We start from the raw sequence: 57,671 nt of genomic DNA on the forward strand, positions 1-57,671 counted from the left end.
CGAGGTGGCGGCCGGCGAGATCAGAAGCACGCCGCCAGGTATCGCGGCGGTGTTGGCGGCCGCGATGGTCGCGCCCGAGCAGAGCGGACCGACGAGCGCGGTCACATTCTCAGAATTGACCATGCGGTCGGCGGCGCCGGAGGCGGCCGTCGTGTCGGCGCAGGTCGAGTCGCCCTGCACGAGGTTGAGCTTGCCGTCGAGTATGCCGCCCTGGGCATTGACCTGGTCGACGGCGAGCTTGACGCCGTTGAAGATCGGCGGCGTCAGGCTTTCGATCGGCCCGGTAAAGCCGCCGAGAAAGCCGATCTTGACGTCCTCGGCGCTGGCGGGCGCGGCCATCGCCAGCGCCAGGCCGGCGACAGACGCAGCCATGACATTACGGAATGCGGATCTCATGAAAAATCTCCCTGTTTGTCCGTCTCTTGGCGTCCGCTTGGCGGACCAGACGCTCCGCGCGTCGGACATGCACGGTAGCCGTGCGCCGATATTGGAATTGCATTAGCACTTTGTAAAGCCGGGCTCGACCGTTGGACGACACGAATCCGAACGCAGCGGCGCTTGGCGATACCATCGATCTAGCTGTAATAACATTACGTCTCGTCTTGACGAATGTAATAACATCACGTACCCCTCACGGCGATCGGCGCCGGTCCTGGCGACGAAGAAAAATTTGTTTCGCGAAGGAGTAAACGATGCGCCCCTTGACCCAGGCCGCCCTTGCCGGACTTGCTTTTGCCGTTCTCGCGCCGACCGCGCAGGCCGGCGCCGAACCGCTCGAGGTGGTCGCGAGCTTTTCGATCATCGGCGATTTCGCCGGCGCAGTCGGCGGCGATCGCATCCGCCTGACCACATTGGTCGGCCCGAATGGCGACGCTCATGTCTATGAGCCGCGCCCGGCCGATGCCGCGGCGACGGCCAGGGCGCGCGTCGTGCTGGTCAACGGCCTGCGTTTCGAGGGGTTTCTCGACCGACTGATCGAGGCCAGCGGCACCACCGCCACCGTGGTCGAGGTGTCGAAGGGAGCGCATATCCTGCCCGCGAACGGCAAGGCAGACGATCATCACGCGGATGAGGACAAGGCCGAGGAGCACCATCATGACGGGTCCGGTGATGATGACGGCCACGCTCACGCCGGACACGATCACGGCGCCTACGACCCACACGCCTGGCAGTCCGTCGACAATGCCGAGCGCTATATCAGAAACATCGCCGAGGCGTTCTGCCTGACCGACCGCGACGGCTGCGCGGCCTATCAGGAAAACGCCGCCGCCTACATCGAGCAACTCGAGGAGCTCGACGCCGAGATCAAGAGCGCGATCGCCGGGCTTGCCAAGGACAGGCGCACCATCATCACCTCGCATGACGCGTTCGGTTATTTCGAGCACGAATACGGCCTGCACTTCCTGGCGCCGAAAGGCCTGTCGACGGAAGCCGATGCGTCGGCCGCCGATATCGCCGCGCTGATCCGGCAGGTGCGTGAGGAACGCGCGGCTGCGATTTTTGTCGAAAACATCACCAATCCGCGACTGGTCGAGCAGATCTCGGCCGAAACCGGGCTGAAGCCGGGCGGCGCGCTCTATTCGGACGCGCTGTCGGACCAGGATGGCCCGGCCGCGACCTATCTCGACATGATGCGTCACAACCTGACCACCATCACCAGCGCCATCGCCGGCAGCTAACGCGCCCTCCTGACGTGAAAAGCCGGTTTGCGCCGGCTTTTTCACGCGGTTTATTCGTAATGTTATAACATATAAGACTGCTCCGACATGACTGTCCGTTTCCACCGTCCCATGATCCTGGCATGCGCCATCGCCTTGTCGGGCTACCCGGCCTGCGCCGAACAGATCGAAGCCTGGCGGGTTTTCGTCGCCGACCATTCCGAGCCGGTCGTGCGCGCATTCGACCTGCGCGAAGGTAAGGAAGTCGACCGGTTCGCGCTCGCCGGCGCGGCGCGGCTCCATCGTTCGCAAAGCGGGCGCGTAGTCTATGCCGTGCAGCGCGATGCCAACCGTGTCCAGATGATCGGCACCGGCATTGCGCTCGGCGACCATGGCGATCACGGCGACATCACGATCGAAGCGCCGGCGCTGCTCGATGCCATCCTCGCCGGGCGAAAGCCGGTACATCTGGTCGAGCGCGACGGCACGGTCGCCGCGTTTTTCGACGACGAAGGCATTGCCCGGCTGGTGTCCGAACATGCCGCGCTCGAGGGAACCGAAGAACCGCGCGACATCGCCAGCAGCGCGCCACATCACGGCGTGGCGATCCCTTTCGGCGTCCATCTGCTTGTGACGCGCCCCCACCCGAGCGACCCTGGCGCCCTACCCGTCGGCCTCGACCTTTTCGGTCCGGACGGCGCACCGACCGGCGATCACGCACCGTGTCCCGACCTGCATGGCGAGGCGCAATCCGGCAACCTCGTCGCCGTCGCCTGCGCCACCGGGCTGCTGGTCGTCGCTCCGGGCCCGGAGCGGCCGGATATCCGCCACCTGCCCTATGCGACCGGGCTGCCTGAGGGCAAGACGACCAAACTGGTCGGCGGCAAGGGGTTGCGCTATTTCCTCGGCAATTTTGCCGCCCGCACCCTGGTGCTGATCGACCCGACCCAGGCGGAGGAAAGTTTTCGCCCGGTCGAACTTCCGACCCGCGTCGTCGACTTTGCCACCCATCCCGCAAAACCGCGTTTTGCGCTCGCCTTCACCGAGGACGGTTACCTGCACCGGATCGACGTCATTGCCGGCCAGATCGACCGGTCGGTGCGGCTCACCGCGCCTTACAGCATGGACGGGCACTGGAGCGACCCGCGACCGCGCATCGCCGTGGCGGGCCCGCTCATCGTGGTCAGCGATCCTCTGGCCGGCCACCTGCACGTCGTCGACACAGAAACGTTCGAGCCGACAGGTGCGATCGCGGTGGAGGGCGAGCCGTTTTCGCTCGTCGCCGTCGGCGGCGCCGGTGAAACGCACTGAGGATGCGCGACATGCCAAGCGTAAATCCGAAACGGCGCCTGCCGACCACCGTGCTGTCGGGCTTTCTGGGAGCCGGAAAGACGACACTGCTCAACCATGTGCTCTACAATCGCGAGGGGCGCCGGGTTACTGTCATCGTCAACGATATGAGCGAGATCAATATCGACGCGGCCCTTTTGCGCGACGGCGGCGCCAACCTGTCGCGCACCCAGGAACAGCTCGTCGAAATGACCAATGGCTGCATCTGCTGCACCCTGCGCGACGACCTGCTGGATGCGGTCGCTGGTGGGCGCCCGTACCACGGCAAAACTGGCCCGACGATACCGGATGGCGGGTCGCCATGGCGCCTTATCTCGATTCCGTCTGGGGCGACCGGCGCCAGGAAATGGTTTTCATCGGCTGCGACCCGATAGACCAAACCCGGCTGAGTGCCGAACTCGATTCCTGTCTTGTCGAGGCGCCGGATTTTGCGCCGCAACGATGGAGATCGATGCCCGGCCCGTTTCCGTCATGGTCGTGACCACGAACCGGCGCGTCCGCATCAAAGCGCCACGGCGGTTTCCTGCTTGATGTCCTTCAGCACCAGATTGGTGCGCACATTGGCGATGCCCGGCAGACGAAACAGAAACCCTTCCAGAAAGGCGTTGTAGGCGGCAAGATCGTCGCATACGACACGCATATGGTAATCTGCCTCGCCGGTGGTGGCGAAACAGTCGAGCACTTCCGGGCGCTGAGACACCTCGGCGATGAACGTGTCGACATGGCCTTGATCGTGCCGGGTCAGCGAGACGTTGACGATGGCATGGAAGGCAATGCCGGCGCGCGCGGCGTCGACCAGCGCGACATAGCGGCGGATGATGCCGGCCTCCTCCAGCGCCCGCACCCGGCGCCAGCATGCCGAGGCCGACAGGCCGGCCTTCTCCGCCAGCTCCTGGTTGGAGACACGGCCATTGTGCTGCAAAAGCCGCAAAAGCCGGCGGTCCTGATCTTCAAGCTTGATCGCATCCTGGCTCATTATCGCAAGGCCCTTCCGATATTTTCGCCTCTTCCGGTCAGAGCTTTCATTATTGACAGCAGATAGCGGCAATCTGAACAAAAATTCCAGCACAAATCGGTTACACTTCCCATTCCATTTTGAGGGAGGAACCCGTGACCGCGCACGATCCAGTCCGCGCCTATCATCGCTACCGGCTTGAAGATCGCTATGCGGCGACCTCCGGCCGCGTCTTCATGACCGGCACACAGGCGCTGGTGCGCGTGCTCGTCGACCAGGCGCGGCGCGACCGGCAGGCGGGTCTCGACACGGCCGGTTTCGTGTCAGGCTATCGCGGCTCGCCGCTCGGCGGCGTCGATCTGGAACTGTGGCGTGCCAAGGCGCTGATTGCCGAAAACCGCATCGAGTTCCTGCCCGCCGTCAACGAGGATCTGGCCGCGACTGCCGTGCTCGGCGCCCAGCAGGTCGAAACCAATCCCGACCGCGAGGTCCAGGGCGTGTTTTCGATGTGGTACGGCAAGGGACCGGGCGTCGACCGCGCCGGCGACGCGCTCAAGCACGGCAACGCCTATGGCTCCTCGCCGCATGGCGGGGTACTGGTGGTGGCCGGCGACGATCATGGCTGCGTCTCATCCTCGATGCCGCACCAGTCCGACGTCGCGTTCATGGCCTGGTTCATGCCGATGCTGAACCCGGCCAATGTCTCCGAATATCTGGCGTTCGGCGAATATGGCTACGCGCTGTCGCGCTTTTCGGGTATGTGGGTCGGCTTCAAGGCGGTGTCGGAGACGGTCGAATCGGCCGCCTCGGTGGAGATCGGACCCGACCGGATTTTTGCCGCGCCGGACTTCGTCCCACCGCCCGGCGGTCTGCACTATCGCTGGCCCGACCTGCCCGGCCCGCAGATCGAGGAGCGCATGGAGGCGAAGAAGCATGCCGTTTTCGCCTTCGCCGAGGCCAATCCGATCGACCGGCACATCTACGACATCAAAAACGCCCGTTTCGGCATCGTCACCACCGGCAAGGGCCACGGCGACCTGATGGAGGCACTGCGCCTGCTCGGGATCGGCGAGGCCGAGTGCCGCGAACTCGGCATCGACATCTACAAGGTCGGCATGGTGTGGCCGCTGGCGCGCCGCGACGCGCTCGACTTCGTGCGCGGCAAGGACGAAGTGCTGGTGGTGGAGGAAAAGCGCGGCATCATCGAGAGCCAGTTCAAGGAGTATTTTTACGACTGGCCCGGCCACAAGCCGCGGGTGATGGTCGGCAAGCGCGACGAACGGGGCGAACGGCTGGTGCCGTGGACGGGCGAATTATCGCCGCGCGAGCTCGTGCCGATCGTCGCCGGCCGGCTCGACGGGCTGTTTGCCGGGCGCGGTTTCGCCGAACGGGCCGCCAGAATCGTGTGCGAGGAACCGATTGCGATTGCCGTCGACGGGGCCGCGCGCACGCCTTATTTCTGCTCCGGCTGCCCGCACAACACTTCGACCAAGGTGCCGGAGGGCTCCAAGGCTTTGGCCGGCATTGGCTGCCATTTCATGGCAAGCTGGATGGACCGCGAAACCACCTCGTTGATCCAGATGGGCGGCGAAGGCGTCAACTGGGCCGCCTCGTCCCGCTTCACCGGCAAGGGCCATGTCTTCCAGAATCTCGGCGAAGGCACCTGGTACCATTCCGGCTCCATGGCGATCCGCCAGGCCGTCGCCGCCGGCGCCAACATCACTTACAAAATCCTCTACAACGACGCAGTCGCCATGACCGGCGGCCAGCCGGTGGACGGGCCGGTCAGCGTGCAGGCGATCGCCCACCAGGTACGCGCGGAAGGCGTGACGCGCATCGCGCTCGTCTCCGACCAGCCGGAAAAGTTTCGCACCGGCGACTTTCCCGCCGGCACCAGCATCCACCATCGGCGCGAGCTGGACGCGCTGCAGCGCGAGCTGCGCGAGATCGAAGGCGTGACAGTGCTGATTTACGAGCAGACCTGCGCCACCGAGAAGCGCCGGCGGCGCAAGCGCGGCACAGTGGAGGACCCGAAGAAATTCGCCGTCATCAACGAGCTGGTGTGCGAGGGCTGCGGTGACTGTTCGGTGGAATCGAACTGCCTGTCGGTCGAACCGGTCGAGACCGAATTCGGCCCCAAGCGGCGGATCAACCAGTCCTCCTGCAACAAGGATTTTTCCTGCGTCAACGGATTCTGCCCGAGTTTCGTGACGGTCGAGGGCGCGACCCGGCGCAAAAAGACCGGGCTGGAGGTCGATCTGTCGGTGCTCGCGGCCACCCTGCCCGAGCCGGAGCTGCCGGCATTCGACCAGCCCTACGATCTGCTGATCACCGGCGTCGGCGGCACCGGCGTCATCACGGTCGGCCAACTCGTCACCATGGCCGCGCATCTGGAGGCGCGCGGCGCCTCCGTGCTCGACTTCACCGGCTTCGCGCAAAAATTCGGACCGGTGCTGTCTTATGTCCGGATCGCGGCCGCACCGGAGATGCTGCACCAAGTGCGTATCGACCAGGGCGCCGCCGACGCGCTGATCGGCTGTGACATCGTCGTGTCGTCCTCGCCCAAGGCGTCGGCCGCCTACCGGCCGGGCATGAAGGCGGCGGTCAATCTCGCCGAAATGCCGACCGGCGACATCGTACGCCGGCGCGACGCCAGCCTCAGGGTCGACGAGCGGCTGGCAGCGATCGCGGCCGTCACCGGCGCCGACAACATCGCCGCGCTCGACGCCAACCGGGCGGCGGAAAAACTGTTCGGCGATTCAGTGTTTGCCAACGTGATGATGCTCGGCTTCGCCTGGCAGGCCGGGCTGGTGCCGGTGTCGCTGGAGGCGCTGCGCCAGGCGATCGTACTCAACGGTGTCGCCGTTGAGCAAAACCACCGCGCCCTGCTGCTCGGCCGCATCGCTCACGCCGACCCCGAACGCCTCGCCGCGCTGATTACGCCACGACCGGCGGCACCGGAAACGCTCGACGCGCTGATAACGCGGCGCGAGGCTTTTTTGACCGACTATCAGGACGAGGTCTACGCGACCCGCTATCGCATGATTGTCGACAAAGTGCGTGCCTCCGAAGCCGTGCACGGCTCCGAAAGGCTGACGGAGGCGGTCGCCCGCGCGCTGTTCAAGCTGATGGCCTACAAGGACGAATACGAGGTGGCGCGGCTGCACATCGAGACCGGTTTCGCGGAGCGATTGAAAGGCGAGTTCGACGGCGATTTTCGTATCGTCCACCACCTCGCGCCGCCCTTCCTGCCCGGCGGCAAGGATGCGCGCGGCCGCCCGCTGAAACGCGCCTTTGGACCCTGGATTCGCCTGCCGTTCAAACTGCTGTCGCGTATGAAGAGCCTGCGCGGCACCGCGATCGACCCCTTCGGCCACACAGCCGAGCGGCGCATGGAGCGCGCGCTGATTAGCTGGTACGAACACAAGATCGACCGTGCGCTTGCCGAACTCGCGCCCGACACGCTCGGCCGGCTTGGCGACGCCTTGGCGCTGCCGATGCAGATCCGCGGCTACGGCCCGGTCAAGGAGGAGGCGGCGGCGAAGGTCAAGGCGGAGATGGAGACGATGCTGGCCGGATAGGCCAAACCGCCTGCAACCGTGCGCTCCGGCCGAAGGCCGCACGACGCGCGGAAGGATCGTTGCCTCCCGCGCGCCGCCCCCTGCGCCGACGTCCCGGCGCCGCCCCGTTCAAACCCTGCCGGCCTCGCCCGCCTTCAGCCCTTTTGCGGAACGCCCTTGCGCTCCGCCGGCGTAGCGTGGGCGTTCTGCAGTCGCCCGACAAAGCTGATCGCCTCGGCGATGTCGCGCGCCGTCGTCTCGTCGATATAGGTCGAACGGTCCGGCGGCAGGAATTGCGTCCAGTAGCCGATGATCTGCGGCGCGGGCGCCCGGGCGATCATCTGGCCGTTCATAACGTAGCTGTTCATACTGTCTTCCTCGGAGCTCGCCGACTCGGATCGCGAAATCGAAAACACCAGAAATCCGCCGCCCTGGCTCTTGACCGATTTCGACGTGCTGCGCAGCGCCTCGGACTCGGCCATGTCGACCTTGACCTTGATCGACACGTCCTTGGCCAGCAGCACGGCGACCGGATAGGCGGGGAAGGAGTAGTTCTTGAGGACGTTGAGCAGCTTCTCCTCGCCCTTTTCGCCCATGAACTGATAGTTTTCGAGCTGGGTGTCGGGGGCAAGCGGCTTTTGCAGCGTGCGGAAGAAATCCGAGGTGTGGGCGAAAATCTCCGGCTTCATCCAGGCCCGGTCGATCAGCACCTTGGTGCACAGGAAGCCGATCTGGATCTCGTCGGATGCCTGCATGAAACGCTCGGCGAATTCGGTCCCGCTCACCTCGGTCGTGCCACCGCCGCTGCCCAGAAACAGGTTCACACCCCACTGCATACGGTCGAAATAGGTGTTCATCGTCTTCGAGGTCGACAATTGGTCCTTGGAGATGGTGACGGTAAGCTGCGTCCAGCGATTGTTGGCCGGATAATCGAGCTTGTTGGGGAAAGAATTGGTGCCGAACGCATTGGTGTCGTTGAGGTCGACGTTGGGGTTTTCCTCCTTCAGCTTTTCGTTTTCCGGCGAGTAGAGATAATCGTAATAGACGTTGGAGGCCGACGCCATCTGCCGCTCGAGGCGCTCGATCGCCGCAAGTTTGGTCTCGAGTTGCTTGACATAGGCGTCGAGCCAGTCGAACTGGATGCGGTTGGCATCCGTCTCCAGGAACTTCGTCGCCGCGCCCGCCAGTGCCCAGCCGCTGTCGATCAACCCCTGCTGCGCGTCGACGAGCTTGCCCTGGCCGGTGCCGACCTGGTCGGCGATGTCCTTGATCATCGCCCAGTCCATGGCCTTCGGCACGCCCTTGCTCGGTTCCGACTTGCCGAGATTGGCACCCAGATCATTGATTTCGTCGGTCAATGCTTTCTGTTCGTTGGAGCCCGTCACGCTGGACAGCGGATCGCCGCGCGATTCCATCACGTCGCAGAAAATCTTGACCGCTGTGACGGCGTTTTCGGTATAGGTCTTGATCAGCGTCGATTGGGCGTCGCTGAACGCCTGGCCGGCCTTCTGGAAGGCATCCGCGTCGGCTTTCACGGTTGCGTCGTCGATCTGCGGGATGATCGCCATCCAGGTACGGATCTCGAGTTCGAGCTGGGTGCGCGCGACGTCGAGCGCCTGCTGCTGGGCCTCCGGATCGGCCAGAAGGTCGATGAACTTGGTCGAGGGTTTGATTTCCTTCGGCCATGAATAGGGCACGCCGCGCGTCGGATAATAATTCATCCCTTCCTGGTAGGGGACCGGAATGACGGCGTTGCGCACGAGCTGCTTGGCCTCTCCCAATCCACCGTCGTCGCTCGTGTCGAGTACGGTGATGGCATCCTGCCAGGCCGTCAGCGGGAATTCGACGACGAGCTGATCGTATTTGGCGTTGATTTCCTGGATATGGCCGTCCGCGTTGACGGCGTACCAGGCGAGATATTCGTCCCAGGCGCGGGTGGAATCGAGCGGATTGTCGGCCTTGAATTTCGCCCGCATCTCGGCTTGCAGCTTGCCCCAATTCTGCTTGGCCCTGATCCATTGCTGGAAAAGATAGTCGAAATAGTCGACCAACCGCATAGTGACGTCCTTACCGTCGATCACCACCTCCACCTTGGTCTGCAAGCGCTCGCGGATAATTTCCTGCAGGCGGATCAGGTCGAGGCTCGGCATGGGGCCGAGCTGCGAGACGGCCTGTTTGTAGCGATCCGAAACCCGGGTTCCGTCAGGCTGGGTGATCGGGGCCGGCGGCACATATTGATCGAGGATCTGCGAGGTGCGGATCAGCGCGCGCTCGGGCATGTTGCCGGCGGTCTCCTCGGCGTCCTCCCAGCCAAGATGGCCGGCGTCGAGCACCGTTCCCGGCCAGCACAGACAAAACATCTGGGTCGGGTTCTTGTTGGCGAAACTGGCGATGATGGCGTTGTAGATCGCCTCCGAAAAATCCTGTGCCGGGGGCGGCGCGGCCGAGGCTCGGGCCTGGCCGTTGGGTCGCGGCGGCGTTTTGGCCGATTTTTCGTCCTGTTTGGCGGTCGCGGTCCGCGACGACGCCTCGGGGCTGGCTACCTTAGCGGCTTCTTTTTCGGAATCGGGCATCCCATCGTCTCCCCTTTTTCAGCGCCGCGCTTGGCCGCGCAGTCATGGTTCCGGTCGATAGTGGCGGTCCGTCGACGGCGCCGGCCGCCAACCGGCCTTCTCGGCCTCGGCCGTGAGGCGTGTGGCCCGCACCCCGCCTCGCGGACGATCCCACCGTTCGAGCGCGCCCGTTTCGAAACCGGCCTTCGCTCCGGGTGCATGGGGTCGCCAACGGTTTTCGCAGTGCTAGTGCAGCATCTTCTTGTTGCAACCCTTGGCGTTCGGCGTGGCGTTGCAGGCTTGGACCTTCTTGACCGAACTGTCGTAATTCTTGCTCCAGCTCGACTGTTTGGCCCGAGGCGGCATCCAATGGGTGTCGTCGAACTCGCCCGTATCGAGTTGGCTCGGCGCCAGCGCACCGGCCGAATAATCCGTGAAGGAACCGCTCGAATTGCCGAGGCCGAGGCTGTGGCAGGCCACGCACGCCCCCTCCTCGCCGGATTTGCGCGGCTGGATGTCGAAATAGCCGTGATACTGCTTCCAGCTCGCACCGAAATGGTCGAGTGCGACGATTTCGTAGGCCTCGCCAGAGCTGCGCCGTGGAAGGCTGTCGGCCTTGTCGATCGTCACCTGATAGGCATAGGGCGTACGCACGTAGGGATTGGCGTCGTGACACTGGGCGCAATTGATCTGCTCGACTACCGAGGGTTTGTCCCAGAACGCATCCGCGCCGACCTCGAACGGCGAGGGAATGTCAGTACCCGGTATCGCCTGTTGTGGCGCGAAGGCACTGTCGGAGACGTTGAATGCCGACAGGTTGGGATCGGACAATCTCTGGAAAAAACAGGTCTTCTTGTTGACCGGGCTGTAGACGACCATGGCGATGTCGTCATATTCCGGCTTGACCTTCTCTTGCGCAAGGCTGCGATATTTATAGTTGCGGCACAAAAGCGCGTAATAAGGCCAGTCCTTCTGATCGACATTCTGCTGTTGAACCTGACGCACCTGCAGGCGCGAATTGGGCACGCACTGCCCGATGCCGCCGCGGGATATGTCGAGGATCGGCGGCTTGTCGCATGTCGTTTGGGCGGTGAAGAATTTCGAATCCGCCGACGTGTCGGCCGGGATCGGCACTCCATTCTGACTTATCGGTAGAATAGGTCCGTCAACGCATTGGAACTGCTTTGGAAAATTGATCGGATTGCTACCGGAGAGTTCCGTCAGACATTGTTTGGCGTATTCGGAGAATTTCTGCCGCAAGACGTCCCCGGCTGCATAGGAGTCGTTTTGTGCTTCAGCGCGCTTCACCCCAACAAGATCGGGCATAGCGATATCGAATAAGGACACAACAATTGCGCTTCCGGCTACGACTCCGCAAAAGACGAAGCCGAAACCGCGAAATTTCAGGGACATCTACATTCCCCTTGCATAGGTACTATGAACTCGATGTCGATCGTTTCGGATTTCTATTTAAAATGCAACTAAAAAATGCATTGAATTGTTTATACTCGACTTTTCTATACGATCGTGGTTGCAAGGCACGCTGCGCCGGCGCCGGCGGCAACATTGCCGCGCTTCAAAATCTTCCACCACCCTGGCCATCCCTTCGCCGACGGACGCCTCGACGGGAGACCGCGCGGCCAATCGACAACAAGGCGCCGATATCGGCTCCGACGCAGTGTGAAGCCGGCCGGGCGCGCTATACAGTCATAACGCCGATAAAATACTGGTATTTTGTTGCCGAGTGCTATGATCGCGTTCGCAGACGGCCAGATTGGGGAACGGTAGGATGGCTGCGGCAGGGAGCAATCCGCCGGATGCGCGCCAGCCGCCGGTGGCGGTGGTTGGCGCCGGCATCGTCGGCGTCGCCACGGCCATCTGGCTGCAGCGCGATGGTCACGAGGTCGTGCTGATCGACCGCGGTGCGCCCGGCGACGGCGCGAGCTACGGCAATGGTGGCGTGCTGGCGTCCTGTTCGGTGGTGCCGGTGACCGTACCCGGCCTCCTTGCCAAAGCCCCGCGCATGGTTTTCGATCCCGGCCAGCCGCTTTTCGTGAAATGGGCCTATCTGCCGAGGCTCTTGCCATGGCTGCGGCGCTATCTCGGCCACGCCAATGCCGGCGACGCGCGCCGGATCGCCGCCGCACTGGCGCCGGTCATCAGCGACAGCCTGACCGAGCACGAGGCGCTAGCAGCCGGCACGGGGGCCGAAAAATGGCTGAAACCCTGCGACTACGTATTTCTCTACCGCGACCGAACGCACTATCTGGCCGATGCGTTCGCCTGGGATCTGCGCCGGGCGCACGGTTTTTCGTGGCGCGAGTTGGACGGCGCCGCGTTGCGCGATCACGACCCGGCCCTGGCACCGGATATCGGCTTCGCGGCCAGCCTCGGCGGTCATGGCGCGATTACCGACCCCGGCCGCTATGTGAAAGCGCTTGCAGCCCATTTCGTTTCCCGGGGTGGCCGGATGCTGACGACGGCCGTCACCGACTTCGTTCGCGAGGACGGGCGGATCCAGGGTGTGCGCGCCGGCGCCGAGACCATCGCTTGCAGAGCGGTCGTGGTATGCGCCGGCGCCTGGTCGAAACCGCTGGCGCGCAAGCTCGGGCTGAAGATTCCGCTGGAAAGCGAGCGTGGCTACCATGTCGAACTTCTCGACCCGAGCGTGATACCGCGCGCGCCATGCATGGTGGCGGCGGGAAAATTCGTCATGACGCCGATGGAGGGGCGGCTCCGGCTGGCCGGCATCGTCGAATTCGGCGGGCTCGAGCGCCCGCCCTCGCGGGCGCCCTTCGACCTTCTAGTGAAACAGGCTCAGGCCACCCTGCCCGGCCTGCGCTGGGCGGAAAGGCGCGAATGGATGGGGCATCGGCCCGCCCCGGCGGATTCCATTCCAATCATCGGCGAGGCGCCACGGCTCAAGGGGGCCTTTCTCGGCTTCGGCCATCATCATGTCGGGCTCACCGGCGGACCCAGGACCGGCCGGCTGCTCGCCCAGCTCGTTTCCGGGCGCACGCCCAATTTGGACCTTGCGCCCTACGCGCCGTCGCGGTTCCAATAGGGCCGGTCGAAACCGGGATATCGAAAGCAGACAAACAGGACGACCATCACCAAGGGAGGAAGATCATGAAATATCTGACCACACTGCTCGCCGCAACGGCGATGACCGCCGTGTCGGCCGTGGCCGCGCAGGCTGAAAAATGGGACATGCCGCTCGCCTACGCCGCGAGCAATTTCCATTCCGAAAACGCGGCCGACTTCGCCAAATGCGTGACCGACGGCACGAGCGGCGCGCTCGAGATCGTCACCCACCCGTCGGGCTCGCTGTTCAAGGGCAACGAGATCAAGCGCGCGGTACAGACCGGACAGGCACCGATCGGCGAGAGGCTGCTTTCGGCGCACCAGAACGAAAATCCGATTTTCGGCGTCGATTCGGTCCCCTTCCTTGCGACCTCCTTCGACGCGCATGAGAAGCTGTGGAAGGCGGCGGGCGAGGCCGTCGGAAAAATCCTCGACGAGCAGAACCTCGTCTATCTCTACTCCGTGCCGTGGCCGCCGCAGGGACTTTATTTCAACAAGGAAGTGAATTCGGTCGCCGACATGAAGGGCCTGAAATTCCGCTCCTATTCGTCCGCGACCGCGCGCATGGCCGAGTTGACCGGCATGCTGCCGGTCCAGGTCGAGGCTGCCGAACTCAGCCAGGCGCTGGCGACCGGCGTGGCGGAAAGCTTCATTTCGTCGGGCGCGACCGGCTACGACCGCAAGGTGTGGGAGCATCTGTCGCATTTTTACGAGGTCGACGCCTGGCTGCCGCGCAACGCCGTTTTCGCCAACAAGGACGCCTGGAACGGGCTCGACGAGGCGACGCGCAAGGTCGTTCTCGATTGTGCCGCGGACGCCAAAACGAAGGGCCTGCAACGGGCCAAGGACTATACGCAGCTGACCGTCGACGGGCTGCGCGAAGGCGGCATGACCGTGGCCGAACCCAGTGAAAAACTGGTCGAGGAGTTGAAGGCGATCGGCGACACCATGACCGCCGAATGGCTCGAGCAGGCTGGCGAGCAAGGCAAGGCGATCGTCGACGCCTACAAAGCCATGTGAACCCTCCCCTTCACTGACACCGGTGTGGCGGCGTCCGGCGCCGCCGCGCCCAAAGCGGGAGGCAGAGAGCATGCCGTCAGCAGGACGCACGCTCAGGCGTGCACTCGACGCGCTCTATACGGCCGGCGGGGTGATCGCGGCGGTCTTCATGGTCGCGATCCTGGTCATCATCGTCTTGCAGATGATGGCGCGTTGGAGCGGGCAGGTCTTTCCCGGCGCGACCGACTATGCCGGCTACTGCATGGCCGGGGCGTCCTTCTTCGCCTTCGCCTACGCGCTCAATCACGGCGCCCATATCCGGGTTTCGATCCTGCTGAACGCGGTCGGCGGCAAGCGGCGCTATCTGGAACTATGGTGTTTCGCGATCGGCACGGCCGCCTCGGCCTATTTCGCCTGGTACGCGGTCAAGACCACATGGCTGTCCTACAAGCTCAACGACATCAGCCAGGGGCAGGACGCCACGCCGATCTGGATCCCGCAACTGGTGATGGCGGCGGGAACCGTGCTGCTGGCGCTGTGTTTCGTCGATCACCTCTTCCGCCTGCTCGTCACCGGTGCCCATGGTATCCGGTCCGAAATCCTCGAGCAGAGCCACGGGGAATAGAACCGGCCATGGAACAGTTGCTGCCGATCGCCACCTTCCTGTTCGTGCTTTTCCTGTTGCTCGGCACCGGCGTCTGGGTCGGCCTTGCCCTGCTCGGCGTCGCTTTTGTCGGCATGGAGCTTTTCACCGCCCGCCCGCCGGGCGACGCCATGATCACCACGATCTGGAGCTCGTCCTCGTCGTGGACGCTGACGGCGCTGCCGCTGTTCATCTGGATGGGCGAGATCCTGTACCGCACCCGGCTTTCGGAAGACATGTTCCGCGGCCTGTCGCCCTGGATGGCGCGGCTGCCGGGCGGCCTGATCCACACCAACATCGTCGGCTGCACGGTGTTCGCCGCGGTTTCCGGTTCGTCGGCCGCCACGCTGACGACGGTCGGCCGGATGTCGATCCCCGAACTGCGCAAGCGCGGCTATCCCGAACATCTGGTGATCGGCACGCTCGCCGGCGCGGCGACGCTCGGCCTGATGATCCCGCCGTCGCTCACCCTGATCGTCTACGGCGTCACCATCAACGAATCGATCACCAAATTGTTCATCGCCGGCATTCTTCCCGGCCTGACGCTGGCGGCAATGTTCATGGGCTACGTGGCGATCTATGCGCGGGTGTCGAAACGGTTCGACCCCAAGCCCGAACCGGTGATGAGCTTTGCCGAAAAACTCGCCAATTCACGCTTTCTAATCCCCGTCATCCTGCTCATCCTTCTGGTGATCGGATCGATGTATCTGGGTTTTGCCACCGCCACCGAGGCGGCCGCCTTCGGCGTTCTCGGCTCCCTGGTGCTGGCGGCCACGCAAGGGTCGCTGAACTGGGCCACCTTCACGGAAAGCCTGCTGGGGGCGACCCGCACCTCGGCGATGATTGCGCTGATCTTGGCCGGCGCGGCCTTCCTGTCGCTATCGATGGGTTTTACCGGACTGCCGCGCGGACTCGCCCAGTGGATCGGCTCGTTCGAGCTTACCCGTTTCGAGCTTTTGATGATGCTGCTCGTCTTCTACATCGTCATCGGCTGCTTCCTCGACGGCATCTCCTCGGTCGTCCTGACCATCGCGGTGGTGGAACCGATGGTCCGCCAGGCCGGCATCGACATCGTCTGGTTCGGCATCTTCGTCGTGGTGGTGGTCGAAATGGCGCAGATCACGCCACCGATCGGCTTCAATCTGTTCGTGCTCCAGGGCATGACCCATCACGAGATGAACTATATCGCGCGCGCCGCCCTGCCGATGTTCGCCATCATGGTGGTGATGGTCTTCATCCTGATCGCCTTTCCGGATCTGGCCACCTGGCTGCCGGAAAACATGCGCCAGCGTCCCGGTGGTTAGAGCCGTGGACCCGACGGGCGCGGCAAACCCCGGCACGCCGACCGCGACACCGTTCGGCATGCCGTCGCCGGGCCCGGCGGCGTCTCGATGACCCTCGCCGCACCGTTGCTGTTCGCGGCCCGGCACGGGCGCATGACGCTGGTCGCGGGGCTCGTCGCCGGCATTGCTCTGCCGGGGCTGGCCGAGGCGCTGAAGCCCTTCATCGGCGAGATGGTGGCAGGACTGCTTTTTCTCGCCGCGCTGCGGGTCGGCCCGCGCCAGGCCGTCGGGGCGCTTGCCGACCTGAAGACCTCTTTCGCGTTCACCCTGCTTTTTCAGCTCGCCATGCCGGTCGCGGCGGTTTTTGCCTTCGCAACGCTCGGCTGGAACGGGGTGCTCGCCACCGGGCTGGTGTTGATGCTGGCCGGCGCGCCGATCTCGGGCAGTCCGAACCTGGCGCTTCTGACCGGCAACGATCCCGCGCCGGCGCTGCGCCAGCTGGTCGTCGGCACGGCATTGTTGCCCCTCACCGTCATCCCGGTCTTCTGGCTTGCCCCGGCGCTGGGCAATGCCGGCGTGGTGATCGGCGCGGCGGCGCGGCTGCTCGTCATCATCGCAGTGGCGGCGGGCGCGGCATTCGCGATACGGGTTTTTATCTTCAAAACCCTATCGGCGCGGCAGCTCGGCGTCATCGACGGCTGGTCGGCGATCGGCATGGCCGTGGTGGTGGTCGGCCTGATGGCCGCCGTCGGACCGGCGATGCGCGCGCCGTCGATGGTGCTCGCGGCCGCGCTCGCCGCCGCCTTCGCCGGCAATTTCGCCTGCCAGATCGCGATGGCGCTGATCCTGCGGCCGCGCATGTCCCAACATATGACCGCGCCGCTGGCTATCGTCGCAGGCAACCGCAATGTGGCCCTGTTTCTCGCCGCCCTGCCGGCAGCGGTGACCGATCCGCTGCTGCTGTTCATCGGCTGCTACCAGATCCCGATGTATCTGACGCCGATCCTGCTTGGTTGGCTCTACCGGCGCGGCAGCGCAGCGTCGAGTTGACCCGGCCACCCTCATTTGGACCAGGGCCGGCCGGTCGCGCGAAATCCGTCCCACGGCGCGCGCAGGCCAGCCTCGAGGTCGGCCAGGTCGCGTGCCTGCCAGCCACGGATCGCGCCGCACGCCTCGCGCGCGGCCGCCGGCATTTCGGGCACAGCGACCCGGTCGAGCAGAGCGGCGGTGACGGCGACGTCGTTGTAGCGGCCGAGCCCGTCCTGGAGCACCGACAGGGCCTTGGCGTAGCGTCTTGCTTCACTGCCCTTCCTCGCGCAGAGCGGCAGCAGGAAATCGGTGACGTAGCGCAACTTCTTGACGGCCAGGCGCAGTTCGTGGCGCGCCTCCGGTTCCAGCCTGTCGAAATGCCGGCCCATGTCGAGCACCTTGCGGTGCTGGCGCGTCAGCACGGTGAGCGCATGTTTGGAGGCCGGCGCGGCAAGCGCGGCGCGCGCCTTGCCGGAAAGGTCGGCGCGCCAACCACGACACGCAATCCAGCGGGCAAGCAAAAGCTGAAAACGCTGCGCGCGAGGGCCGGCAAGCGCGGCACGCGCCCTGTCATATCCCCGTTCGCGCAGGATTTCGGCGGCGTTCCGCAAATCCGCGAAACCGGCGATTTCGGGACAGGCCGCCTCGATCGGCGGCACGGTCTCGACCATAAAAACGTCCCAGTCGCGCGCATCGCCGTGCTCGCCGGCGAGCCATCGCGCCTCACCGGCGAAGGCGTCGGCCTCGGACGAGCCGGTGAGCTTGCCGAGCAGCTTGAGGATCGCTCGCGTGCGCCGCAGCGCGACACGCAACTGGTGCACACCCTCCGGATGGCGGCCGTCGATGGCGGCCGGCTTGTTGCGCATGAGATGCAGCAAGGCGTCGACGAGCATGGCTGAAAAAGCGTCGTCGAGGCTGACCTTGCCGCGGATGGCGCTCTTCTTGGCCTTCACAAAGGCCGGCGGCCGGCCGAGCGCCAGATCGAAACCGCGCGCCGCCTTGCTGCGGATGCTGAGATCTGCGGGACCGTGCTCGGCCAGGTCGAGCGCCAGGTCGTAAAGCGCGGACGCCGAGCCGCCTTCGAGCTCGAACTCGAGCTCGCAGATCGGCTCGCTCGCCTTGCCGGCAACGATACGGCCCTCATCCACCGCCAGCTCGATCGAGGCATCGGGCAGGTCGAGCTTGCGCGTGCGGCGCCTGACCTCGGTCGAAAACATCGGTTCGAGCGACGCGGCGCCGAGCGCCTCGAAAAACGCCTTCGGCAACTGCGCGGCCAACGCACCGACCCGCGGCCGCATGTCCTGCACCGGCGCCTCCCACTCGCTGCGGGCGAGCAGGCCGCCATTGGCGGGCTCCGTCGACTTGACCGTCATCGTGCAGGCCGCGCCTTTGTTGCGCACGCGCAGCGTGAAGCCCGCCTCCCACAAGGCCCTGTCCGGCGTATCGTAGTAGACCGTGTTCAGGCGGCGCACGGTGCCGGCATTGCGGGCGTGATGCTCGATCGCCGGACTGGTCGCCATCTCGGCAAGGCGGGCGGCGGGAACGATCAGCTTCAGTTCGATTTCTCTCGGGTCCGCGCCCCGCCCGGCGCCTGCGTCCGGCGCGGCATTCGTCTCGGCCGGAACGGACATCGACTTTCCTTCCCCGTCGCGCAAACGAACACCTCGCGCCAGAAGGCGCATGGGCGACCGCGTCGGCGGGACTTTCGGAAAAATGGCGATTTGCGTCAAGCCGACGAAAAGCCGCGTGCGAATCCGGACGATAGGTTTTCGAAAAGACGAAAAATGGCGCGAGTGACGGGGCTCGAACCCGCGACCTCCGGCGTGACAGGCCGGCACTCTAACCGACTGAGCTACACCCGCGCTACGACTTGCGTTGCCCGCAGGCACCGTCGTCGTGGCGGCTGGATTAAGCGGTTCGCGAATGCCTGTCAAGCGCCCCCACGGCGATTGTGCACGCCCTTGCCGGGACAATGCGACCGGGGCCGCGATGACGCCGCGGGCGGGTGGCTTTTGTCTTGCCGCAGGCGGCCGGCCGGCAGCCTGCGCCTGCGGCAAAAAGCACGGCAGCTGCTCCGGACCGACGGTGTGTGCGCGCGGCCGACGAAGGCTTGCACATTCACCACGAAGCGCTTAAACCGCGCCGAGGCGGGCGATTAGCTCAGTTGGTAGAGCGCTTCGTTTACACCGAAGATGTCGGCAGTTCGAGCCTGTCATCGCCCACCATTTCAAGCTCTTGAGATCAAATATTGTGGGACCATCGCCGTCCGGTGGCAGCTACGGCCGTTCCTCCTTAAACGGAAACGGTTTGATGGAATGGACTTCGCGCCAGTTGGGAGAAGCTTGTGGCACGATATCGCTATCGGGCAAGGATTTCGGCGGCGAGGTCTGGTTTATCGGGCTTGCCTGACGAAACGCGCCGTGAACATTTCGCCAGCCGAACGCGCAAAAGGCAGGGGTGGGAAAGCCGAAACCCGGCGTAGGACGAGAGGAATTTTCGGTTGGAAACGGCACAGTTGGCAGCGTACGGGCGGGCACCCAGCAGTGGCTGCTCCGTCCCCTTCCCCTCGCGGCACCGGCAGACCGCGTTCCTCGCCGGCGTGGCGCGGCCGCGGCTTTGCTTCCCAAAGATCCTTGCCGACACATTCAGCTGCGCAGGCATAAGACTGGCAGTGCCGGCACAAGCGGGACGCGGGCCGTGCCGGAACGTCGCAAAGACGGTAAGAGAAAGCGTCTTCGGCGATCCGGCTTTTGCCGCCCCGCTCTAACGCGCGGCCACCACGGTCTGGCGCTGCGCACCGAGCCCGTCAATGCCGAGTTCGACGACGTCGCCCGCGCGCAGATAGCGTGGCGGCGTCTTGCCCATGCCGACGCCCGGAGGGGTGCCGGTGGAGATGATATCCCCCGGCTGCAAGGACATGAAGCGGCTGATATAGGAAACCAGGAAAGCCGGCTTGAAGATCATCGTCGCCGTCGATCCGTCCTGCATGATCTCGCCGTTCAGCTTGAGCCACATCGGCAGCGAGAGCGGGTTTTCGACCGCATCGGCCGGCACCAGCCAGGGACCGGTCGGCCCGAACGTGTCGGCCGACTTGCCCTTGGTCCACTGCCCCTCGTGCTCGAGCTGGTAGGCGCGTTCGGATACGTCGTGCACGGTGCAATAGCCGGCCACGTGGTCGAGCGCTTCGGCTTCGTCGACATATCTGGCCGTCCGTCCGATCACCACGCCGAGCTCGACCTCCCAGTCGGTCTTTTGCGAACCGCGCGGCAGGACGAGGTCGTCATTGGGGCCGCAGATCGCCGATGTCGCCTTCATGAACAGGATCGGTTCGGCAGGGACCGCGGCTCCCGCCTCGGCCGCATGGTCGGAATAGTTGAGGCCGACGCAGATGAATTTTCCCGTGCCGGCCACGCAGGGGCCGAGCCGCGGATCGCCCTCCACCTTCGGCAACGAGGAAGGATCGATCGTCTTCAGCCGGGCGAGCGCCCGCGGATCGAGCACCTCTCCAGCCAGATCGTCGACGTGAGCCGACAGGTCGCGCAGCGCGCCCCTGTCATCGACAAGCCCCGGCCGTTCCCGTCCGGGCGCACCATAACGCACGAGCTTCACAATCGTTTCTCCAAATTTGTCACAGACAAGGCCGATGCGGCTCCGCGCGGCATCGGCGCGCGGGGCCAATGGATCAGGCGGTCCAGCCGCCATCGATGACATAGGCCTGGCCGGTGGTGAAAGTCGCCCCGGCCAGATGTAGCGCAAGATCGGCGATCTCGTCGGGCGTGCCGATGCGCCCCATCGGCTGGCGCGCGATGAAGGCCGCCCTGGCGGCCTCGTAGTCGCCGCCCGCCCGCATTCTCTGCTGGAGCGAGGGACTGTCGACCGTTCCCGGACAAATCGCATTGCAGCGGATGCCGCGGGCGACGAAATCGGCGGCCACGGATTTGGTCAGGCCGATCACCGCCGCCTTGGTGGTGGCGTAGACGAACCGGTTGGGAGCGGCCTTCACGCTGGAAACCACCGACGCGATGTTGACGATCGCGCCGTCGCCCTGCTCCAGCATGCCGGGCATGACGGCACGAATGGTGCGCATCATCGCGCGCACGTTGACGTCGACGGCGCGGTCGAACTCCGCGTCCGTAGCGTCCATGATCGTGCCGGAATGCACGATACCGGCGCAGTTCATCAACACATCGAACGGCCCGTTTTCGTCGACCAGCGCGCCGATCGCGTGTTGGTCGCACACGTCGAGGCCGGCCGTGCGGATGCTCGCCGCCCCTTCCAGGCCGGCAAGCGCGCTGCGGTCGATGTCGGTGGCGAGCACATGCGCGCCCGCCGCGGCCATGCGCTCAGCGCAGGCCCGGCCGATGCCGGCGCCTGCCGCGGTGATGAGAACCCGCTTTCCCGTCAGGGGCGACACGGTCATGGCCTACAGGATCCGGTGGCGCGTGAAGATGGTGCGCAGCGATTCGCCGGCCGCCAGCTCGTTGCGCACGGTGGTTTCCGCACGCACCTTGGCCAGTGCCGCGCCGACCACGTCGACGATCAGTGCGCGCGGCACGATCACCGTTCCGTCCTCGTCGGCGAAAATCAGATCGCCGCTGTTGACGTCGACGCCGCCGATCTTGCCCGGCACGTCGTAAAGCACCAGCTTACCGCGATATTTGGTGTCGACCGGCGTCGTGCCGGCACACACGACCGGAAAGCCCATTTCACGGATCATCCGAGCGTCGCGCACCGAGCCGTCGGTGACGAAACCGCCCGCCTTGAGCACCTGGGCGCGGGTCGACAGCAACTCGCCCCACGGCGCGATATGCGCCAGCCCGTGGCAGGCGAGCACCGGCACCTCGTTCGGCTGCAGGCTGTCGACCAGATCGATCTCCTCGCCATAGACGTCGAGTTCCTCGCTGTCGTGATAGACCGGCATGTAGATGCCGACCCTGGCAAGACCGCAGAGCGGCTTGGACACGTCGAGCAACCGCATGCCGGCGCGCGGCGACTGGTTATAGAGACCGTGACGGTCGAGCGTGTCGCTCAAGACGGCGGCATAAAGCTCGCTGCGACACGATTCGATCGCGTCGTGAACGGTGGTCGGCATTTCGCTCATGAGATGGGCCTTTGTATTGATGGGTAACGGGAGGGCCGGTCAGACCGGCTTGTAGGCGACGACTTCGATCTCGATCTTACCGTCGACGACAAGCGGCGAAACGACGGTGGAGCGCGCCGGCGGGGCGCTGCCGAAATGCTGCGCATAAACCTTATTGAAGGCGCCGAAATCACGCGCGTCGTCGAGCCATACCGTGGTCTTGACCACGTCAGCGAGCGTGCAGCCGCATTTTTGGAGAACCGCAACGATGCGCTGGATCGTCAGTTCGGTCTGCTCGGCGATGTTGCCGTTGATGATCGTGCCGGTCTCGTCCAGCGCGGCCTGACCGGACAGAAACAAAAAGTCGCCGGCGCGCACGGCAGGCGCAAGCGGCAGGGGAGTTTTGGGGTCGACGCCGATCCGTTCGATCATGATGTCCTCGTCTTGAGCTTGGATAAAAGTCCCCGCCCGGCCGCCGGGCGGCCGGGCGGGGGCGGATGAGAAGAATTATTCGCTGAACATGGCCGACCATTCGGCCTTCAGGCCCTGCTGCTCGGCCGCTTCCTGCCAGATATTGACCAGGCGCAGGAAATGATACTCGCCGCGCCGGATCCCGTAGGAATAGCCCTGCGGATCCAGCGGCTCGTCGGTTTGGAGAATACGCACGTCGAGATTGTCGTTTTCGGCGACCAGCTTCCTGGCCGAAGCCGTATCGCTCACCATGGCGTCGGCGCGGCCGCTGGCGACGTCGACTAGCAGCGTGGAAAGCTTGTCGGTCACCAGCGATTTCACCTCGGCCTTCTTGAAGAAGCGCTTGGCGAAGCCCTCGTCGGCGGAGCCGGAGGTGACGACGATCACCTTGCCCTCCTGGTCGAGCGCGGCCAGATCGGCGATGTCGGCGTTGGGGCCGACGGTCACGCTTTTGGTTTCGTGGCCGGACGGCTCGCTGAACAGAATGCGCATGGCGCGCTCCGGGGTGCGGAACATCGGTGCCATGACGATGTCGCATTTGCCGGCCTCCAGGCTGGGGATCAACGTGCCCCAGGTGGCGTCGACATGCTCGATCTCGACGTCCATCGCCGCGGCCAGGTTCTTGGCGGCCTCGACGTCGGACCCCTTCCATTCATTGCTGGCCGGATCCTTTACCGCCCAGGGAAACGCCTCGGCGTGGCAGGCTTGCAGGACGCCGCGATCGCGAATTTCCTGGATCTGATTATCGGCCGCGCCGGCGATCCCAGGTGCGGCGACCAGGGCGGCCAGCGCGGCCGCGATAAGCGTTTTGGATTTCATAGTGGCTCCTCCAAGATTGAACGTCTCTGTGTGGCACCGCCGCATGGCGGGCCGTCGTCTCACAACACCTTCGACAAAAACGCCTTCTGGCGTTCGTCCTCGGGCGCGGTGAAGAAGGTTGCGGGCGCGGCGTCGACCAGAAGCTGGCCCTCGGCCATGAAAAGGATGCGATCGCCGACCTCGCGCGCGAAACCCATTTCGTGGGTGACGACGACCATGGTCATGCCGCCGCGGGCGAGATCGCGCATGACGTCGAGCACCTCGTTGACCATTTCGGGATCGAGCGCGGAGGTCGGTTCGTCGAACAGCATGATCTCGGGTTCCATCGCCAGCGCCCGGGCGATCGCCACGCGCTGCTGCTGGCCTCCGGAAAGCTGGGCCGGGTATTTGTCGATCTGCTCGCCGATGCCGACCCGCGTCAGCAGCTTCTGCGCCGCCTCGTCGGCCTCGGCGCGGCCGAGGCCGCGCGCCGTCATCGGCGCCAGCACGAGGTTCTCGCGCACCGTCATGTGGCCGAACAGGTTGAAGTTCTGGAACACCATGCCGACCCGGCGGCGGATCGTCTCCAGCTCGCGGCGCGGCCCCGGCAGGGTGTGGCCAAGCACGTTGACCGTACCGGCATCGATCGCCTCGAGCCCGTTCATGGTCCGAAGCAGGGTCGACTTGCCGCTGCCCGAGGGGCCGATCACGCAGACGACCTCGCCGGTTCCGATTTCGGTCGAAACCCGGTCGAGAGCGACGAACGTGCCGTAGCGCTTGACCACGTCCGTGCAGCGGACCGCTTGCTTTGTCGCGCCGGCGCTCATGGGTGCTGTGTCCGGAGAATGGAGATCATCGTGACGTCCTCTTGAAATGCCTGGTCTCGGCGCGGCGCACGTAAAGGCTGAGCGGAAAGATCAGCATGAAGAACAGCACCGCGACCGCCGTGAGGAATTCGAGATAGGCGAAGGTCTCGTTGCCCAGCACGGTCGCCTGATAGACGATCTCGGCGACGCCGATCGTCGACAGCAGGCTCGAGGCCTTCAGCAATTCGGTGAGAAAGTTGACGAAGTTCGGCATCATGCGCCGGACCGCCGGCGGCAATACGACCCGGCGCCAGATCGTGGATGCGGGCAGGCCGAGCGAAAAGGCGGCTTCCAACTGTCCCTTCTCGGTCGACAGGATCCCGGCGCGCAGGATCTCCGCGACATTGGCGGCCACGAACAGCGACAGCGCGACGATACCGCTGATCTCGGCCGACATGCGCAGCCCGAACAGCAGCGGCAGACAGGAATAGACCCAGAAAATCAGCACCACCTCGGGAATGGTGCGGAAGAAATCGATCACGAACACCGCGACCCGGTAGCCGGGACCACGGCCCGACAGCTTGCCCAGGCACAGCACGACGCTGCCGAGGGCGCCGAACAGAATCGCGTAAAAGACGATGCGCAGCGTGACCAGCAGACCCTGCAGCAGCAGCGGATAGTTGGCTTCGAGCGCGTTGAGGTCGAATGTCATGATCAGCGCCCCTCACGACGGGCGAGCGAACGCTCGAGCCAATGCGTCGACTGGCTTATGGCGTAGCCGAACAAAAAGTAGATCAGCGCGGCCAGCGTCAGGATTTCGATCGGCTTGAAGATCGCGTTGGCGATGCGCGTGGAGACCGTCATCAGCTCGCCGACCTGCAGCACGGTCAGGATAGCGGAAGCCTTGAAAAAGCTGATGGTCATGTTGACGAAGGGCGGGATCATCACCCGGAAGGCGGGCGGCAGGATGACGCGCCGCCAGCGCGTATAAACCGGGATGCCGAGCGCGTCGGACGCCTCGCCATAGCCGGCGGGGACCGCGCGGATGCCGCCACGCACGATCTCGCCGAAATAGGCGCTGGCCTGCAAAACGATGGCGATGACGCCGCTAACGATGGCGCTGGTGTTGATGCCGGACACCAGCGGCAGGGCGAAATGGATCCACAGCACTTGGACCAGGATCGGCGTATTGCGGAAAAGCTCGACATAACCGATGGCGAACCAGCGCGCCGGCGCCAGCGGCACTTGCGTCAAAACGGCGAGAATAGTGCCGAAGAAGATGCCGCAGGCCGCGGCGGCCGCCGTCAGCACCAGGGTCATCACCAGCCCCTCGGCCAATGTGCCGCGATATTGCCATAAAACGGCGAAGTCGAGCCCACCGACGATCTTCCAGTTGAGATTGATCAGGGCGAGCGCAATCAGCCCCGCGAGACCCGCGGTCAAGCCGCCGCGTATCCAACGTCCGCCCGATGCTTCGATCAGCTCTCCGAAAAGGCCCATGCCCTTGCCTGCCCGCCTGTCACGGCTTTATGTCAAAACGTTGATCCGATATTTCCGGTACAGCGTTCCAGTTTTTCATTGACATGTCGAGTCCTTTTTGCGTTTTTTGTCGCTAAGGTGATCAGCGCTGCCGCCGTGCGGCACGAAAAACCCCGTCGCCGGGTCCCTCCCGTCGATCGAATTGCATCAGGAGTGTGATGATGTCTCGAGACCTGCAGGCCGAGGATGCCCCGATCCGGGCGATCTTGAACGCCATGGACGCGCTGGAGTTCATCGCCCAGTCGCGCCAGGGCGTTGGCGTGCGTGAACTGGCCCGCACCCTGCGCCTGACGCCGGCGACCGCGAGCCGGGTGCTCGCCTCGCTGCAGGCCAGCGACATGCTGGATCAGGACCCCGACACGGCGCGCTACCATCTAGGGCCGCGCGCCCTGAAAATCGCCGCCGACCACAGCCGCAGCATCAATCTTCACGGCGTCGCCGAATCCTATTTGCGCGACCTGGTCGACGCGACCGGGGAGACGATTTTCCTCGGCGTTCTCGACGGCGCGGAAGTCGTCGTGATCAACCGGATCGATTCGCCGCAGCCGCTGCGGATGGCCGGCGAGCTCGGCACCCGCGAACCCGCCCACTGCACCGCGCTCGGCAAGATCATGCTCGCCTCCAAGCCGACGCACGAACGCGCCGACCTGGTCGCCCGCCTCGCCATGGAGCCGGACACCGGCAACCGGGTCATGACGCGCGAGGCGCTGGAGGCCGTGTTGGAGGAAACCGCCGGACGCGGCTGGGCGCTCGACGACGAGGAGCATTTCGAGGGCGTTCGCTGCATCGCCGCCGGCATCGTCAATTCCGAGGGCCGGACCATCGCCGCGATCAGCGTCTCGGGGCCGGCGGTGCGGATGACGGACGCGAAAATTGCCGCGACCGTGCCAACGCTGCGTGCCATGGCGGCTGCGGTCTCGCGCCGCCTCGGCTACCGTCCGGCCGATGCCGTCAACGCCCCACGCTGAGGAGACGGTCGGGATGCGTGTCGCGATTGGCGGTTTTTATCATGAAACGAACACCCGCGCGCGCACCGTCACGCGGCTGACGGATTTTCAGGCCTACCAATATGCCGAAGGCGCGGCCCTGGCCCGGACCTTCGCCGGCACCAACAGCGAAATCGGCGGCATGCTCGACCGGGTGGCCGAAGGCGGGCACGACACCATACCGCTTCTGTTCGCCGCCGCGGTGCCGTCGGGACCGATCGAGCGCGCCTGTTACGAACAATTGCTCGGCCGCTCGCTTGCCCTGCTTGCCGAAGCCGGACGGGTCGACGCGGTGCTCTTGTCGCTGCACGGCGCCGCTGTCGTCGAGGGCATCGACGACCCCGACAGTGCCTTCGTCGCCGCCGTGCGCGCGGCCGTCGGCAAGGATGTGCCGATCGGCGTTACGCTCGACTATCATGCCAATATCGGCTCCGCGCTGTTCGACGCGGCGAGCTTCATCTCCGTCTACCGCACCTATCCCCATACCGACATGGCCGAACGGGGTCGGGAAGCGGCCCACGTCACGCTGGCACCGGACGGACCGCCGCCGGGCGTGATGCGCAAGCTACCGCTGATCACGGTGCCGCTGGTTCAGGCCACCGGTGACACCGGCATGGCCGGCGCCATGCGCGCTTTCGCCGAGGCGCTGGCGACGCCAGGCGTGGTCAGCGCCTCGCTCGCCATGGGCTTTGCCTATGCCGACAGTCCCAATCTGGGCGCGACCGTTTTGGCCTATGGCGGCGAAGCGGCGCAGCGCGCCGCCGACCGGCTGGCGCATGCGGTGTGGGACGAGCGCGCCACCCTTCTGCCGGAACTGGTCGAGCTGGCCGCGCTGCCGGCCACCCTGGTCGCCGACGGCCGGGACCCGACCATCGTCGTCGACCCCTCGGACAATGTCGGCGGCGGCAGCGCCGGCGACGGCACCGCTTTGCTGGAGACGCTGCTTGCAGCCGGAATCGGCGGTGCCGTCGTGATCACCGACCCCGAGGCGGTCGCGGTGGCGGGGACCGTCGGCCTCGGCGGCGCCTTCGACGGCCTCGTCGGCGCGAAAGCCGATACGCTGCACGGCAGGCCGGTGCGGCTGCGCGGCCGGGTGAACTGGCTCGGGCCGGCCTCCTTCACCAATACCAGCAGCTACATGACCGGCTTCGTCACCACGATGGGCGACTGCGCGGTCGTCTCGCACGGCGATCTGCATGTCGTGCTGACCAGCCGGCGCACCATGCCCTTCGACACCGGCATTCTCACCGCCGTCGGCCTTGCCCCCGAGGCGCAGCCGGTGATCGTGGTCAAATCGGCGATCGCCTGGCGCGCCGCCTTCGCGCCGATCGCGCGGCGCGTGCTCGTCGCCGACACGCCCGGCATCTGTCCGGCGCGGCTGCGGGCCGAACACTACACCAAGGTGCCACGGCCAATCTGGCCGCTCGACCCCGATATCGACTTCAATCAGGAAAGCCCCACACCATGAGCGTCACCCGTGAGGATGTGTTTTCGGCCGCGGAGTTCGAGCGGCGTCGCGACCGCGTTCGTAGCGCCATGCGCGCACAAGACCTCGACGCGATCGTGCTGCACGACCCGTCAAACATCTACTATCTATGCGGCCACCACACCCTCAATATCTGGGATTACCAGTGCCTCGTGCTGCCGCTCGACGGCCTGCCGTTCATGGTGCTGTGGCAATTCGAGCAGGGCCGCTTCAACGCCAGCGCGAGCGCCTGCAAGGCGGTCTATTTCGGCAACGGCGCCGAACCCGTGGCCGCGACCGCCGCAGCGCTCGCCGCGCACGGTCTGGCCAAGGCGCGGATCGGCCTGGAGGCGGCCGGCGGCTTTCTGAGCCCGGCCCGCCATGCGGCCATCGTCGAAGCCTTGCCCGGGGCGCGCGTCGCCGACGCCGGCGGCCTGGTGGAGGACGTGCGCGCGGTCAAATCTGCTGCCGAGCTCGACATCATGCGCCAGGCCCAGACCGTCACCGACGCGGCCATGCGCGCCGCGCTCGGCGCCATCCGGCCCGGCGCCAGCGACCGCGACATCACCCGCGCCATGGCCGACGCGCTGATCGAGGGCGGCACGCAAGGATTCTCGATCTTTCCGATGGTCGCCGTCGGCGCACGTTCCGGCGTGCCGCACCACGCCCAGATCGGCGCCACCGTGGAGAACGGCGACACGGTGTTCCTGGAATGCTCGCCGGCGATCCATTGGTACCATGCGCCGCTGATGCGCACGGCCGCGCTCGGCACGCCGCGCGACCCGTTCGTGGAGGAGGTGGCGGCGGTTGGCACCGAAGCCATCGAGGCGATGATGCAGGCGATGAAGCCGGGCGTGGCCGCCTGCGAGGTCGCCGAGGCCGGCGCCCGCGTCGTCGACCGCATCCGCGACGGGATCCTGTTCCACGATTTCTACGGCTACTCGGTCGGCATCGGCTTTCCGCCGACCTGGATCGTCGGCGGCACGATGCAGATTACCCGCGACAACCCTCGCCCGCTCGAGGCCGGCATGACCTTCCATTTTCCCATGACGCTGCGCAAACTCGGCGTGTTCGGCGTCGGCCAAAGCCGCACGGTGGTCGTCACCGAAGCCGGCTGCACGGCACTGAGCGCGCTGCCGCTCGGCCTCGACAGGGTCTGAGGCCATGACGAAGACAAAGCTGCGCCTCGGCCTCGTTTTCCCCGGCGGCGGCTGCGAAGCCGATTTCTACCGCTTCGAACGCGACACCGGCGAGGCCGTCCGGGTCTATTTCGCGCAGGCGCGGTACGGCGCCGTCGAAGGCGCCGACCACCATCCCGACGCGCTGCGCGAGACGGCGCGCGTCGACTGGATCGCGCAGGCAGCGCATCGCCTGTCGCAGGTTCCGCTCGACGCTCTGGTCTGGGCCTGCACCAGCGGTAGCTTCATCAACGGCCGGCGCTTCGCCGAGGAGCAGGCACGCGGCATCGCGGCGGCGACCGGCGTGCCGACGACCAGCACTTCGCTCGCCTTCGCGGCCGCCGCACACGCCCTGTCGGCGCGCAAGGTCAGCCTACTTGCCACCTATCCGCAGGACACGGTGGCGTTCTTCACATCGTTTCTGGCCGAATACGGGATCGCGGTCGAAACCAGCCGCAGCCTCGGCTTCGACAGCGGCTGGATCTCGTCCGGCTTCGACGGCGACGCGCTGATGCGCGCGGCCGAAAAGGCGGTCGCGCCCGGCACGCAGGCCCTGCTGATTCCCGATACCGCCCTTCCAACGCTCGACGTCGTCGACGCCCTGGAAAAACGCCTCGGCCTTCCCGTCCTCAGCGCCAACGCGGTCACGCTCTGGCACGGCATGCGCACGAGCGGGCGCGTCGTGCCAGTCAACGGGCTGGGAACGCTGCTTGCGGATTTCGGGCAAATGCCGGCCGCGTAGACGCGAGCACAATCCGCATGAACGTCATGGCATCGAGAGGTGGGGCGGCTGGCTTTGTGCTCGTGTCGTCGCTTGGAGCGATTTCGGTTGCCGCGCGGCCTAGCTGCCACCATGGCGATTGTTTTTCCAGTTTTTGGTCCGCCGACGCAGTTTTCCGATTGGAAAACCCGGCTCGAGCACGGTTTTGCCTTGCCGCGCGCGGCTAGCAAAAATAGTCTTTTTTGCCGCCGTCGACCTCCCGCGGCGAAACCAAAACAGAGGGCAAGACATGATCGGCACATTTTCGCGCATCCTCGCCGGCGCCGCGTGCGCGGCCATGCTGGCAGCAGGCCCGGCAGCGGCGCAATCCAAGACGCTGACGATTTCCTGGTGGGGCTTCAACGGCGACAAGCTAAACGAGTACATCGTCCAGCCGTTCCAGAAACAATGCGGCTGCGAGCTCGTTTTCGAGACCGGCAACAATGCCGACCGGCTGAACAAGATCAAGATCCGCAGCGGCGGCGGCGTCGACGTCGCCTATTTCACCGATTCCTATTCGCAGATCGGCATCGAGGAAGGCCTGTTCCAGCCGATCGACCGCTCGAAGATTCCCAATATCGACGGGCTTTACGAGATGGCGCAGGCGCCGCAGGGCGAATACGGCCCGGCCTATTCGATCGGCCGCGTGGGCATCGTCTACGATTCGGCCAAGGTCGAGCCGGCGATCACGCGCTGGAGCGATCTGTGGCGCGACGACCTGAAAGGCCAGATCTCGTTGCCCGGCATCACCACGACGGCCGGCCCGATGGTCGTCATGCTGGCCGGCGACAAGGCCGGCACCGACGCCTTCGAGGACGACGGCCCGGCCTTCGCCGAGATCGAGGCGCTGAAGCCGAACGTGGTCAAGAACTACAAGACCGGTTCGGAGATGATCAATCTATTCTCGACTGGCGAGGTGACGGTGTCGCTCGCCCAGGATTTCGCGCTGGCGCAGTTGCAGGCGGCGGTGCCAACAGTGGTGTGGGCCGATCTGGAGGATGGCGCGGTGGCGACGTTGAATACGGTCAACATCCCCAAGGGCGCCGAAAACGTCGAACTTGCGCATGAATTCATCAATTTCATCCTCGATCCCGAACTGCAAAAGACGCTCGCCGCCAACGGCGTCGACGCACCGGTGGTGAAATCGGTCGAGCTGACGCCGGAACAGGCCAAGCAGTGGACCTATGGCGCGGCAATGATCGACAATCTCAAACGGGTCGACTACGCCAAGATGAACGCAGCCAAGAAGGGCTGGATCGACCGCTGGAACGAAGTCTTCGGCATGTAAAGGCGACGTTCATCCGCTCCTTGCGTCAAGACGCGATGCGGGTGTGGTGAGCTGGACGGGGACGGTCTGTCGTCAGCGCGTCCCCTTCCGCCACCCCACCCACGCCAGGGCGGACAGCTTTTAGACCCAGCCCGCGACGGCTTCAAAAAAAACGCGGAAATCCCGACCATGCCCAAACGTTTCGCCGGCTGGATACTCGCCTTTCCCGCGACCATGCTGGTGGCGCTGTTCCTGCTGGTTCCGGTCACGCTGACGATCGCCACCACGTTCGGCGACGGTTCGGGGCCGATCGCGCCCTATCTCGATTTCTTCAACAGCGGCTTCCGCCGCACGGTGTTGTGGCGCACGCTCGAGGTCTCGCTGGCGACGACGGCGATCTCGCTCGTTCTGGGTTTCCTGACCGCCTATGTGGTGTCGCGCGCGCCCGGCCGGCTGAAAAGCATCCTGATTATCGCCGCCGTGTTCCCGCTCCTGACCGGCGTGGTGGTGCGCTCCTTCGCCTGGCTGATCATCCTGGGCAAGAACGGCATTTTGAACAATTTCCTCACCTGGATCGGTGTTATCGGCGAACCGCTGTCGATGCTCTATACGGAAGGGTCGGTCATCGTTGCGATGGTCTATCTGTTCACGCCGCTGATGATCCTGACCCTGGTCGGGGTGCTCGAGAACATCCCCGACGACGTCATCCAGGCCTCCGCCTCGCTGGGCGCCACGCCGGCCGCCACGTTCCGGCAGGTCATTTTCCCGCTCGCCGTGCCCGGCCTGATCGTCGGCGCGGTGCTGGTCTTCACCGGGTCCTTCACCTCCTACGCCACGCCGCAGCTTCTCGGCGGCGAGCGGCAGATGATGATGGGCACGCTGATGTACCAGGCCGCCATGGTCAATTTCGACTGGGTCAGCGCCTCCACCATCGCCACGATCATGGTCGTCATCACCGTGTCGGTGGTGCTGGCCATGACCCGCATCGCCAAGCGCCTCAACCCGATGACGACGTGATGAACACAACCATGCCCCGCTCTCTCGTCGCCTTCGCGGCGGTGGTCTATGTCTTTCTGGTCGGGCCGCTGATCATCGTGATCGGCGCAGCCCTCAGCGACACCTCCTATCTGACCTTCCCGCCGCAGGGCCTGACGTTCAGATGGTTCGAGAACATTTTCGAGATTAGCGCGTTTCGCCGTACCATCGTGACCAGCATGCAGCTTGCCTTCCTGGCCACCGGCCTGGGGCTTCTGGTCGGCATTCCGGCCGCCTACGCGCTCAACCGCCACCGCATCCAGCTTCCGTCATGGCTGTCGACGGTGTTCGTGCTGCCGATCCTGGTGCCGGAAATCGTGCTCGGCTTCTCCTTGCTCAAATCGGTCGCCGTCGGCGCCTCGCTGCCGATCTTTTTGTCGCTCCTGATCGGCCACACGCTGATCGTACTGCCTTATTGCGTGCGGGTGATCTCGGCCAGCCTGTCCTCCTTCGACTTCTCGATCGAGGAGGCCGCGATCAGCCTCGGCAGCCGGCCGGCGAAGACCTTCTTCACCATCGTGCTGCCGAATGTGCGCTCGGGCGTGATCGCCGCCTTCATCCTGGCCTTCATCACCTCGATCAACGACGTGTCGACCTCGCTGTTTCTGACCGGGCCAGGCATCTCCACGCTGCCGATCCAGATTCTCGCCCATGTCGAGCAGTTCTTCGACCCGACGATCGCTTCCGTATCCGTTTTGCTGATGGTGCTGACCGTCGCCGTGATGGCGATCGTGGAACGCACGCTCGGCCTGACCTTCCTGACAAAGTAGACACGATGACCCAGCCGCTTTCCGTCGAAAACGTCACCGCCCATTACGGCACCACCAAGGTGCTGGAGGACCTGTCGCTGTCCGTTGCAGCCGGCGAACTGGTTTCGCTGCTCGGTGCGTCGGGTTGCGGCAAGACGACCACGCTGCGCCTGATCGCCGGTTTCCTGGAGCCGACTTCCGGCCAGATCACGCTCGGCGGCCGCGACCTGACCCGGCTGCCGGCCTATCGGCGCGACATCGGGCTGGTGTTCCAGAACTACGCCCTGTTTCCGCATCTGAGCGTGCTCGACAATGTCGCCTTCGGGCTCAAGCAGCGCGGCGTCGGCTCGAGCGAACGCGACGGCAAGGCACAGGCCATGCTCGAGCGCGTCGGCCTGTCGGGCCTGTCGGACCGCCTGCCCGGTGCGCTGTCCGGCGGCCAGAAGCAGCGCGTCGCGCTGGCGCGCGCGCTCGTCATCGAACCGCCGCTTTTGATGTTCGACGAGCCGCTATCCAATCTCGACGCCAAGCTCAGGATCGACATGCGCGTGGAGATCCGCCAGTTGCAGCGCGCCAACGGCACCACATCGGTCTATGTCACCCACGACCAGGAGGAGGCGTTTTCGATCTCCGACCGGGTGGCGATCATGAATGCCGGGCGCATCATGCAGTTCGACACGCCCGAAAATCTCTATCAGCGGCCGGCCAACGCCTTCGTCGCGCGTTTCGTCGGCTTCGAAAACCTGGTCGCGATGCGCGTCGTGGCGCGCGACGGCGACCAGGTGACGGCCGAGGCGGCCGGCGGCACCCGGCTCGAGCTCAGCCAGGCCAGGTTCGGCGCAATCCCCGACCGGTTCGTGCTGGCGACGCGGCCCGACGGGCTGGCCGTCAGCGCCGACCCGAACGCGCAGGGCATTCCCGCCAAGCTGGGGCTGCGCACCTATCTCGGGCGCGCCTACCAGTATCAATGCGAGACCGAAGCCGGCCATCTGATCGCCAACGGCACGCTGTCGACGCCGCTGGAGCCCGGCAATCCGGCGCGGCTGGTGCCGGTGCCCGACCAGTGCTGCGTGCTCGACGCGGAGTGATGGCCGGCGACGGCCCAGCAATACCGGCGCGCAAACCGCCCCAACCCGACCGGGACCGCCCATGACCCTGCTGATCACCAACGCCACGCTGCTGCCCTGCACGCCGGAGATGCCGGTGATCGAGAACGGTTTCGTGCAGATCGAGGGCGAGACGATCACCGCGACGGGCGCCGGTCCCGCCCCGGCGATCGACGGCGCCGAGACGATCGACGTCGCCGGCGACATCGTCATGCCGGGCATGGTCAATCCGCATTGCCATATGGCGATGACGTTGTTTCGCGGCCTCGGCGAAGATGTCGACGACCGGCTCTATCGTTACGTGCTGCCGCTGGAACGCAAATTCGTCACGCCCGAGATGGTGCGGGCCGGCACAAGGCTCGCCGCCCTGGAACTGATCGCCGGCGGCGTCACCACCGTAGCGGACATGTATTATTTCGAAACCGAGGTCGGCCGTGTGATCGACGAGGCCGGCATGCGCGGCGTGGTCGGCCAGACGATCGCCGATTTCGACCCGCCCGACCACGCCACCATCGACGCCGGCTTCGCATTGACCGAGGATCTTGTGGCCGAATTCGCAGGCCATCCGCGAGTGATCGCCTCGATCGCGCCGCACGCGCCCTATTCGACCGATATCGCGGTCATGAACCGGATCGCGCGCTGGGCCGACGACCACCCCGGCGTGCCGGTGCAGATCCATCTGGCCGAGATGGATTCGGAAATGGACTGGTGCGCCAAGAATCACGGGCTTCGTCCAGTCGAAGTGGTCGAGAAGGCGGGGTTGCTGCGCAAGGGGTTGATCTGCGCGCATTGCTTGCACGTGTCGGAAAGCGACATCGAGAAGATGGCGCGCGCCGAGGTCCGCGTTGCCCACAATGCGCGCTCCAATGCCAAGGCCGGCCGCGGCATCGCGCCGGTGGAAGCGATGCGGACCGCCGGCCTGCCGGTCGGGATCGCCACCGACGGGCCGATGAGCGGCAATACGCTCGACCTGTTCTCGCAATTCGCGCCGGTTACCATGTTCCAGAAGCTTCTGGGCCACAGCCGCAAGCCGATGCCGGGCGTGGAGGTGATCCGCATGGCCACGGTCGAGGGTGCGCGCGTGCTTGGGCTGGACGACCGGATCGGCTCACTGGAGCCCGGCAAGCAGGCCGACCTGATCCGCATCGACATGTCCGCCCCGCGCCTGCAGCCGGTCTACGATCCCTATGCAACCCTGGTGTTTTCGGCCATGCCGGACGATGTGCGCGACGTCATGGTGGCCGGATCGTGGCTGATGCGCGACCGCACGGTGCTGACACTTGAACGCAAGCAGGTGCTGCGCGACGCGCTGCAGGTGGCCGCACGCTTCAAGGCCGAAATGACACGGATCGACGCCACCGTTTGAGGCTGGACCACGACAAGCCGGCGCGCTGGCCGGGCGCAGGCATTGCCCTCAGCGGCCCGCTCCGGCATGGATCGCCAAGGCGCCCCGCAATCGACAGGAGACGACAATGCCCGCCCCGACCGAACAACTCGATGCCGTGCTCGCGCATGTCGACGCCAATCTGGATCAAAGCCTGGAGCGGCTTTTCGCGTTGATCCGCATCCCCTCGGTCTCGACCGACCCGGCCTATGCCGACGACTGCCGGCGCGCGGCCGACTGGCTGGCCGGCACGCTCGCCGCGATCGGTTTTGAGGCATCGGCGCGGCCGACCGGGGGCCATCCGATGGTGGTCGGCCACGCGCCGGCGAAGCCGGGGCCGCATGTGCTTTTTTACGGCCATTACGACGTGCAGCCGGTCGATCCGCTACCGCTTTGGAATTCGGATCCGTTCGAGCCGACGCTGGTTCCGCAGGACAATGGCGACATCCATATCGTGGCGCGCGGCGCCTCCGACGACAAAGGGCAATTGCTGACCTTCGTGGAGGCCTGCCGCGCCTGGCACGCGGTGGCGGGCGCCTTGCCGGTCCAGGTGTCGATGCTGTTCGAGGGCGAGGAGGAATCCGGTAGCGCCAGTCTCGGGCCGTTCCTCGACGAGGCCGGGGCGGAACTGAAGGCCGATGTCATGCTGGTGTGCGACACCGACATGTGGGACGACAAGACCCCGGCGATCACGACCATGCTGCGCGGCATCGTGCAGGAAGAAGTAACGGTGCGCTGCGCCAGCCGCGACCTGCATTCGGGCATGTTCGGCAATGCCGCGCGCAACCCGCTGCAGGTGCTGTCGGAGGCGATCGCGACGCTGCGGGCGCCTGACGGCAGCGTCACGCTGGACAGATTTTATGATGGCGTAAAACCGCTGCCGGCCGACGTGGCTGAGCGCTGGAAACGGCTTCCCTTCGACGAAGAAGGGTTTTTGAAGGATATCGGCCTGTCGATCCCGGCCGGCGAGGCGGGCTATTCGGTGCTGGAGCAGGTCTGGGCGCGACCGTCCTGCGAGATCAACGGCCTGTGGGGCGGTTATACCGGCGACGGCTTCAAGACTGTCATCCCGGCCGAGGCCCACGCCAAGATTTCGTTTCGCCTGGTCGCCGGCCAGGATCCCGAAAAGGTCCGCGCCGCCTTCCGCGCCCATATACGCGCGCATGTGCCGGAGGATTGCAGCGTCGACTTCGTGGTCCATGGCGGCAGTTCGGCCACCGTGATGCCGATCGACAGCCCGCTGCTGCAAAAGGCGCTCGGGGCGCTGTCAGAGGAATGGGACTGCGAGGCGGCGGTTGCCGGCACCGGCGGTTCGATCCCGATCGCGACCGTCTTCAAGGACCGGCTCGGCATGGATTCACTGCTGGTCGGCTTTGCCAAGTTCGACAACCGTATCCACAGTCCAAACGAGAAATACGACCTGTCGAGCTATCACAAGGGCATCCGCTCCTGGGTGCGCATCCTTGCCGCCTTCGCCGCCGCGGAGACGGAAAGAGCGTGAGCGACAATCCGCCCCGGCCGGTGATCATCGACACCGATCCCGGCATCGACGACGCAATCGCGATCCTCGCCGCCCTCGCCGCGCCAGCCTTCGACATTCGCGGCGTGACCACGGTCGCCGGCAATATCGGCATCGAGACCACCACGCGCAATGCCGGCCGCATCCTGGCGCTGGCCGGGCGCGGCGACATTCCGGTGATCGCCGGGGCGGCCGCACCGCTGGCGCGCAAGGGCTTCGACACCGCCGACATCCACGGCCGCGACGGGCTCGGCGGGGTGCCGTTTCCCGAACCGCTGGCGCCGCCCGCCGGCGCCGACGCCGCCGGCTGGATCGCGGACACGCTGGACGCGACTGCGCCCGGCACGCTCGACATCCTGGCGCTCGGACCACTGACCAATCTGGCGCTTTTGCTGCGAGACCGGCCGGACACGGCCCAGCGCGTCGGCCGCATCATCGCAATGGGTGGCGCCATCGACGAGCCCGGCAATATCGGGCCGCGCTCAGAATTCAACCTGGCCGCCGATCCCGAGGCGGCGGCGGCCGTGCTCGGCAGCGGCCTGCCGGTGACGCTGATCCCGCTCGACGTGACGCGCCGCGTGCGCGCCGCGCGCGCCTATGTGGCGTCGCTGCGCGCGGCCTCCACCACGGCGGCAACCGCCTCCGCCAACCTGATCGAGGCCTATTTCACCACCACGACGGGCGGCGCCAGCCGGCCGCTGCACGATCCCTGCGTGATGCTGTTCGCGCTCCGCCCCGAACTGTTCGACTGCGAAGACCTCACCCTGTCGGTCGATATCGGCGACGGTCCCGACGCCGGTGCGCTGACGCCAGGCGGCGCCGGCGCGCCCAGCGTGGAGGTGGCGCTGGGCGTCGACGCCGACCAGGCGCTCGCGCTGCTTGCCGACGTGCTCGGGTAAGGCTGAGACCGGCTCAGCCGGTCGCCAGCTCCATTTCGACCAGCCGGGTCCAGAAGGCGACGCCGGAGGCGATCGCGGCGTCGTTGAAATCGTAGCGGCTGTTGTGATGGAGCGCATCGTTTTCGGCCGGGCCGTTGCCGAGCCAGACATAGGCCCCCGGCACCACCGCGGAAAAATGCGCAAAATCGTCGCCCGCCGTCGATGGTGCGAAGGTGCTGACGACCCGCTCGGTCCCCAGCGCCCGTTCGGCCGCGAGCCGGGCGCGCCGCGTCGCCTCGGGATCGTTCACCACCGGCGGGATCTGCCTCATGTAACGATAGTCGATCTCGATACCGAACATGGCGGCGACCCCGCGCGCGAAGACGCCGATCTCCTCCTCGAGCAGATCGCGGGTTTCGGGCGTATAGGCGCGGGTGGTGCCGCCGATGCGCACCTCGTCGGGAATGACGTTAAGGGCGTCGAAATCGCCGGCCGAAAGCGCGCAGGCGCTGACGACGGCCGGCTGCAGCGGGTCGACCCGGCGCGCCACAATCGACTGGATTGCGGCCAGGAAATGGCCGGCGGCGGTGACGGCGTCGCGTCCGAGATGCGGTTTGGCGCCATGCGTGCCCTTGCCCCGGAAGGTCAGCGTCCAGCGGTCGGAACTGGCCAGTTGAGGGCCCGCGACCGCCGCGATCTGGTCGGTGGCAAGCCCCGGCATATTGTGCAGGCCGTAGACGGCGTCGACCGGAAAGCGGTCGAAGAACCCGTCATCGATCATCGCCTTGGCGCCACCCCGTCCCTCCTCTGCCGGCTGGAAGACGAAATGCACGGTACCGGCCAGGTCGGGTTTGTCCGCCAGCGCGCGCGCCGCCCCGAGGAGCATGACCGTGTGACCGTCATGGCCGCACGCATGCATACGGCCTTCAACGGTCGAACGGTAGGGGCGCTCGTCGGCCGTGGCCGCCTCGTTCATGGCGAGCGCGTCCATGTCGGCGCGCAAGGCGATACGCCGCCCGCCCGCACCGCGCGACAACGTGCCGACGACACCGGTCCCGCCCAAACCGCCGTGAACCGTGAGGCCGGCCTCGTCGAGAACGCGGCGGACGAGGGCGCTGGTGCGCTGTTCCTCGAAACCGAGCTCGGGATGAGCGTGGAGGTCGCGCCTCAAGCGGGTGAGAAAGGCGATTTCGTCGTCGCCCGCATGGTTTTTTGCTACCGTCATCCCTACACTCCACTCACCGGGAACCAGCCCAGACGCGCCGCGCAAAACCTTGTTTCGAGGCCTCATTTTTGCAACAGAAAGAACGTCTTTGCCACTGAAACCGCATGAATTCTGGCAGGAACTCTATCCGCCGGGCTTTTTCGCCTGCGGGGCGCAGACGCGCCACAGCGAACTTTATCCGGCGGTGCTTGCAGACGGGCGCCAGATCGCGCTGCCGATCCGCGCCCTGCCCGGCGACGGCGGGTTCGGCGTCGCGTCGCTGATCGTCAATCAGGCGAGTTTCGCCGTCGAGGAAGCGCTCGCCGGCCACATGATTGCCGCCGTGCGGCCGTTCGGCCCCGATATCGTCGTCGGCGTACCGACCCTCGGCCTGCCGCTCGCCCATGCGGTGGCGCGCGGCCTCGGTCACACCCGCATGGTCGCGCTCGGGACGTCGCGGAAATTTTGGTACGACGACGCGCTGTCGGAACCGCTTGCTTCGATCACCAGCCCCTGGCACGAGCGAACGCTTTATCTCGACCCGCGCATGCTGCCGCTCCTGCACAACAAGCGGGTCGCGATCGTCGACGACGCAATCTCGACCGGCCGCTCGACCGCGGCGGTCGTCAGGCTGCTCGGCAAGGCCGGAATCTCGCCGGTCGTGCTTGCCTACGCCATGCTGCAGACCACGCGCTGGCAGGCTGGGCTTCGGACCCTCGATGCCGGCCTCGGCGAGCGGGTGCGCGGTGCCTTTCATACGCCGCTCCTGGAAGCGGCGACAGACGGGAGCTGGCGCGCGGTCGACGTGCCCGCCGCAACGCAAGCCCGGGCGCAGCCGTAAGCTTACCGAAGCCATCAATGAAAGAAGCCGGGACATGCCCGGCTTCACTCATTCGTCCCCCGACAAAACCGACGAGAAGCCACCAGGCTCCACCCCGCTCCCGGCATCCGCTGCTCGGCGGGCTTTCCGGCGGACGCCGTGTCGCGAAAGCCTAACTGTTGACGGCGTCCTTGAGGCCTTTGCCGGCCGAGAATTTCGGGACATTGCGGGCCGGAATCTGAACCGGCTGGCCGGTCTGCGGATTACGTCCGGTGGACGCCTCGCGCCGGGACACTTCGAAATTGCCGAAGCCGATCAGACGGACATCGCCGCCCTTTTTCAGTTCGCCGGTGATCACCGAGAACACGGCTTCAACGGCCGACTGGGCATCTCCCTTGGAGATGTTCGCCGCCTCGGCCACGGCCGATACGAGTTCGTTCTTGTTCATGAAATCCTCATTCGTTCAAAAACCGCATTTATGGCGACTCAACCCGCCGCGCCCGAACTCTAGTGACAAGTGTGGTCCTGACCAAGCAGCAAATCAGCAAAAGACCGCATTTGCGCGGTTTTTCGACCGTTTTCCAACGAAAAGCCGGGCAAACGGGCCCGGCTTTTCACTCTTTGCCGTCGCGTCAGCGGCGAAGGCTAATGCGCGAGATTTTGCGCGCCCGCATCGCCGGCCTTCGCCTTGGCCGCCTCCGCGGGCTCGGCCGGCTCGGTCCATTCGATCGGCTCCGGCATCTTCATGAGCGCATGCTCGAGCACTTCACCGACGCGGGCGACCGGAATGATCTCCAGACCGCTTTTGACGTTGTCGGGGATTTCGGCCAGATCCTTGGCATTTTCCTCCGGGATCAGCACCTTCTTGATGCCGCCGCGCAGCGCCGCCAGGAGCTTCTCCTTAAGCCCGCCGATCGGCAGCACGTGGCCGCGCAAGGTGATTTCGCCGGTCATGGCGACTTCCTTGCGAACCGGGATCCCGGTCAGCACCGACACGATCGCCGTGACCATGGCGACACCGGCCGACGGACCGTCCTTGGGCGTAGCGCCCTCCGGCACGTGAACGTGGATATCCCGCTTGTCGAAGGTCGGCGGCTCGATGCCGAAATCGACCGCGCGCGAGCGCACATAGGACGCGGCGGCCGAGATCGATTCCTTCATGACGTCGCGCAGATTGCCGGTCACCGTCATCTTGCCCTTGCCCGGCATCATGACGCCCTCGATCGTCAGCAATTCGCCGCCAACCTCGGTCCAGGCCAGCCCGGTGACGACACCGATCTGATCCTCGCCTTCGGCCTGACCGAACCGGTAGCGCGGCACACCCAGATAATCGGCCAGATTGTCCGTGGTGATCGCGACCGACTTGGTGTCGGTCTTGAGTATCTCGGTCACGGCCTTGCGGGCGAGCTTCATCAGTTCGCGTTCGAGATTACGCACCCCGGCTTCCCGCGTATAGGTGCGGATCGTCAGGCGGATCGCCTCGTCGTCGACCGAAAATTCCTTCGGCTGCAACGCGTGGTCGCGTACCGCCTTGGGCATCAGGTGGCGCTTGGCGATCTCGACCTTCTCGTCCTCCGTGTAGCCCGCGATGCGGATGATCTCCATCCGGTCCATCAGGGCCGGCGGGATGTTGAGCGTGTTGGCCGTGGTCACGAACATGACGCTGGACAGGTCGTACTCAACCTCCAGATAGTGATCCATGAAGGTCGAGTTCTGTTCCGGGTCCAGCACCTCCAGCAACGCTGAGGACGGATCGCCGCGGAAATCCATGCCCATCTTGTCGATCTCGTCGAGCAGGAAGAGCGGATTGGACTTTTTCGCCTTCTTCATCGACTGGATGACCTTGCCGGGCATCGAGCCGATATAGGTACGGCGATGGCCGCGGATTTCGGCCTCGTCGCGCACGCCACCGAGCGCCATGCGGATGAACTCGCGCCCGGTCGCCTTGGCGATCGACTTGCCAAGCGAGGTCTTGCCGACGCCGGGCGGACCGACAAGGCACAGGATCGGGCCCTTCAGCTTCTTCTGGCGACTTTGCACGGCGAGATACTCGACGATCCTCTCCTTGACCTTGTCGAGCCCGTAATGGTCGGTGTCGAGCACCTCCTGGGCGAAATGCAGGTCTTGCTTGACACGCGAGTTCTTGCCCCACGGGATCGACAGCAGCCAGTCGAGATAGTTTCTCACCACCGTCGCTTCGGCCGACATCGGCGACATGGCGCGCAGCTTCTTGAGCTCCGCACCGGCCTTCTCGCGCGCTTCTTTCGACAGCTTGGTCTTCTTGATACGCTCCTCGAGCTCGGCCATCTCGTCGCGGCCGTCCTCGCCCTCGCCGAGCTCCTTCTGGATCGCCTTCATCTGCTCGTTGAGGTAATATTCGCGCTGCGTCTTTTCCATTTGGCGCTTGACGCGGCTGCGGATGCGCTTTTCGACCTGGAGCACCGAAATCTCGGCCTCCATGAAGCCCATTGCCTTTTCCAGGCGCTCGCGTACCGCAAGCGTCGCCAGCATTTCCTGCTTTTCGGGGATTTTGATCGCCAGATGCGAGGCGATCGTGTCGGCGAGCTTGGAATAGTCCTCGATCTGGCTAGCGGCACCGACGACCTCGGGCGAGATCTTCTTGTTCAGCTTGACGTAGTTTTCGAAGTCGGCGACCACCGAGCGCGCCAGCGCTTCGATCTCGACCTCCTCCTCCTCGGGCTCGGCCAGCATTTCGGCGCGAACCTCATGGAAATCGTCACGGCCGGTGAACTCGGTGATGCGCGCGCGCGAGGCGCCTTCGACCAACACCTTCACGGTACCGTCGGGCAATTTGAGGAGCTGGAGAACGTTGGCCAGCGTGCCGACATCGTAGATCGCGTCGGGTGCGGGGTCGTCATCGGCCGCGTTCATCTGGGTGGCAAGCAATATCTGCTTGTCCGCACCCATCACGTCCTCGAGCGCCTTGATGGATTTCTCGCGTCCGACAAAAAGCGGCACAATCATGTGCGGGAACACGACGATGTCGCGTAGGGGAAGGACGGCGTAAACACCGCCGGTGGCAGAGCCGGTGGACGCTGGGGCTGTGGTCATGTTCTTGCCTTTCATTCAGCGGCCACCCGAAAGCCAACCGCGAATCCCATTGTAACGGCGCCGACCCGTTCCGCCTATCTCCGCATCGCACCATGCGAGGCCTAAGCACGGTTGGATAAGACGCCGCCTTGTCCCGACTTAGTTGGAGGCCGCGCGGGCAAAGATCAAGGGCGGCTGGCCATCGGCAAGGCCGACACCACGACAAACGCAAACTCTACAGAAACACGGAAAGGCCGGAGCGCTTCACGGCGAGGTCGCGCCGTCAAAGACTTCGAGCCGCGGGCCGGACGGCGCAACGGCACGCGCCGCCGCCATCCGAGAGAGCCGGTCAGGCGCTGGCGTTGGCCTTTTCCTTCTTCGGCTCAGCGTAGATGTAGAGCGGCCGGGCCTTGCCGGTCACCACATCCTCCGAGATCACGACTTCCTGGACGCCTTCCAGCGCCGGCAATTCGAACATCGTGTCGAGAAGGATCGATTCCATGATCGAGCGCAGGCCGCGCGCGCCGGTCTTGCGCTCGATCGCCTTGCGGGCGATCGCCGACAGCGCCGATTCGTGGAAGGTCAGCTCGACGGTTTCCATCTCGAACAGGCGCTGATACTGCTTGACCAGCGCGTTTTTCGGTTCGCTGAGAATCTGGACCAGCGCCTCCTCGTCGAGATCCTCCAGCGTCGCCAGAACCGGCAGACGGCCGACGAATTCTGGAATGAGGCCGAAGCGCAGCAGGTCTTCCGGCTCGACCATACGGAACAGTTCGCCGGAGCGGCGATCCTCCGGCGAAGCCACTTCCGCGCCAAAGCCGATCGAGGTCTTGCGGCCGCGATCGGAGATGATCTTGTCGAGCCCGGCAAAGGCGCCGCCGCAAATGAACAGGATGTTGGCGGTGTCGACCTGAAGGAATTCCTGCTGCGGATGCTTCCTGCCGCCCTGCGGCGGCACAGCGGCGACGGTGCCCTCCATGATCTTCAACAGCGCCTGCTGAACGCCCTCGCCCGACACGTCGCGGGTGATCGAGGGATTGTCGGACTTGCGCGAAATCTTGTCGATCTCGTCGATATAGACGATGCCGCGCTGGGCCCGCTCGACATTGTAGTCGGCCGACTGCAAGAGCTTGAGTATGATGTTTTCGACATCCTCGCCGACATAACCCGCTTCCGTCAGCGTGGTGGCGTCGGCCATGGTGAAGGGCACGTCGATGATACGCGCAAGGGTCTGGGCCAGCAGCGTCTTGCCACAGCCTGTCGGTCCGATCAAAAGGATGTTCGATTTGGAGAGCTCGACATCGTTGCTCTTGGAGGCATGGGCCAAGCGCTTGTAGTGATTATGCACGGCAACCGACAGCACGCGCTTGGCGTAGGCCTGGCCGATCACGTAATCGTCCAGAACCTCGATGATCTCCTGCGGGGTCGGCACGCCCTCGCGCGACTTCACCATCGAGGTCTTGTTCTCCTCGCGGATGATGTCCATGCACAGTTCAACGCATTCATCGCAGATGAATACGGTCGGGCCGGCGATCAGCTTGCGAACCTCGTGCTGGCTTTTGCCGCAAAACGAGCAATAGAGCGTGTTCTTGGAATCGCCGCCGCCACCGCTGCTGCTGACCTTGCTCATGCCTTCAGTCCTTTTCGGTCCTTCCCGGCGAGTGGCCGGCGAGGATGATGTGTCTTTTGGAAATCGGGAGGATACGCCGAACTCACCCGATACCCCGTTCGACTACGAAACACACTTTGTGCGAAGCGGCAACAACTCGCCAAACCCCGCCCGAGGGTATTCCCCCGAAACTCAACATAGGCTTAACGTAGGGGCTCCTCCCACGGGAGGGAACACCCGAATGTGACAGAATTGCCGCAGAATGTTTCAAAATTGCGTCAGGCGCGCGCCGGAGCGCGCGCCTTGCCGCTTCAGCTTCCGGGCTTGTCCTTGGCCTCGGTCTCGATCGCAGAGCGGCTTGCGATCACCTTGTCGATGAGGCCGAAATCGAGCGCCTCGTCCGCGGTCATGAAATGGTCGCGGTCGAGGGTCTTTTCGATCGTCTCGTAATCCTGGCCGGTGTGCTTGACATAGACCTCGTTGAGACGGCGCTTAAGCTTGATGATATCTTGGGCGTGTCGCTCGATGTCAGATGCCTGGCCCTGGAAGCCGCCGGAGGGCTGATGCACCATGATGCGGGCGTTGGGCGTGACGAAGCGCATGTCCTTGTGGCCCGCGCACAGAAGCAGCGAGCCCATTGAGGCGGCCTGGCCGATGCACAGCGTAGACACCGCCGGCTTGATAAACTCCATCGTGTCGTAGATGGCCATGCCCGACGTCACCACTCCGCCGGGCGAGTTGATGTAGAGCGAGATTTCCTTCTTGGGGTTTTCCGCCTCCAAAAACAGAAGCTGGGCGCAGACGAGTGTGGCCATGCCATCCTCGATCGGGCCGGTGATGAAGATGATGCGTTCCTTCAGGAGCCGCGAGAAAATGTCATAGGCCCGTTCGCCGCGATTGGTCTGTTCCACGACCATCGGAACGAGGTTCATCGCGGTCTCGACTGGGTCTTTCATCAGGTATCCCCCTTCCGGAAGCTGGTTTGCGCCGGTGGCTTGATTCGGCAACGGTCAATCTGCGCTAGATAAGGGGCGTGGTCCCGCTTTCGCAAGGCCGGGAGCGCCGAGTGCCCGCGAAACAGGCGGAATGGTTTACGCCAGTTCCGCCCGCAACGCGGCACGCAGGCGGGCAAAATCAGACCGCTCGACGTGGTCGGCCACGCGGCGGCCGACATAGGCGCCGAATTTATAGCCATGGCCGGAACAGGCCGACACCACCAGGCAGCGGCCGCGTTCTGTCGCAAAGAAGGCCTCGTCATCGGTGAAGGTGTAGGCGCAGCTGACGACCGAGGAGACAAGGTAGTCGGCGACGCGCGCCAGCGGCGGCGCAAACAGGTCGCGGATCGCCTCGCCTTCGCCGGCCTCGGGCATTCGCCTTGCATCGGCGTCGGGCGAGGCGAAGCGGTGCAGGCCGGAGCCGAATTTCAGCCCGCCATCGCCGGAGGGCGGGATGATGTAGCCGTCGGTAGCGCCGCCGACATCCAGCACGACAGGGGCGGCCGCCCACGCCGCGGCCAGTTCGGCGGGCGGATCGAGATAGACGACCGCGGTACGATAGACGGTCAGGGAACCGGCGAGGTCGGGAAAAAGCTTCGTCACCCAGGCGCCGGCGCACACGACCACCCTCTCCGCCGCGAGCGTCTCGCCGCTCGCCAGCCGTACCCGGCCCTCGTCTTCCTCTACGGCAACGACACGGCAGTGCTCGCGCACGGTGGCGCCCTTCTGGCGGAACCAACGCAGCAGGTCGGCGGCGATGCGCCGGCAGTGCAGCGCCCCGCCCTCGGGCGAGGCATAGGCGTACCGGATCGCACCTGCGTCGAGGAACGGCCAGCGCGCGGCCGCCTCGTCCGGCTGGAAGAGCTCGAACGGGTAGCCGCCGGCCTTCAGCCCATCGAGAAAATCCTCCGCCTCGTCGCCTTTCTCGCGCGACACGCACAGGAAACCGCGCGGATCGAGATGACTGCGGCCGAGATCGGACCATAGCGCGTCCCAGGCATCATAGGCCTCGGTGATGGCGTGGCCGTAGCCGCTGGCCGAGCCATAGGCGCGGCGGATAATGCGGTGATGGTCGCCGGAGGCGGCGAGCGGATTGGGAATCGGCCCCTGTTCGAGCAGGGTGACCGCATGGCCGCGCGCGACCAGCGCCCAGGCGGTGCACAGGCCGGCAATGCCGGCGCCGACGACGATGACGCGCATCAATGCCTCCCAGAATGGGCGCGACCGTTGCACCGACCACGATGCCCGTAGGCCAGCCGGCGAACGCCCGGCGATCTTGACGCTGATAACCGCAAACCCGTACCGGCGAAAGCCATAGCCGCCGGCTTCACCTTCTGTTAACGCACGCCCTGTCTATGCTCGACCGAAACACAGGGGACCTTGATGATCCGGTCAGGTTTGATTTGGCTATCTTTACTGGCGGCCCTGGCGCCGGCCACGGCATCGGCCGGGACGCTGTGCACGGTGATCGCCGATGCCGACACCGGCGCGCGCCTGCTCGAGGAGGGCACGTGCGATCTGCGCGCAACGCCGGCCTCGACCTTCAAGGTCGCGCTCGCCGTGATGGGGTTCGATGCCGGCTTCCTGACCGACACACACGCGCCGGTGCTTGCCTACCGCGAGGGAGAGGTCGATTGGGGCGGCAAGAACTGGCGGCAGCCGACGGAACCGACACGCTGGCTGAAATATTCGGTCGTCTGGTATTCGCAACGCATCACGCGCGCGCTCGGCCAGGATACGCTGAGGCGTTATGCGCGCGCCTTCGGCTACGGCAATGCCGATTTTTCCGGCGATCCGGGCAAGAATAACGGGCTCGAGCGGGCCTGGATCAGCTCTTCGCTTACGATCTCGCCGCTGGAGCAGGTGGCGTTCCTGCGCAAGCTGGTTACCGGGCGCCTGCCCGTCGGCCAGGCAGCGATGGACAAAACAATGCGGATCGTGGCGACGACCCAAACCGGCGACGGCTGGCGCGTTTCGGGCAAGACCGGCGGCGCCTATCCGCGCAAGGCGGACGGCAGTTTGGACCGGGCACGCGGTTTCGGGTGGTTCGTCGGCTGGGCGGATCGCGGCGAGCGGCGGCTGGTCTTTGCCCGCCTGGCCCAGGACGAGACGCGCCAGGCCGGCTCGCCCGGTATCCGGGCCCGCGATGCGTTCTTGAAGACATGGCCGACGATGGCCGCGACGATCGCCCCCTAGGCGGGCCACCAGAGGCCGATTGCCGGGCGATGCCCGGCTCCTGGACCACAACGCAAACATGGCGCCGAATGGCCAAGCTGCGCTATGGACCGGGGATGAGCATCGAGACCGCCCTTGTCGCCGGCGCCGACCGGACCCAGCGCCGGCTGTCGCTTTCCCCACGCGCTCCCGCCTTCGTCCAGGATCCCTACCAGGCTTATGGCTGGCTGCACGCCCACATGCCGGCTTTTTACTGGCAGGATTACGGATTCTGGTGTTTTGCCGGCTTTGATACCGTCAACCGGCTGTTGCGCGACCGGCGGTTCGGGCGCGAAAACCGCTGGGGGCCGCCGGCGATCGTCGGCCCCGACCGCGCCCATCTCGCCGATTTCGATGCGGTGGAGGCACGCTCACTGCTTGAACTGGAGCCGCCCGCCCACACGCGGTTGAGAAAACTGGTCAACCGGGCCTTCGTCTCGCGCCAGGTCGAGCGTCTGCGCCCGCGTGTCGAGGCGCTCGCGCACGCACTGATCGACCGTTTCGTGGACAAAGGCGAGGCCGACCTGCTGCCCGCCTTCGCGACCCCGATCCCGGTCACGGTGATCGCGGAGATGCTGGGCGTACCGGTCGAGATGGGCGACCGGCTGGTTGCGTGGTCGAACCGGATGGTGGCGATGTACACGCTGACCCAGGACCGTGAGACCGAGCACGACGCCAACCGCGCGGCACGCGACTTCGCCGCCTTCCTGCGCGGTTATGTCCGGGAGCGGCGTGAGGCGCCGGGCGACGACCTCCTGAGCCTGTTGATCGAAGCCAGCGATGACGGCGAGCAGCTCGACGAGGACGAACTGATCTCGTCGGTGATCCTGCTGTTGAACGCCGGCCACGAGGCGACCGTGCACCAGACCGGCAACGCGGTGCGCACGCTGCTGGCCGAGGGCGGCGATCCGCGCCGGTTTTTCGAAACGCCGGAGGCAACAGCGGCCACGGTCGAGGAATGCCTGCGGATCGACGCACCGCTGCATATGTTTACCCGCTATGCCTACGAGACGGTCGAGATTAAGCCCGGCATCACGGTGAACCCGGGCGAGCGCATCGGCCTGCTGCTGGGGGCGGCCAATTGCGACCCTGCCGCCTTTTCGGCGCCGCGCCGCTTCGACCCGGCGCGCGCCGACCAGAAGAACGTTACCTTCGGGGCCGGCATCCATTTCTGCATCGGCGCGCCGCTCGCCCGGCTCGAGCTGCAGGTCGGCCTCAAGGTGCTGTTCGACCGGCTGCCCGGCCTCCGGTTGGCCGAGACGCCGCGCTATCGCGACATCTACCATTTCCGCGGGCTGGAACGGCTGAACGTACGCTTTTAGGCGCAAACCCGCCGGGCTAGCCTGGTTCAGCTTCCGGAAGTCCGGCGAGCAGCTTCGCGAGCAGTGCGTCGAGTTGTTCCTGCTCGGCGCGGCTGAGGGCCGCAACGACCCTGGCCTCGTTCTCGACATGGGCGCTCACCGCTTCATCGATCAGCGCCCTGCCCTTTTCGGTCAGGCCCGCCCGCAGCGCGCGGCGGTCGCGCGGGTCGGGCGCGCGGGCGATCAAACCCTTGCCTTCCAGTCGGTCGAGCCGGCTGGTCATCGTGCCGGAGGTGACCATGGTGGCGGTGTAAAGCTCGGTCGGGCTGAGCGCGTAAGGCGCGCCCGCGCGACGCAGGGTCGCCAGCACGTCGAAATCGCCCGCCTGCAGCCCGAACCGGGCGAATAGCGGGTCGAGATGGTCGCGCGCGACCGCGCGGGCTGCCACCGCGATCCGGCCGAGAACCGCCATCGGCAAAATATCGAGATCTGGACGTTCGCGCTGCCATTGCGCGATGGCGAGAGTGACGCGATCCAATCTTTTTCTCCCAATTTATCTTGACGAAATGTATCTTGATGACAAGATATATGTCAATCGTCCCTATTGCCTCTGGAAGCCAAGCCATGCCCGATCCCTCCGCCCCCCGCTCAGGCCCGCTGCTCGCCTTCGGCCTGCTCGTCGTCGTCGGCCTGTTCATCGGCCTGACGACCAATCTGGTCAAGTTCGCCACCGCGGCCGGCGCGGCGCCTTTCTCCTTCCTGTTCTGGTCGGTGGCGGGGTCGGGCGCGGTGCTGATGGCGGCGGCCGCAGCAAGCGGCCGGCTGCCGCGCGCCGACCGCCGCACCGGCGAATATTTCCTGGTGTCGGGCCTGCTGAGCCTTGCACTGCCGAATTTCCTGATCTTTTCCGCCGTGCCGCATGTCGGCGCTGGATTCGCCGCGATTTCCTTCGCCTTTCCGCCACTCTACACCTATGCAATGGCGATCGCGTTCGGCCTGGAACACTTCCGCAAGGTCCGCGGCGTGGGTATCCTGCTCGCGCTGGTCGGCGTCGTGATCCTGGCCGCCGCCAAGACGATGAGCGGCGACAGCTCGCCGGTCTGGATCGCGGCGACGCTGATCGCGCCCGTCATCATCGCCGCCGGCAACATTTACCGCACCATGCGCTGGCCGCAGGGCGCTGGTTCGCTGTCATTGGCGCCGGGCATGCTTTTGGGCGCGGCCTTGCTGCTTGGCCTTGCAAGTCTGGCCGCCACGATCCCTCTGTCGCTGCCGGCGACGACGGCCGTGCTCGGCGCGCTCGCCGCCCAGATCGCGACCTTTTCGGCGATGTATCTGCTTTATTTCATGCTGCAGAAGGTTGCCGGCCCGGTCTATCTCAGCCAGATCGGCTCGGTGGGCGCAATCAGCGGCGCGGCGGTGGCGATCCTGGTTCTGGGCGAGGCCGTGCCGCTGGGTCTGGTGCCGGCCGCCCTGCTGATCGGCGCCGGGATTTTTCTGCTTTCCAAGCGCTCCGGTTCCGCCGTCACCCCGCCCCGGCGCACCGAGCCCGCCGCAACGGCAACGCCGTGCCGCACGACAGGATGAGCGCCGCGCGGGCAGAGGACCAAAGCGGGACGCCACGGCTAGGTTCGGCGGACACTCAATGCCCACTCCGTGGCCCACAACATTTCGGTCCTTAGACGCGGCAACCCGGCCCATAAACAAGGAAAGCACTGGGATCGCTCCCAGTGCCTCCCTGTTCGGATCAGCAATCGTCTCAAGCGTCGTCCGAAGGACAAGCGCCGATCGGATCCGCTGAACCGGACGATTTCGGCAATGGCGCTTCCCGAAGAATCATTCCCTTCCCGAAATCTGCCCGCAGTTCCCAAGGACCTGCAAGCGCGCCGTCGAAGGACTTGACCGGCCTTCACGGCAGCATCGGCTCCGCTTTCCGCGTTCCAGACCGCTTTCAGCGGGTCCGCGGGACCCTGGCATCGCACCGTCTGGCGGGTCGCCCCGCCGTTCCATCCGGGCCAGCACGGGCTCAGGTTTGCCTTTCGGTTTTTCCCCGCGGTCCAGGCGGGACGTCCAAGCACCCGAGATGCCCGAACGTTATGCCCGCAATAGCGGAGCAACAAGATTGGAGGGCCTGTGGAAAACGGGGATCAAGGGGAAAACCCACGAAATTTTGCGTCGATCCAGATTTTTGGGCAAATTTTCTCCACTCGATGGCTTTTCCCGCGCATTTCCTGCACCGCAATCGGGGAAATCTCCGCCCTCTCCCGCCGGCACGCATGGCGGGCATGGGACTTGTCCAGCCGGCTCTGTAACCGGTTTCATAGTCGCCGCCGTCGATTTCGGTTTCGCTTGTAACCGGGGCTCCAAGCAAGGAGGCACGATCATGTGCGCAATTTGCGACGGCCACGCACGCAATCCCATCACCTGTATCGTCCCACCCCATATGCTGGAGGTGCTGGCGATCCGTGGCAGCAAGAAAACAGCAGCGATGGCGCGCTCGCTGCTCGACCAGACCCGCAAGGTCCGCCACGAGCGGGCCGAGTTCCGTACCGGCAGGGCGATGCTGGAAGAAGCCGGTGCCATGGGCGGTTTCGTATCTACCGCATTGTCGCGCGCGGCGACTCAAAGCAACCTCGATCGCGCCATCCATGACGGCGAGGGCAAAGCCGGCCTGCCCGGAAAGCTGCTGCGAAAGGAGGGCGACCCGGCGAGCGGAGACGCGGCCGTCGACGAGGCCTATGACGGCGCCGGCAATGTCTATCGCCTCTATTTCGAAGCGTTTTCGCGCGATTCACTCGACGGCAACGGCATGAAGCTGGTGCAAACCGTACACCACCGCCGCAACTACAATAACGCCTTCTGGAATGGCGAGCAGATGGTGTACGGCGATGGCGACGGCGAGATTTTCCAGAAATTCACCGAGCTATCGGTGATCGGTCACGAGATGTCGCACGGCGTCGTCCAGTTTTCAGGCGGCCTACTCTACGAGGGCCAGTCGGGGGCGCTGAACGAAAGTTTCGCCGACGTGTTCGGGGCGCTGACCGTGCAACGCAAGCTCGGGCTGGAGGCGCACGAAACCGACTGGCTGGTCGGCAAGGGGATACTCGGCCCCGATATTCGCGGCGTGGCGCTCAGAAGCATGAAGGCGCCCGGCACGGCCTATTCCGACGCCCTGCTCGGCCAGGACCCCCAGCCCTATCATATGGACTTCTTCGTCAACACGACCGGTGACAGTGGCGGCGTGCACATCAATTCCGGCGTGCCCAACCACGCCTTCTACCTGTTCGCCCAATATCTGGGCGGCAAGGCCTGGGAGAAGCCCGGCACGATCTGGTACCAGACCATGCAGCGCCTCAACAATCCGGTCGCGACCTTCGCCCAATGGGCCGCGCAAACGGTGGAGGTGGCGATCGGGCTGCACGGCGCCGGCAGTCTGGAAGTGCTGTTTCTGAAACGGGCCTGGAAACTGGTCGGGCTACCGGTATAGGTTGATCCGGACATGGCTGGATCACTTGCAACGGAGTGCGCGGCGATGCTGATCATCATTTCCACCAGCGGCGGGATCGGCGGGACCGGGCTTGGCGGCACGGAAAAACGGGTCGAGACCGACAGCCTCGACACGCCGCTGCGCGAAAAGGTCTGCGACCGCTTCGACCCCGCCACGCTCAAGACACTTGCCGGCAGCGCTGCCGGCCTGCGCGGCGCCGACCGCGTCGTCTATCATCTCACGGTGATCGACGGCGCCGGCGACAGGCACCGCTTCGACATTCCCGAGGCGGCGATGCCGGCCAACATGCTCGACATGCTCGATACGTTGTGATGAAAACCGGCGGCGCCCGCGCCGCCGATCTTGACGCCGCACGGGATCAGCCGGCCTTGGCGAAGGCCTGCTCGAGATCGGCGATGATGTCGGCGGCGTCCTCGATGCCGACCGAAAGCCGCACGACGTCGGGCCCCGCGCCGGCGGCGGTCTGCTGTTCGTCCGACAATTGCTTGTGCGTGGTCGAGGCCGGATGAATGATCAACGAGCGCACGTCGCCGATATTGGCGAGGTGCGAGAACAGCTCGACATTTTCAACCACTTTCACGCCGGCGTCGAAGCCGCCTTTCAGCCCGAAAGTGAACACCGCGCCGGCGCCCTTGGGCGAGTATTTTTTCATCAGCGCGTGATTGGGGTCGGACGGCAGGCCCGGATAGGACACCCACTCGACCAGCGGATGTTTTTCGAGCCATTCGGCGACCTTCAGGGCGTTGTCGCAGTGGCGCTGCATCCTCAGCGCCAGCGTCTCGATGCCCTGCAGCAGCAAGAAGGCGTTGAAAGGCGAGATCGACGGCCCGAAATCGCGCAGGCCGAGTACCCGGCAGGCGATCGCGAAGGCGAAATTGCCAAAGGTCTCGTGCAGCACCATGCCGGCATATTCCGGCCGCGGTTCCGACAGCATCGGATAATTGCCGGATTTGGACCAGTTGAACGTGCCGCCGTCGACGATCGCCCCGCCCATGGAGTTGCCGTGGCCGCCCATGAACTTGGTCAGGGAATGCACGACGATATCGGCGCCGTGCTCGATCGGCCGCAGCAAATAGGGCGAGGCCATGGTATTGTCGACGATCAGCGGCAGGCCGTGCTTGCGCGCAATGTCGCCGATCTTTTCCAGATCGACGAACTTGCCGCCGGGATTGGCCAGGCTTTCGACGAAGATCGCCCGCGTCTTGTCGTCGATCAGCCCGTCGAAGCTTTCCGGCTCGTCAGTGTCGGCCCAGCGCACCTCCCAGCCGAAATTCTTGAAGGCATGCCCGAACTGGTTGATCGAACCGCCGTAAAGCTTGTTGGCGGAAACGAAATTGTCGCCAGGCCGCATGATGGTGTGGAAGATGAGCAACTGGGCGGCGTGGCCGGAGGCGGTGGCGAGCGCGGCGGTGCCGCCTTCAAGCGCGGCAATGCGCTCCTCGAGCACGGCCTGGGTCGGGTTCATGATGCGGGTGTAGATGTTGCCGAACGCCTTCAGCCCGAACAAAGAAGCGGCGTGGTCGACGTCGTCGAAGACGAAGGAGGTGGTCTGGTAGATCGGGGTTGCCCGCGCACCGGTTGCCGGATCGGGTTTGGCGCCGGCATGGATGGCAAGTGTGTCGAATCCGGGCGTGCGCTGAACCATCTACTATCTCCCTGAATGGATGTGCGCGCCATACATCGCAAAGGGAGGGCGGCTTGGCAAAGCAGAAATTTGCGTGGCGCGGGAGCATCCGGGATCAAACCCGTCGCCGCAAGCCGCCCCTTCGGTTGACTATTTTCGCGAGCGGGGCTTTTCGGCCGCCTGGTAGAGGCCGAGACCAAAGCCGTCGGGGTCCTGAAAGTCGGCGCTCCATCCTCCGGGCGCTTCTTCGACCGGGGTCACGATGGTGACTCCCTGTTCGGCGAGCGCCGCCACGATGTCGTCGATGCCGCCATCCTCGAGGTCGAAGACCAGCGCCGGCGTGTTGCCGCGACTGGCCTCCATCTCGAAGAAGACCATGTCGAGACCGCTATCCAGCGTGCCTTGCAGCCAAAAGGGTTCGGCGCCCTCCTGGCGGACCAGACCCAACCCGAGGACGTCGTTGTAGAAAGCTTCCGTGCGGACGATATCCGAGACGTAGAAAACGATCGAAGCGCGATGCGGTTTGGGCAACATGTTCGGGAGTTCCTTGTTGGAGACTTGATACACCTATGGTTGCCGCGCCCGCGACTTTTGTGAGCGCCGTATCAAAAAAATGTGCCCGTCCGGATCATGGCTGGCGAAATCACCGTTCTTACGCGCCAGATAGGGCCGCAATCCCTGCCTTATGCGTCCGTACGGCAGATCGAGGCTGAGGCCGGGCAGTCCGTCCGGCAGCCGTCTGCCGCTTTGTGCAAGCGCCTTCCTGAGCGCCGAGACACGCTGGCGCACCGCAGTGTCGGTAAGCCCGAGCAGGTAGGCGATCTCGCGCCGTGTGTGGCCCGACAGCGCCAGCGCGGCGACGACGCGCAGCGATTTCGGCAGGGCGGACGGAATGGGCGTGTCGGTCCCGGCATCGTCAGGCGCCGGCTCGGCTTGCTGCTGCCATTGCGCCTCGCGGATTTTTCGCCGCATGGCGCTGCGCGCGTCAAACGCGGCGCGCTTGCGGATCGCCCCGGCGATCCATCGCCGGTTTTCCGGCTTCGACATGTCGATCCGACCGGCCGCAAAGGCGGCGAGAAGCACCTCCTGGACAATGTCCTCCGCTTCGTCGGGGCGGCGCGCATGACGCCGTGCGACCTCCAAAAGCTTCGTGTCGTGGCGGGCGTGATCCATGCGTGTAAGCCTTGGTGCGGATTGCCGGAAACTACGCCCCTGCCGCCCCGCGCCGCAAGGCTGGCGCGCTATCGCTTGACGATGCCAAAACTCTGATAACCGTCGCGCATCAGCGGTTTTTTGGCCGAAATCACCCGGCTGTTGACGCCGTTCCAGCCGATTTCGCCGGAAAGTCGCGCATATTCGATCTTCGGACAGCGATCCATCACCACCTTGATGCCGGCCGCCTCGGCGCGCGCGGCGGCCTCGTCGTGACGCACGGTAAGCTGCATCCAGATCACTTTCGGCAGCGGGTCGAGCGCCAGCGCCTCGTCGACGACGCCGGGGACCGCGTCCGAGGCGCGAAAAATGTCGACCATGTCGATTGGCTCGGCAATGTCGGCGAGCCGGGCGAAAACCGGCCGGCCGAGAATATTACCGCCCGCCTTGCCCGGGTTGACCGGAAAAACCGTGTAACCCTTGTCGATCAGATATTTGGTCACGAAAAAAGACGGCCGGACATCGTTGGCCGAGGCGCCGACAATGGCGATGGTTTTCACGGCGTTCAGAATGCCGGAGATATAGGCGTTGTCGTAATCGTCGTGGTTCATGGCCAATCATGTGCCGGAAGCGGCGGCCTCGATCAAGCCTCGGCGCAAGCCGGGCGTCGCCGTCGCTACTCTCCCGTCCACTCCGGTTCGCGCTTGTCGAAAAAGGCGTCGAGGCCTTCTTCGGAATCGCGGGTCATGAAACCGTCGACCATGACGGCGGAGGCGTAGTCGTAGGCTTCCGACAGGCGCATATCGGCCTGCTCGTAGAAGGCGCGCTTGCCGCGGGCGATCGCCACCGGCGATTTGGAGGCGATGGCGGCGGCGTATTTCTCCACCACCTGGTCAAGATACTCCTCCGGCACGACCCGGTTGACGAGGCCGAATTCGCGCGCGGTCGCCGCGTCGATCATCTCGCCGGTCAGAAGCATCTCCATGGCGTGCTTACGCGACAAATTGCGCGACAGCGCCACCATCGGCGTGGAGCAAAAGCCGCCGAGATTGACGCCGGGGGTGCAGAAACGCGCCGTTTCGGAGGCGATCGCCAGGTCGCAGCTTGCCACGAGTTGGCAGCCGGCCGCCGTCGCCACGCCGCCGACCTTGGCGATCACCGGCATGGGCAAACGCACCACCGCCTTCATCATCTCCGAGCAGCGCCGGAACAACTCTTCCAGAAAGACACGGCCACGGTCGGGGTCGCGCCGGTGCGCGGCCATCTCCTTGAGATCGTGACCGGCGCAAAAGATCTTGCCGGTGGCGGCAAGCACCACGACCCGCACGGCCCGGTCCTCGCGCGCCGCCAGCAGCGCCTCGTGCAGCGCGCCGATCATTTCCATCGACAGGACGTGCGCGGGCGGATTGGCCAGCGTCAGCGTCACGACGCCGTCACTGGTCGCCACATCGACCAGCCCGGCGGGCGTTTCGCTGCTTGCGAGGTTCACGATCTCGGCCATCGGCCACCTCCCTTTCGGTCCACATCGTCGCAGTTCGTCGACCATGCCTACCATGCCAAGGCTTGAAGATCAGCCGGGAAACGGCAATTGTGATTGACGTTTACGAAAACGGAAGCGGTGCCGGGAGGAGCGGATGGCCAAGGTTTTGTATGAAAAGGACGGACGCATCGCCCGTATCACGCTCAACCGGCCGGAGGTGCTGAACGCCATTGACGACGACTTGCCGCGCGAACTCGCCGAATGCGTTGCCCGCGCAAACGACGAGCCGGGCGTGCACGTCATCGTGCTTGCCGGCGCCGGTCGCGCCTTCTGTGCCGGATACGATCTCGCCTACTACGCCGAAGCGGCGGGCGGCGACGGCAATGCGGTAACCCAGGAAATGCCATGGGATCCGATGAAGGACTACGCCTTCATGATGCGCAACACGGAACTGTTCATGTCGCTGTGGCGCAGCCACCGGCCGGTGCTGTGCAAGGTGCACGGTTTCGCGGTCGCCGGCGGCTCCGACATCGCGCTGTGCGCGGACATGATCATGATGGCCGAGGACGCGGAGATCGG

50 protein-coding genes, 2 tRNA genes and 2 pseudogenes (2 of these 54 running past the window's edge) are annotated in these 57,671 nt (G+C 65.2%); 28 read left to right on the plus strand and 26 right to left on the minus strand.

All coding sequences use genetic code 11. From position 1 onward, the window contains the following. Positions 1-396: the start of an ABC transporter substrate-binding protein gene (locus GN330_RS18050; RefSeq protein ID WP_156714107.1), read on the minus strand. The gene continues 816 nt to the left of window position 1, outside the view; the window shows 396 of its 1,212 coding nt (coding positions 1-396); the start codon lies at positions 394-396; the stop codon falls past the left edge of the window. Between the two features lie 296 nt (positions 397-692). Here GN330_RS18050 and GN330_RS18055 point away from each other — a divergent pair, with 296 nt between their 5' ends. The 3 genes and pseudogenes from GN330_RS18055 to GN330_RS18065 all read left to right on the plus strand — a co-directional run bounded on the left by GN330_RS18055 (position 693) and on the right by GN330_RS18065 (position 3,489). Next, entirely contained in the window at positions 693-1,679 is a 987-nt protein-coding gene (locus tag GN330_RS18055) for a metal ABC transporter solute-binding protein, Zn/Mn family (RefSeq protein WP_156714108.1), read from the plus strand. 87 nt (positions 1,680-1,766) lie between these two features. Continuing rightward, positions 1,767-2,969 carry a metallochaperone AztD gene (locus GN330_RS18060; protein WP_156714109.1) on the plus strand — a complete coding sequence of 401 codons (1,203 nt, stop codon included), beginning with the start codon at positions 1,767-1,769 and terminating at the stop codon, positions 2,967-2,969. Positions 2,970-2,980: 11 nt separating this feature from the next. After that, a pseudogene (locus tag GN330_RS18065) lies at positions 2,981-3,489 on the plus strand (GTP-binding protein). Positions 3,490-3,510: 21 nt separating this feature from the next. Here the strand turns inward: GN330_RS18065 and GN330_RS18070 are convergent. Continuing rightward, entirely contained in the window at positions 3,511-3,984 is a 474-nt protein-coding gene (locus GN330_RS18070) for an Lrp/AsnC family transcriptional regulator (RefSeq protein ID WP_156714110.1), read from the minus strand. Between the two features lie 134 nt (positions 3,985-4,118). Between GN330_RS18070 and GN330_RS18075 the strand changes: the two genes are divergently transcribed. Further along, a complete protein-coding gene (locus tag GN330_RS18075) occupies positions 4,119-7,544 on the plus strand; it encodes an indolepyruvate ferredoxin oxidoreductase family protein (RefSeq protein WP_343040854.1) in 3,426 nt (1,141 codons plus the stop codon). A 134-nt stretch (positions 7,545-7,678) separates the two neighbouring features. Here the strand turns inward: GN330_RS18075 and GN330_RS18080 are convergent, their stop codons facing one another. Continuing rightward, positions 7,679-10,096: a hypothetical protein gene (locus GN330_RS18080; protein ID WP_156714112.1), complete on the minus strand. Its 2,418-nt coding sequence runs from the start codon at positions 10,094-10,096 to the stop codon at positions 7,679-7,681. A 225-nt stretch (positions 10,097-10,321) separates the two neighbouring features. Further along, positions 10,322-11,209: a hypothetical protein gene (locus tag GN330_RS18085; RefSeq protein ID WP_156714113.1), complete on the minus strand. Its 888-nt coding sequence runs from the start codon at positions 11,207-11,209 to the stop codon at positions 10,322-10,324. Between the two features lie 655 nt (positions 11,210-11,864). Between GN330_RS18085 and GN330_RS18090 the strand changes: the two genes are divergently transcribed. The 5 genes from GN330_RS18090 (at position 11,865) to GN330_RS18110 (ending at position 17,134) form a co-directional block, all read left to right on the plus strand. Further along, a complete protein-coding gene (locus GN330_RS18090; RefSeq protein WP_156714114.1) occupies positions 11,865-13,139 on the plus strand; it encodes an NAD(P)/FAD-dependent oxidoreductase in 1,275 nt (424 codons plus the stop codon). A gap of 65 nt (positions 13,140-13,204) precedes the next feature. Further along, positions 13,205-14,179, plus strand: a complete 975-nt coding sequence (locus GN330_RS18095; RefSeq protein ID WP_156714115.1) for a TRAP transporter substrate-binding protein — start codon at positions 13,205-13,207, stop codon at positions 14,177-14,179. Positions 14,180-14,249: 70 nt separating this feature from the next. Further along, entirely contained in the window at positions 14,250-14,783 is a 534-nt protein-coding gene (locus GN330_RS18100; RefSeq protein WP_156714116.1) for a TRAP transporter small permease, read from the plus strand. 8 nt (positions 14,784-14,791) lie between these two features. Next, the gene (locus GN330_RS18105) at positions 14,792-16,105 is read left to right on the plus strand and encodes a TRAP transporter large permease (RefSeq protein ID WP_156714117.1); all 1,314 of its coding nucleotides are present in this window, start codon (positions 14,792-14,794) and stop codon (positions 16,103-16,105) included. 87 nt (positions 16,106-16,192) lie between these two features. Further along, positions 16,193-17,134: a hypothetical protein gene (locus GN330_RS18110; RefSeq protein ID WP_156714118.1), complete on the plus strand. Its 942-nt coding sequence runs from the start codon at positions 16,193-16,195 to the stop codon at positions 17,132-17,134. 11 nt (positions 17,135-17,145) lie between these two features. On the opposite strand, the gene GN330_RS18115 is transcribed toward GN330_RS18110, so the two are convergent. Both GN330_RS18115 and GN330_RS18120 read right to left on the minus strand, forming a co-directional pair. Next, positions 17,146-18,744 (minus strand): CYTH and CHAD domain-containing protein, encoded by a 1,599-nt coding sequence (locus tag GN330_RS18115; protein WP_197435226.1) that lies wholly within the window; start codon positions 18,742-18,744, stop codon positions 17,146-17,148. Positions 18,745-18,898: 154 nt separating this feature from the next. After that, positions 18,899-18,975 (minus strand) — tRNA-Asp (locus GN330_RS18120). 287 nt (positions 18,976-19,262) lie between these two features. Here GN330_RS18120 and GN330_RS18125 point away from each other — a divergent pair. Continuing rightward, positions 19,263-19,338 (plus strand) — tRNA-Val (locus GN330_RS18125). 538 nt (positions 19,339-19,876) lie between these two features. Here GN330_RS18125 and GN330_RS18130 read toward each other — a convergent pair. The 8 genes from GN330_RS18130 to GN330_RS18165 all read right to left on the minus strand — a co-directional run bounded on the left by GN330_RS18130 (position 19,877) and on the right by GN330_RS18165 (position 25,711). After that, positions 19,877-20,722, minus strand: coding sequence for a fumarylacetoacetate hydrolase family protein (locus GN330_RS18130; RefSeq protein ID WP_343040859.1), 846 nt, complete (start codon positions 20,720-20,722; stop codon positions 19,877-19,879). Between the two features lie 73 nt (positions 20,723-20,795). After that, positions 20,796-21,533 (minus strand): SDR family oxidoreductase, encoded by a 738-nt coding sequence (locus GN330_RS18135; protein ID WP_156714120.1) that lies wholly within the window; start codon positions 21,531-21,533, stop codon positions 20,796-20,798. Positions 21,534-21,536: 3 nt separating this feature from the next. Continuing rightward, entirely contained in the window at positions 21,537-22,214 is a 678-nt protein-coding gene (locus GN330_RS18140) for an RraA family protein (RefSeq protein ID WP_197435227.1), read from the minus strand. 39 nt (positions 22,215-22,253) lie between these two features. Continuing rightward, a complete protein-coding gene (locus GN330_RS18145; RefSeq protein WP_106569840.1) occupies positions 22,254-22,625 on the minus strand; it encodes a RidA family protein in 372 nt (123 codons plus the stop codon). Positions 22,626-22,700: 75 nt separating this feature from the next. Beyond that, positions 22,701-23,483, minus strand: coding sequence for a substrate-binding periplasmic protein (locus GN330_RS18150; protein WP_197435228.1), 783 nt, complete (start codon positions 23,481-23,483; stop codon positions 22,701-22,703). Positions 23,484-23,542: 59 nt separating this feature from the next. Next, positions 23,543-24,289 carry an amino acid ABC transporter ATP-binding protein gene (locus GN330_RS18155; protein ID WP_156714122.1) on the minus strand — a complete coding sequence of 249 codons (747 nt, stop codon included), beginning with the start codon at positions 24,287-24,289 and terminating at the stop codon, positions 23,543-23,545. A gap of 25 nt (positions 24,290-24,314) precedes the next feature. Further along, the gene (locus GN330_RS18160) at positions 24,315-24,980 is read right to left on the minus strand and encodes an amino acid ABC transporter permease (protein WP_156714123.1); all 666 of its coding nucleotides are present in this window, start codon (positions 24,978-24,980) and stop codon (positions 24,315-24,317) included. Positions 24,981-24,982: 2 nt separating this feature from the next. Continuing rightward, positions 24,983-25,711, minus strand: a complete 729-nt coding sequence (locus GN330_RS18165; protein WP_197435229.1) for an amino acid ABC transporter permease — start codon at positions 25,709-25,711, stop codon at positions 24,983-24,985. A 257-nt stretch (positions 25,712-25,968) separates the two neighbouring features. On the opposite strand from GN330_RS18165, the gene GN330_RS18170 reads away from it, so the two are divergent. The 11 genes from GN330_RS18170 (at position 25,969) to GN330_RS18220 (ending at position 38,155) form a co-directional block, all read left to right on the plus strand. Further along, on the plus strand, positions 25,969-26,775 hold the full coding sequence (locus tag GN330_RS18170; protein WP_197435230.1) for an IclR family transcriptional regulator: 807 nt from the start codon (positions 25,969-25,971) through the stop codon (positions 26,773-26,775). A 13-nt stretch (positions 26,776-26,788) separates the two neighbouring features. Next, positions 26,789-28,261, plus strand: a complete 1,473-nt coding sequence (locus GN330_RS18175) for a M81 family metallopeptidase (RefSeq protein WP_197435231.1) — start codon at positions 26,789-26,791, stop codon at positions 28,259-28,261. After that, positions 28,258-29,418, plus strand: a complete 1,161-nt coding sequence (locus GN330_RS18180) for a M24 family metallopeptidase (protein WP_156714127.1) — start codon at positions 28,258-28,260, stop codon at positions 29,416-29,418. The genes GN330_RS18175 and GN330_RS18180 overlap by 4 nt, the downstream gene beginning before the upstream one ends. Positions 29,419-29,422: 4 nt before the next feature. Next, the gene (locus GN330_RS18185) at positions 29,423-30,178 is read left to right on the plus strand and encodes a maleate cis-trans isomerase family protein (protein ID WP_156714128.1); all 756 of its coding nucleotides are present in this window, start codon (positions 29,423-29,425) and stop codon (positions 30,176-30,178) included. 268 nt (positions 30,179-30,446) lie between these two features. Continuing rightward, complete coding sequence (locus tag GN330_RS18190) at positions 30,447-31,484, plus strand: ABC transporter substrate-binding protein (protein ID WP_156714129.1); 1,038 nt, start codon at positions 30,447-30,449, stop codon at positions 31,482-31,484. Between the two features lie 168 nt (positions 31,485-31,652). Next, entirely contained in the window at positions 31,653-32,480 is an 828-nt protein-coding gene (locus tag GN330_RS18195; RefSeq protein ID WP_156714130.1) for an ABC transporter permease, read from the plus strand. After that, the gene (locus GN330_RS18200) at positions 32,480-33,268 is read left to right on the plus strand and encodes an ABC transporter permease (protein WP_156714131.1); all 789 of its coding nucleotides are present in this window, start codon (positions 32,480-32,482) and stop codon (positions 33,266-33,268) included. Before GN330_RS18195 ends, GN330_RS18200 begins: the two co-directional genes overlap by 1 nt. A gap of 5 nt (positions 33,269-33,273) precedes the next feature. Further along, positions 33,274-34,335, plus strand: coding sequence for an ABC transporter ATP-binding protein (locus GN330_RS18205; RefSeq protein WP_156714132.1), 1,062 nt, complete (start codon positions 33,274-33,276; stop codon positions 34,333-34,335). A 61-nt stretch (positions 34,336-34,396) separates the two neighbouring features. Next, positions 34,397-35,719 (plus strand): amidohydrolase family protein, encoded by a 1,323-nt coding sequence (locus tag GN330_RS18210; protein WP_156714133.1) that lies wholly within the window; start codon positions 34,397-34,399, stop codon positions 35,717-35,719. A 106-nt stretch (positions 35,720-35,825) separates the two neighbouring features. Beyond that, on the plus strand, positions 35,826-37,238 hold the full coding sequence (locus GN330_RS18215) for a dipeptidase (protein ID WP_156714134.1): 1,413 nt from the start codon (positions 35,826-35,828) through the stop codon (positions 37,236-37,238). Further along, positions 37,235-38,155 carry a nucleoside hydrolase gene (locus tag GN330_RS18220; protein WP_343040861.1) on the plus strand — a complete coding sequence of 307 codons (921 nt, stop codon included), beginning with the start codon at positions 37,235-37,237 and terminating at the stop codon, positions 38,153-38,155. The genes GN330_RS18215 and GN330_RS18220 overlap by 4 nt, the downstream gene beginning before the upstream one ends. 13 nt (positions 38,156-38,168) lie before the next feature. Here GN330_RS18220 and GN330_RS18225 read toward each other — a convergent pair whose 3' ends face one another. Beyond that, on the minus strand, positions 38,169-39,359 hold the full coding sequence (locus GN330_RS18225) for an amidohydrolase (protein WP_156714135.1): 1,191 nt from the start codon (positions 39,357-39,359) through the stop codon (positions 38,169-38,171). Between the two features lie 88 nt (positions 39,360-39,447). On the opposite strand from GN330_RS18225, the gene GN330_RS18230 reads away from it, so the two are divergent. Further along, positions 39,448-40,179 (plus strand): phosphoribosyltransferase, encoded by a 732-nt coding sequence (locus GN330_RS18230; RefSeq protein ID WP_156714136.1) that lies wholly within the window; start codon positions 39,448-39,450, stop codon positions 40,177-40,179. A 151-nt stretch (positions 40,180-40,330) separates the two neighbouring features. On the opposite strand, the gene GN330_RS18235 is transcribed toward GN330_RS18230, so the two are convergent. The 5 genes from GN330_RS18235 to GN330_RS18255 form a co-directional block, all read right to left on the minus strand. Next, entirely contained in the window at positions 40,331-40,606 is a 276-nt protein-coding gene (locus GN330_RS18235) for an HU family DNA-binding protein (RefSeq protein WP_156714137.1), read from the minus strand. A 197-nt stretch (positions 40,607-40,803) separates the two neighbouring features. Next, positions 40,804-43,230, minus strand: coding sequence for an endopeptidase La (lon, locus tag GN330_RS18240; RefSeq protein WP_156714138.1), 2,427 nt, complete (start codon positions 43,228-43,230; stop codon positions 40,804-40,806). Between the two features lie 328 nt (positions 43,231-43,558). After that, the gene (clpX, locus tag GN330_RS18245) at positions 43,559-44,839 is read right to left on the minus strand and encodes an ATP-dependent Clp protease ATP-binding subunit ClpX (protein ID WP_156714139.1); all 1,281 of its coding nucleotides are present in this window, start codon (positions 44,837-44,839) and stop codon (positions 43,559-43,561) included. 290 nt (positions 44,840-45,129) lie between these two features. Then, the gene (locus GN330_RS18250) at positions 45,130-45,774 is read right to left on the minus strand and encodes an ATP-dependent Clp protease proteolytic subunit (protein WP_156714140.1); all 645 of its coding nucleotides are present in this window, start codon (positions 45,772-45,774) and stop codon (positions 45,130-45,132) included. A 135-nt stretch (positions 45,775-45,909) separates the two neighbouring features. Continuing rightward, complete coding sequence (locus GN330_RS18255; RefSeq protein WP_156714141.1) at positions 45,910-47,013, minus strand: NAD(P)/FAD-dependent oxidoreductase; 1,104 nt, start codon at positions 47,011-47,013, stop codon at positions 45,910-45,912. A gap of 183 nt (positions 47,014-47,196) precedes the next feature. Here GN330_RS18255 and blaOXA point away from each other — a divergent pair, with 183 nt between their 5' ends. After that, entirely contained in the window at positions 47,197-48,009 is an 813-nt protein-coding gene (gene blaOXA, locus GN330_RS18260; RefSeq protein WP_156714142.1) for a class D beta-lactamase, read from the plus strand. Positions 48,010-48,104: 95 nt separating this feature from the next. Continuing rightward, positions 48,105-49,349 carry a cytochrome P450 gene (locus GN330_RS18265; protein ID WP_156714143.1) on the plus strand — a complete coding sequence of 415 codons (1,245 nt, stop codon included), beginning with the start codon at positions 48,105-48,107 and terminating at the stop codon, positions 49,347-49,349. Positions 49,350-49,365: 16 nt separating this feature from the next. On the opposite strand, the gene GN330_RS18270 is transcribed toward GN330_RS18265, so the two are convergent. Then, the gene (locus GN330_RS18270; protein WP_156714144.1) at positions 49,366-49,866 is read right to left on the minus strand and encodes a MarR family winged helix-turn-helix transcriptional regulator; all 501 of its coding nucleotides are present in this window, start codon (positions 49,864-49,866) and stop codon (positions 49,366-49,368) included. 86 nt (positions 49,867-49,952) lie between these two features. Here GN330_RS18270 and GN330_RS18275 point away from each other — a divergent pair, with 86 nt between their 5' ends. From GN330_RS18275 to GN330_RS18285, 3 genes are all read left to right on the plus strand, one after another. Continuing rightward, positions 49,953-50,915 carry a DMT family transporter gene (locus GN330_RS18275; protein WP_197435232.1) on the plus strand — a complete coding sequence of 321 codons (963 nt, stop codon included), beginning with the start codon at positions 49,953-49,955 and terminating at the stop codon, positions 50,913-50,915. A gap of 796 nt (positions 50,916-51,711) precedes the next feature. Further along, on the plus strand, positions 51,712-52,815 hold the full coding sequence (locus GN330_RS18280) for a M4 family metallopeptidase (protein WP_156714146.1): 1,104 nt from the start codon (positions 51,712-51,714) through the stop codon (positions 52,813-52,815). Positions 52,816-52,860: 45 nt separating this feature from the next. Then, positions 52,861-53,148 (plus strand): protealysin inhibitor emfourin, encoded by a 288-nt coding sequence (locus GN330_RS18285; RefSeq protein WP_156714147.1) that lies wholly within the window; start codon positions 52,861-52,863, stop codon positions 53,146-53,148. Positions 53,149-53,194: 46 nt separating this feature from the next. Here GN330_RS18285 and GN330_RS18290 read toward each other — a convergent pair whose 3' ends face one another. From GN330_RS18290 to GN330_RS18310, 5 genes are all read right to left on the minus strand, one after another. Beyond that, positions 53,195-54,481, minus strand: coding sequence for an O-acetylhomoserine aminocarboxypropyltransferase (locus tag GN330_RS18290; RefSeq protein ID WP_156714148.1), 1,287 nt, complete (start codon positions 54,479-54,481; stop codon positions 53,195-53,197). Positions 54,482-54,610: 129 nt separating this feature from the next. Beyond that, positions 54,611-54,994, minus strand: coding sequence for a VOC family protein (locus GN330_RS18295; protein WP_106569877.1), 384 nt, complete (start codon positions 54,992-54,994; stop codon positions 54,611-54,613). 33 nt (positions 54,995-55,027) lie between these two features. Beyond that, positions 55,028-55,633: an RNA polymerase sigma factor gene (locus tag GN330_RS18300; protein ID WP_156714149.1), complete on the minus strand. Its 606-nt coding sequence runs from the start codon at positions 55,631-55,633 to the stop codon at positions 55,028-55,030. A gap of 68 nt (positions 55,634-55,701) precedes the next feature. Further along, on the minus strand, positions 55,702-56,223 hold the full coding sequence (locus tag GN330_RS18305) for a CoA-binding protein (protein WP_156714150.1): 522 nt from the start codon (positions 56,221-56,223) through the stop codon (positions 55,702-55,704). Between the two features lie 65 nt (positions 56,224-56,288). Next, positions 56,289-57,113 carry an enoyl-CoA hydratase gene (locus GN330_RS18310; RefSeq protein ID WP_156714151.1) on the minus strand — a complete coding sequence of 275 codons (825 nt, stop codon included), beginning with the start codon at positions 57,111-57,113 and terminating at the stop codon, positions 56,289-56,291. Positions 57,114-57,240: 127 nt separating this feature from the next. Here GN330_RS18310 and GN330_RS18315 point away from each other — a divergent pair. After that, a pseudogene (locus GN330_RS18315) lies at positions 57,241-57,671 on the plus strand (crotonase/enoyl-CoA hydratase family protein) (its annotated part continues 451 nt past the right edge of the window); the annotation flags it as partial.

It is taken from the genome of Nitratireductor arenosus, assembly GCF_009742725.1.
Lineage (GTDB): Bacteria > Pseudomonadota > Alphaproteobacteria > Rhizobiales > Rhizobiaceae > Mangrovimarina > Mangrovimarina arenosa.

Bases quoted from the DNA above. Each gene is read 5' to 3' on its own strand.
- GN330_RS18300 (WP_156714149.1), bottom strand. From the start codon at position 55,633: ATGGATCACGCCCGCCACGACACGAAGCTTTTGGAGGTCGCACGGCGT.
- GN330_RS18055 (WP_156714108.1), top strand. From the start codon at position 693: ATGCGCCCCTTGACCCAGGCCGCCCTTGCCGGACTTGCTTTTGCCGTT.
- GN330_RS18280 (WP_156714146.1), top strand. From the start codon at position 51,712: ATGTGCGCAATTTGCGACGGCCACGCACGCAATCCCATCACCTGTATC.
- GN330_RS18175 (WP_197435231.1), top strand. From the start codon at position 26,789: ATGCGTGTCGCGATTGGCGGTTTTTATCATGAAACGAACACCCGCGCG.
- GN330_RS18090 (WP_156714114.1), top strand. From the start codon at position 11,865: ATGGCTGCGGCAGGGAGCAATCCGCCGGATGCGCGCCAGCCGCCGGTG.
- GN330_RS18110 (WP_156714118.1), top strand. From the start codon at position 16,193: ATGACCCTCGCCGCACCGTTGCTGTTCGCGGCCCGGCACGGGCGCATG.
- GN330_RS18155 (WP_156714122.1), bottom strand. From the start codon at position 24,289: ATGAGCGCCGGCGCGACAAAGCAAGCGGTCCGCTGCACGGACGTGGTC.
- blaOXA (WP_156714142.1), top strand. From the start codon at position 47,197: ATGATCCGGTCAGGTTTGATTTGGCTATCTTTACTGGCGGCCCTGGCG.
- GN330_RS18160 (WP_156714123.1), bottom strand. From the start codon at position 24,980: ATGACATTCGACCTCAACGCGCTCGAAGCCAACTATCCGCTGCTGCTG.
- GN330_RS18135 (WP_156714120.1), bottom strand. From the start codon at position 21,533: ATGACCGTGTCGCCCCTGACGGGAAAGCGGGTTCTCATCACCGCGGCA.
- GN330_RS18170 (WP_197435230.1), top strand. From the start codon at position 25,969: ATGTCTCGAGACCTGCAGGCCGAGGATGCCCCGATCCGGGCGATCTTG.
- GN330_RS18295 (WP_106569877.1), bottom strand. From the start codon at position 54,994: ATGTTGCCCAAACCGCATCGCGCTTCGATCGTTTTCTACGTCTCGGAT.
- GN330_RS18285 (WP_156714147.1), top strand. From the start codon at position 52,861: ATGCTGATCATCATTTCCACCAGCGGCGGGATCGGCGGGACCGGGCTT.
- GN330_RS18255 (WP_156714141.1), bottom strand. From the start codon at position 47,013: ATGCGCGTCATCGTCGTCGGCGCCGGCATTGCCGGCCTGTGCACCGCC.
- GN330_RS18195 (WP_156714130.1), top strand. From the start codon at position 31,653: ATGCCCAAACGTTTCGCCGGCTGGATACTCGCCTTTCCCGCGACCATG.
- GN330_RS18305 (WP_156714150.1), bottom strand. From the start codon at position 56,223: ATGAACCACGACGATTACGACAACGCCTATATCTCCGGCATTCTGAAC.
- GN330_RS18265 (WP_156714143.1), top strand. From the start codon at position 48,105: ATGAGCATCGAGACCGCCCTTGTCGCCGGCGCCGACCGGACCCAGCGC.
- GN330_RS18185 (WP_156714128.1), top strand. From the start codon at position 29,423: ATGACGAAGACAAAGCTGCGCCTCGGCCTCGTTTTCCCCGGCGGCGGC.
- GN330_RS18140 (WP_197435227.1), bottom strand. From the start codon at position 22,214: ATGAGCGAAATGCCGACCACCGTTCACGACGCGATCGAATCGTGTCGC.
- GN330_RS18080 (WP_156714112.1), bottom strand. From the start codon at position 10,096: ATGCCCGATTCCGAAAAAGAAGCCGCTAAGGTAGCCAGCCCCGAGGCG.
- lon (WP_156714138.1), bottom strand. From the start codon at position 43,230: ATGACCACAGCCCCAGCGTCCACCGGCTCTGCCACCGGCGGTGTTTAC.
- GN330_RS18210 (WP_156714133.1), top strand. From the start codon at position 34,397: ATGACCCTGCTGATCACCAACGCCACGCTGCTGCCCTGCACGCCGGAG.
- GN330_RS18190 (WP_156714129.1), top strand. From the start codon at position 30,447: ATGATCGGCACATTTTCGCGCATCCTCGCCGGCGCCGCGTGCGCGGCC.
- GN330_RS18235 (WP_156714137.1), bottom strand. From the start codon at position 40,606: ATGAACAAGAACGAACTCGTATCGGCCGTGGCCGAGGCGGCGAACATC.
- GN330_RS18150 (WP_197435228.1), bottom strand. From the start codon at position 23,483: ATGAAATCCAAAACGCTTATCGCGGCCGCGCTGGCCGCCCTGGTCGCC.
- GN330_RS18060 (WP_156714109.1), top strand. From the start codon at position 1,767: ATGACTGTCCGTTTCCACCGTCCCATGATCCTGGCATGCGCCATCGCC.
- GN330_RS18145 (WP_106569840.1), bottom strand. From the start codon at position 22,625: ATGATCGAACGGATCGGCGTCGACCCCAAAACTCCCCTGCCGCTTGCG.
- GN330_RS18070 (WP_156714110.1), bottom strand. From the start codon at position 3,984: ATGAGCCAGGATGCGATCAAGCTTGAAGATCAGGACCGCCGGCTTTTG.
- GN330_RS18250 (WP_156714140.1), bottom strand. From the start codon at position 45,774: ATGAAAGACCCAGTCGAGACCGCGATGAACCTCGTTCCGATGGTCGTG.
- GN330_RS18215 (WP_156714134.1), top strand. From the start codon at position 35,826: ATGCCCGCCCCGACCGAACAACTCGATGCCGTGCTCGCGCATGTCGAC.
- GN330_RS18275 (WP_197435232.1), top strand. From the start codon at position 49,953: ATGCCCGATCCCTCCGCCCCCCGCTCAGGCCCGCTGCTCGCCTTCGGC.
- GN330_RS18180 (WP_156714127.1), top strand. From the start codon at position 28,258: ATGAGCGTCACCCGTGAGGATGTGTTTTCGGCCGCGGAGTTCGAGCGG.
- GN330_RS18225 (WP_156714135.1), bottom strand. From the start codon at position 39,359: ATGACGGTAGCAAAAAACCATGCGGGCGACGACGAAATCGCCTTTCTC.
- GN330_RS18095 (WP_156714115.1), top strand. From the start codon at position 13,205: ATGAAATATCTGACCACACTGCTCGCCGCAACGGCGATGACCGCCGTG.
- GN330_RS18100 (WP_156714116.1), top strand. From the start codon at position 14,250: ATGCCGTCAGCAGGACGCACGCTCAGGCGTGCACTCGACGCGCTCTAT.
- clpX (WP_156714139.1), bottom strand. From the start codon at position 44,839: ATGAGCAAGGTCAGCAGCAGCGGTGGCGGCGGCGATTCCAAGAACACG.
- GN330_RS18200 (WP_156714131.1), top strand. From the start codon at position 32,480: ATGAACACAACCATGCCCCGCTCTCTCGTCGCCTTCGCGGCGGTGGTC.
- GN330_RS18105 (WP_156714117.1), top strand. From the start codon at position 14,792: ATGGAACAGTTGCTGCCGATCGCCACCTTCCTGTTCGTGCTTTTCCTG.
- GN330_RS18310 (WP_156714151.1), bottom strand. From the start codon at position 57,113: ATGGCCGAGATCGTGAACCTCGCAAGCAGCGAAACGCCCGCCGGGCTG.
- GN330_RS18115 (WP_197435226.1), bottom strand. From the start codon at position 18,744: ATGTCCGTTCCGGCCGAGACGAATGCCGCGCCGGACGCAGGCGCCGGG.
- GN330_RS18290 (WP_156714148.1), bottom strand. From the start codon at position 54,481: ATGGTTCAGCGCACGCCCGGATTCGACACACTTGCCATCCATGCCGGC.
- GN330_RS18205 (WP_156714132.1), top strand. From the start codon at position 33,274: ATGACCCAGCCGCTTTCCGTCGAAAACGTCACCGCCCATTACGGCACC.